The sequence below is a fragment of the Ruegeria sp. BG7 genome, from assembly GCF_056535685.1.
On record NZ_JBQFIU010000001.1, the window covers coordinates 679357 to 735702 of the forward strand.

Genomic DNA, 56346 nt, shown 5'->3' on the forward strand with positions numbered 1-56346 from the left:
CAAATTTCCCTGCAGCACCCGAGCACACCAGCTTCCTCAGGGGTGATTTACATGTGTCGCAGAGCCTCTTTGAACTTGAAAAGGCCTATGATGATTGGAAAGTCGGACGCTGGTCGGAAAAGCCTTATATCGACATGCTCATCCCAAGCCAGATTGATCCGACTATGGCGCCGACAGGTGCCCACATGATGACGGTTTTCGTCCAATATGCGCCGTATGACTTAGTAGTCGACGGCGTTAGATCTGCCGAGAATTGGGACGACAAACAGCGCAACGCGATGGCAGAAACTGTACTCGACCAGATGTCTGTGGCGTGTCCCGACATTCGCGAGCGCGTTGTTCATATGGAAGTTCGTTCACCATTGGAAATTGAGCGCGAGGTCGGTCTGACAGAGGGCAACATTTTCCAAGGCGAACTAACTTTTGATCAGCTTTTCTTCAATCGGCCCGTCCCGGGTTGGTCGCAGTACAATTTACCCATCAAGGGGCTTTATCTGTGCGGGTCGTCCGCCCATCCCGGCGGTGGGGTTATGGGGGCCCCAGGTGCAAACGCTGCCCGCGCTATTCTCAGGAAAGAAACACGGCATGGCCGAATGAAGGGGTATGCCGCATGAGCCAATTTGATGCGATTGTCATTGGCGGCGGTGTAAACGGCCTGATTGCCGGAACACTCCTTGGTCGACGCGGCAAGAATGTCTGTATCATTGAGAAATCCGACAGGTTCGGCGGCATGGCGTCTTATTCTGTGGACGGCGGTCCGACCCTTGCACATTCGCTATACAACCTGAGCCCGCGGGCATTGGGTGACATCGGCATAGGTATTCAACACCCTGTCCTGTCCAGCAAACCCGTCTCCACGGTCTCTCTGTCTGAGGATGGGCGGCACATCGTCTTCAAGAACGACGGCGTGTATTGGAGCGACGGGACAAAACACCGGGAATCAGATGCCTGGTCTGATCTGACACGCCAGCTGATTACATATGGAGACCTTTTGCGCCAACTCGCCGAGGCTCCACCTCCCGGGGGGCAAAAGGCCATCCTTTCCCGGGGTGCGCTCAACGAGTTCTTGCGCCTGGCGAAACTGGGCATAGGCCTGAAAAAGCTGGGCAAATCTGAAATGCGGCGTTTCCTGCAGGTCGTCTTATCTAATGTCCACGACATTATCCTAGATGACCTGTCGGAAGGACCGGTGGCTGGAATGCTTGCTGCTGATGCAATCTGGGGGACAGCCACTGGTCCAAGATCTCCGGGCACTGTGTTCAATCTGATCTATCGTTTGGGTCACGGAGGGACCATCACTCAACCAGCAGGCGGGATGTGCGCGTTAACCGATTTGATGGTGGAAGCTGCGCAAAAGGCAGGTTGCCTGCTGATGCCGGACACTGAAGTATCCCGCATTCTGTTGGACAACGATGCAGTCTCCGGAGTGGAAACCACCGATGGACGAACCATTGCCGCGCCTAATGTGCTCAGCAGCCTTGCCCCGAAACTAACAAGCCGAATGACCGGTCCCTCTGCCTTTGACATCGAAACGATGCGGCGAGTGCGAAATATACGGGCGCGTGGAACAACGGCTAAGGTCAATCTACGGCTCAAGGATAGCTCCGCCCTGCCTAGCCTGAGTGACGAATTGGCACACGAACGTCTGATCTATGCTCCTTCTGTGGAATACGTCGAAGCTGCGTTCAATCCGGCTAAGTATGGTCAAATGTCCAAAGCACCTGTGATTGAAGCTTTCAAAATGCAGACAGCCGACGGGGCAAGCTGGCTGTCAACCATAGTGCAATATGCGCCATCTGACCTTGAAGGCGGCTGGACTGAGACTGCAAAGGAACAGCTTGCGGAAATTGCAGTCGAAACTCTTAGCCGCGCCCTGCCCGGCTTGGGTGATCAAATTGCAGGTAAGCAGGTCATAACACCGGATAAAATCGAAAGCGCAACCGGAGCGCCCGGCGGGCACTGGCACCATGCAGAAATGTCTTTGGACCAGCTCCTGACACTTCGGCCCACGAACGGGATGTCCAGATACTCCATGGGGCCGAAAGGGCTGTTCCAATGCGGTGCAGCAACGCATCCCGGTGGCGACGTCATGGGCCTCGCTGGTCGCAATGCGGCCCTGGCGGCGCTGGAGGCTCAGCCATGAGCATCTTTACCGATCCAAAACTCGGTTTGATACCCGGGCCATTTCACAAAAAACTCGAAGAGCAAAATCGCGCACAAAATTGGTACGATTGGGCCGGTTATGCTGCCCCGGGTGTGCTGGACAGTGTCGAGTTCGAGTACTTCGCGCTGCGAAATCAGGCCTCTTTGTTTGATATCTCACCAATGCACAAGTACCGATTGACCGGGCCGGACACGACCGCGATGCTCAATCGCCTCGTGACACGGGACGTCCGAAAAATCAGCGTTGGTCGCGTGGGGTACGCGGTCTGGTGTGATGAAGAGGGTATGGTAATCGATGACGGGACTCTTTTCCATCTTGGCGACAACGATTGGCGCCTTTGTTGTCAGGAACAAATGCTGACATGGCTACTCGACGCTGCATGGGGTTTTGACGTTTCAGTCGTCGACGAAACTCACAGTGTTGCTGGACTTTCGCTGCAAGGGCCGACCTCTTATGCAGTTTTGGAAGCCGCTGGTTTAGATGTCAGCAAGCTGAAGCCATTCGATCTCGCTCAAATTGAACACAGTCTCATGATCTCGCGGACGGGTTTTACCGGTGACTTAGGTTACGAGCTCTGGTGCGACTGGGACAAGGCAGAAGCGCTTTGGGACAGAATTTGGAAAGGTGGCACACATCAGGGACTGCGCGCCATTGGATACGAAGCTGTAAACTTGGCCCGCATCGAAGCCGGTTTTCTGACCGCAGGTGTGGATTTTCAACCGGTTCATGCGACCGAACGGTTGCACCGAGGCCAAACACCCTTCGAACTTGGTCTGGGTCGGCTCGTCGATTTCAACAAAGGACATTTCAATGGCCGGCGAGAGCTGCTGTCCAAGCGAGAGAATCCAAGAAGCCTCCTCCTACGTTTCGATGTCGAAGGATTCAAACCCTCGGAAGGGTCGTTGATCTACAATCGACGCAAAAAAGAAGTTGGGCACATAACATCCGGGATATGGTCGCCGACCGCCAAGCGCAGCATTGCGTTGGCCCATGTCCGTATGCCGGATGCTGGCCGGTCATCTGGCTTAAAGGCCGAGATCTACACTCTGCAAGAAGGCAAATGGCGCACCAGGATGGCGCGCCTCACTCCTGTCACCAAAGCCTTCTTCGCACCGCCCCGCGCACGAGCTACGCCACCGGCCCGCACCTAAAGGAGAAGCAGACGTGAACACCCTGGATAATACACCAACCGACGGCGACCTTGTCGCTTGGGATCGCGACCATCACCTACATCCTTGGGCCGGAACCGACGGCTTTGGGTCCGACGAGTACATGCGGGTAAATACAGCGGATGGTATCTACCTCTGGGATGCTGCCGGGAAGCGATATATTGATGGCCCTGGCGGAATGTGGTGCACACAGATCGGATACGGGCGTCAAGAGATGGCCGATACCATTTCCCAACAGGTTATGAAGATGCCCTATGCGTCGCCGTGGTCGTTTACGACCGAACCCGCGGCCGTTCTGGCGCGAATGATCGCGGAACGTACACCAGGCGATCTGAACACGGTGCACTTCACGACCGGTGGGTCTACCGCCGTTGACACCGCACTGAGGACCGCACTTTTCATGAACAAACGGCTTGGCCGACCGGAGAAGAGGATCGTGATCGGCCGGGAAAAAGGCTACCACGGATCAACCTTTCTCGCCGCGACTGTCACTGGAAAAGAACGTTTCGAAACAAGCTTTGAAAAAGCTCAGGATCTGGTGCGTTTTCTGCCCGACGTGAACCCCTACCACCGGCCAGAAGGCATAACAGTTGATGCATGGTGCGACGCCAAAGTTGCTGACCTTGAGAGCCTGATTGCTGACGTAGGCGCCGACCGTGTTGCCGCCTTTATCGCGGAACCGATCCTGTGTTCCGGTGGCGTGATCGTTCCACCTCCGGGTTATCACAAGCGCACGCTCGAAATTTGCCGGGCAAACGACATTCTGTACATTTCGGATGAAGTCGTAACCGGCTTTGGTAGGTTGGGACACTGGTTCGCCTCAGAAGACGTCTTTGGCATCGTCCCTGACATTATTACCTGCGCAAAAGGTTTAACCTCGGGCTATCTGCCGTTAGGTGCCTGCATAATCTCGGACGCAGTAATGAAACGCATTTCAGACGCACCGGGCGACGATGTTTTCTACAACGGCTACACATACTCCGGGCACCCTGTGAGCTGCGCGGCTGCCATTAAGAATATTGAAATCATGGAGCACGAGGACATTCTAGGACACGTTCAACGCGTCACACCGCATTTCCAGGACCGCCTAAATCAAATAAAGGAGAAGTTTCCGATAGTTGGGGATGTGCGCGGTGACGGGCTCCTCGGGTGCATAGAATGTCGCCCTGGACTGAACGTCGAGAGTTACGAAGCGCATGTGAAGTTTGGACAGAAACTGGACGATGCGTGCGAGGAGATGGGACTCCTCTTGCGACCATTTGGAAACATGGCCGTGTTCTCGCCCCCTCTGATCATAACTCCGTCGCAGATAGACGAAATGTTCGACATCATGGAAGCTGGTATGGCGCAGGTCAGCAAGGACTACGACGCATAACGGTCATCGCGTCCATTTAAAGTTCCAGTCAGATCAGGCAGGTTTCCGACCACGGATGTGATGAGGGCAATGCTCTCCGGTTTTCAACACTGGCTGCATAGCGTCCCAGATCTCGATCTGATGTTCAATAAACTCCGCACCATGACGAGCTTCCCAGTCGGCTCGGTTTGGCCCGGTCAATTCCTCCAGCTCATCAGCTGATACCTGAGCATACCAAGCGTTGCGGTTGACTAACTCTACGTCTTCAAAGCCAGCCAGCTCCATAGCAGCTCGGTACTTTGAGGGCGACGCCATCTGAAACTCTAAGGCTTCCATCTTTACGTAGTGCGCCATTTCCGGTGACATCTCACCATCATGATTGGTCAGCCAGTCAGAAGCAGCGAAATAACCGCCTGGTTTGAGCACACGATAAGCTTCCGCAGCCATCGCTACTTTGTCGGGGATATGGATGATCGAGTCCTTCGAAAACACTACGTCAAAAATACCATCTTCGAATGGCATTGGACCTGGAGTGACCTGTATGATATCGACCTTTCTCTCCAGATCCGCCTGCCCAACTCGCTCTTTCGCAGCCGCGCAAACCGGGGCCTCTACATCAATCCCCGTAACTCTAGCGGCGCCGAACTCCCTTGCCATCAACACTGCGATCGCCCCAGATCCGCATCCTATATCAAGGATATGCTTATCTTTCAGATCAACCCCTTCAACAACACGAGCAACTTCTTCAGGGCCTCCCGGTGAAAGAAATCCCTCCCCCCAAAGCTCCTCCAGAAAGCTGATTGCCTGTTGATCATATAGGATTTCGTCTGACATAGGATTCCCCCGCATCTGATTGTCAGTCAGTCACTGTAGTGAAACCTTTTCTCTCATCTCAGACAAGCTTTATCGCGAAATCGCAGGTCAAAGATTCAGCTTTAATTGAATGATCATTCAGTCAGTAGACATCAAGTGATTTGACTGGTATTCGGAGAAAAGAACGCCTAGAAGGATTTTCTCGCAATGGCTGACACCCTACCGACGCATGCCCAAACCGTGATTATTGGTGGGGGGTCGATCGGCGCGAACACGGCCTATCACTTGACTAAGCTCGGCCATTCCGATGTTGTCGTTCTGGAACAGGGACAACTGACATCAGGGACCACTTGGCATGCCGCAGGCCTGATCGTAGCCGGCCTCCTTAAATCCGAAGCTGAGTGCGCTATCTACACGCACGGTCGAGACCTTTATGCGAACCTAGAGAAGGAAACCGGTATATCCACAGGTTTCCGCGACGTTGGATATCTGCAGATTGCAACCAATGACGAACGCCTGCATGAGATGCGCCGCGTCGCCGCCTTCATGCGGCGTTTCGGGATAAACAACCACGAAGTTTCGGTAAAAGAAGCGCAGGATATGTTCCCCATTGGGGACCTCTCAGACGTCGTTGGAGCATTCCTAATTCCCGAGGACGGTCGGGCCAACCCAGTGGACGTGACAATGTCCCTGACCAAGGGAGCCAGAAACAGAGGTGCGCGTTTCTACGAAGGCGTGCGGGTCGAAGAGATTTTGGCCAGAAACGGCACCGCTACGGGGGTCCGGACCGCAAGTGGTCACACCATAACAGCAGAGAACATTGTGATTTGCGGTGGCATGTGGTCCCGCCAACTGGGGGCTAAACATGGTGTTAATCTGCCCCTCCAGGCGGCTGAACATTACTATCTGATAACGGAAAGTATCCCAGGACTGCCACGCGACCTACCTGTTCTCGAAGACCCTTCCACATACACGTATTACCGTGAAGAAGTCGGCGGGATGATGTTGGGGCTTTTTGAACCAGGCGCTGCGGCTTGGAAGGTCGATGGTATCCCGGATGAATGGCAATTTGGAGAGATCGAGCCAGATTGGGAACGTGTTGGGCCCGACTTAGAGAAAGCCTATTCGCGCGTACCTGACACGATGAGCTACGGCGTTAAGAAACTGTTCTGCGGACCAGAAAGCTTTACGCCTGATCTTGCACCACTTGTTGGCCCAACGCCCGAACTGCGCAATCTTTGGGTTGCATGTGGGATGAACTCACTTGGCATCCTGAACGGTGCAGGCACAGGAATGGTGCTGGCCCATTGGATGGTGGACGGGTTGCCGCCAATCGATGTCACCGGTATCAACGTCAACCGTTTCTCCCGTGAAATGGCAACACCGGCCTTTCGACGCGACAGGACACCTGAGTTGCTCGGAAAGTTATTTGGCCAGCACTACCACAATGAGAACTACAAAACGGCCAGGAACGTTAAGCGTTCAGTGCTCTATGACCGTCTCATAGAGGCCGGAGCCTTTTTTGGCGAAGGAAATGGTTGGGAACAACCTGATTGGTTTGCTCCGACGTCCGAACAAGCCAAGGTCGAGAAATACAGTTGGTATCGTCAAAACTGGTTTGAATGGCACGCTGAAGAACACCGGGCAGCACGCGAGGATGTCATCGTAATGGACATGACATCAATGGCGTGTTTCAGCGTCGAAGGACCAGACGCCTGCGCCCTCCTCTCTCGCCTCTCTTGCAATGAAGTTGATGTTGATCCCGGCCGTGTCGTCTATACAGCCTGGGTAAATGAACGAGGTGGATTTGAGGCTGACCTTACAGTTACCCGACTATCCGATCATAAATTCTGGGTCATCGTGGGTGAAAACTCGGCGGGTCATACCGAGATGCGCATGCGACGGCACATCTTGGACGGTGAAAACGTTGTTATCACAGACATCACTTCAGGACGCTGCCAGATCAACGTTCACGGTCCAAAGTCACGCGAACTTTTGAGCAGAATATCTGGTGCTGATTTGTCCGACGAAGGCTTTCCCTTCATGACTGCTCGAGAAATCGACATCGGTTACGCCATAGTTATGGCCTATCGCGTGACCTTTATCGGCGAGCTCGGCTGGGAACTTCACGTGCCCGCCACTCAGGCAGTACAGACCTACGACCTGCTTATGGATGCAGGTCTTGATTTGGGCGTTCGCAATGCCGGAATGCAAACCCTTAACTCCCTGCGGCTAGAGAAAGCTTATCGTGATTTCGGAATCGATGTGGACAACACAGACAACCCGATCGAAGCCGGGCTTGGGTTTGCCGTAAAACTGGACAAACCCGGTGGTTTCATCGGTAAGGAAGCACTCGCCGCGATCAAGGCGAAAGGCACGCCCAATAACCGGATGTTGCAGTTCCTGCTAAAAGACCCAGAGCCTCTGATGTATGGCAACGAGATGATTTATCTAAACGGCAAGGAAGTCGGATATATTCAAGTTGGCGGATATGGGCACACGCTCGGCGCTGCTGTCGGCATTGGTTTTGCAGAGATTGACGAGCCGTTGACTGCAGACTTAATCGCATCGGGGCAGTGGCAGATCGAAATCGCAGACGAGAAGTACGATGCGACCGCCTCGTTAAAACCGCTCTATGACCCCGGAATGCACAAGATAAGGTGCTGAAGCCCCCGTCCGTTGTTTTCCCTTAGACCGGAAAGTGTTTTGGGAAAAACCGCGACAGCGAAAGCATGCAAACATCCCTGAATTCCCGACGATCGGCCACTTTGGGGTACAACATCAAGCTGAGCCAGGCCCCATCTGACATCGCCTCTACTGCTCGGGCTGTTTTTTCTGGATCAAGATCGTCGTAACCGCCGTCGGTGATCAATTCACCACACAGTTGCAGAATTCGGTCGTATCTTTCGTTGTCATATTTGTTATGTATTTTCAAATAATTAGGACGATACTTCGCTTGACCCCAGAAAGCAAACCAGACAGCCAAGCGCTTGTGTGTGCAGATGCTTTTGTCAAAATCCGCTCGAATGATGGCAGCCAGCCTATGTGCGGCTGTAGGTTCCGCGGCGTCGTAAGACTTTAGCCAATTCTCATAGTGTTCTTGCGCAAGGAAACCTAGCGTTGCGTCATACAGCGCTTCCTTACTGTCGAAGTGATAATTCACCACGCCATGGGACAGATTGGCTGTTTCTGTCACGTGTTTAAGCGTCGTGTCAGAAAACCCGCGTTTCGAAATCGAGTCTATGGCGGCCATGATCAACTGCAAGCGACGAACTTCAGGAGGTTCGGTGCGTCGTTTTTTCTGAAGCTCATGCGTCTCCAATTTAACTCTCCTCTCGCTCAGCCATTTGCCTGTCCAGCAGATCCGCTCTTTGTTGCCGGAACATAATTACCGCTGCAATAGCAACACAAATCGCAATTACAAGAATCATGATAGTCGCTAGCGCGTTAATGTCCGGCCTGAGGCCCAGTCGAATGCGCGAAAAGATCAAAATTGGCAAGGTATTTGCGCCGGGACCAGTAACAAAACTCGCTATGACCAAATCATCGAGAGACAGCGTGAAGGCCAGCAACCATCCCGAAATTAGAGCCGGCGTCAGCTGTGGGATCGTAATAGCTGTTAGAACTTTGAACGGTTTTGCACCAAGATCAGCGGCCGCTTCTTCCAGTGTTTGCCCCACACCGGTTAAGCGTGCCTGAATTGTCACCGCCACATAGGCCATTGAAAAGGTAATATGCGCGATCGTAATCGTCGCAAAACCGCGCTCAGCGGGCCATCCGATCAGCTGGTTCAGCGAGATGAAGAAAACCAGCAAGGACAATCCGGTTATCACCTCGGGCATCACCAAAGGCGCGACCAACATGCCACCGAACAAAGTCCGCCCCTTGAACCGTCCAAAGCGCACCATAGCCAGACCTGCCAAGGTCCCAAGCGCCGTGGCAAAAGTAGCGTTGACAACGGCAATTTGAAGACTGAGTGAAACAGCACTCCAGACTTCGGCAGATTGAAAAAGCTCCTTGTACCAGCGCAACGACCATCCACCCCATACCGGTACCAGCTTTGAGTAGTTGAATGAGTAAATAACCAACAGGATCATTGGGATGTAAAAGAATGCCAGTCCCAAGGTCAGCATGATGGTTAAGAAACGGGAGCGTTTGGCGTACATCTATTGCTCCTCCGCTGCTTTGCCTTGGTAGTGCTGGAAAACCATGATTGGCAGCACCAGTATGAACAGCAGAACAATCGCAACTGCGGCGGCCACTGGCCAATCGCTGTTTCTAGAGAACTCATTGTAGAGAACCCGCCCAATCATCTGCACGTTGCCGCCACCTAACAGATCGGGGATAACGTACTCGCCGGTCGCAGGGATAAAGACCAGCAGTGAACCAGCGACAATTCCAGGCATCGTTAGGGGCAATGTGATTTTGAAGAAAGTGTTCGTTGGTTTGGAACCAAGGTCGGCGGCCGCCTCGTTCAGGCTGTTGTCCAGCTTCTCCATATTCGCGTACAGCGGCAGGATCATGAACGGCATATAGGTGTAGACGATCCCGATATAGACGGCGAATTCCGTGTAAAGCATGCGGATCGGCTCATCGATCACCCCCAGCGCTATCAGAAGGTTGTTGATCGTGCCTTGATCCGCAAGCAGGCCCATCCACGAATAGACCCGCAACAAGAAAGACGTCCAAAACGGAAGAATGATTGCAAACAACAAGAGCGGCTTCGCAACCGGCCCCGATCGTACAATTGCATAGGCAATAGGGTAGCCAAACAAGAGGCACAAGAACGTACACGTTACTGAAATCTTGAGTGAATTTACGTAAGTGTCAAAGTACAGGCTGTCTTCCCAGATGTAGACAAAATTGTCGAAGACCAGGCGGATTGTCATGATCCCGTCACCTGTCCATTCAATTAAACTTGTGAATGGCGGGCTCGCAATCGCCAGTTCAGCTAAGCTTATCTTGGCGACAATGAAGAACGGTGCCAGAAAGAATACAAGCAACCAGAAGAACGGTATGACGGTGACGATCTGACGCCATCTGCTATGGATACGCCGCATCACTAAACGGATCATGGGTTGTCGTTCAACCTGCGGCGGTTCGAACATATCCTCGGTGAAATCCGTCATGAGTGGAGCAACATGGCGCTAGACGGATCCCAGCTGATATTTACCTTGTCTTCCCAGGTTAATCGCTGCGCAGCATGCGTCGGACGTGACTGGTTGGGCTGAGTGACGTCGAAGATTTCGCCATTGGGAAGCCTTACCTTGTAGATCGATGTCTCTCCCAAATACCCAACATCGTCGATAACGGCCGCTGTCTGGTTCGCGCCCTCAGCAATTGTATCAGATTTCTCAAGTCGAATTTTCTCGGGCCTCAGCGCAACCCAAATCTTGCTGCCAGCCTTAACAGAATGACCGTGATCAATATAAACTTCGCAGAACTCGGTTTCGACCCGAACATGGTCGACCCCATCCTCGGTCACCCTGCCCTCAAAAATATTTGCTGATCCGATAAAGTCAGCCACAAAGCGGGATTCTGGAAACTCGTAGATCTCTGTCGGAGTTCCAATCTGTTTGAAGCGACCCGCGTCCATAACGGCCATTCGCGAAGACAGGGTCATTGCTTCTTCCTGATCGTGAGTCACGACGATGAACGTGACGCCGACCTTGTCCTGAATGTTGGCAAGCTCAAACTGCGTTTGCTTACGCAGTTTTTTGTCCAGAGCAGCCAAAGGTTCATCCAGGAGCAGCAACTTGGGACGTTTGACCAAGGCCCGCGCCAATGCAACACGCTGGCGTTGCCCACCGGACAATTGTTTAGGTTTTCTCTTTTTGAAATCTTCCAACTCAACAAGCTTGAGGATGTCGTGAACTCTGTCCGCAATGTCTAGCTTGGGGACATGGTCTTGCTCCAACCCGAAAGCCACGTTTTTTTCGACGGTCATATGCGGAAACAGCGCATAGCTTTGGAACATCATATTGGTCGGACGTTCGTAAGCTGGCACATCGGCCATATCGACTCCGTCGATAGTGATTGTACCACTGTTCAAATCCTCAAACCCAGCAAGCATTCGAAGTAGTGTCGACTTTCCACATCCAGATCCGCCTAAAAGGCAGAATAACTCTCCTTTGTAGATATCCAGATCAACGTTATCGACAGCAGTCACTGCACCGTATTTTTTGGTTACGCCTCTGATTTTGACCAGAGGTTCCTGTTCTTTTTGATCGAGCCATGGTTCTGGGCTGACAGCCGTGGAAACAGTCAATTTGGGCCTCTTAGTCTGCCAGTCGGGATCTGGGGATGCAGTAGCGAACCGGTCTGGTCCGCTACTTCATTTGCCGGTGTGAGTGGATTTAGTTTCCGGCCTTAAAGTCAGTCCAGGTACGTGTCTGCAAGCGCTCGACCTTGGGAGGAAGAACGGCAGTCGTGTACATCTTGGCAACCTGATCCGATGTTGGGAACGCGGCTGGGCTGGAGGTTACAGCCTCATCAACCATGGGCTTGGCCGTCAGGTTGGCGGTCGCATACCAGGTGAAGTTACTATCATTGGCCGCAACCTCGGGGCGCATCATATAGTTCAGGAAAAGATGAGCGTCTTCTTTGTTCGCGGCGTCTTCCGGGATTAGCCAACCATCAATCCACAGCTGCGCTGTACGATCACCTTCGGGCAGGAAGAAGTCTAGCACTACACCAGTGTCGGCTTCCGCTGCGCCAGACATGGCAAGGAGACCGTCAGGGCCCCATGTGGTTGAGACACAGAACTCTTTCTGAGGCATCCGTTGATAAGCATAGTTATCGAAGGTTTTGATGTATGGCCTGATTTCCGCCAACATCTCCCCAACCTTCTCATAGTCTTCCTTGTTTGTGGAGTTCGCATCCAGGCCCATATGCGCTAAAGCCATCGGAATGATGTCGCCCGGGGAATCCAGGAATGAAACTCCACACTTGGACAGCTCTTTCATGTGAACAGGATCGAAAACCATATCCATCGAGCCTATGGGGGCATCTGGATACGTCTCTTTCACCAATTCTTCGTTGTATGTGACGCCGTGCGTTCCCCACATATAAGGAATGAAGTGTTGGTTGCCTGGATCCCATTCACTTGACAACTGCTCCATGATTGCCGGGTCGATGTGCTTGATATTGTCCAGCTTCGACATATCCAACGGCGCAACAATTCCCGCCTTAATCAGACGAGCCGTATCACTGCCGGCATGACTAACCACATCATATCCGCTGTTTCCCGCGAGTAGCTTGGCATCAATTGCTTCGGCAGAGTCATACGGATCATAGATCACCTTGATACCGTATTCTTTTTCGAAGTTCTCGATTGTGTCTTCAGCGATGTATTCTCCCCAATTCGTAACCTTCAACACACGCTCTTGCGCGTAAGCCGATCCCGAAACTGCAGTAGTAGTTGCTGCTATAACTGTAATTCCGGCGATTTTCCTGATTGAGTTCATAACTTCGCTTCCTCTCCCTGAGTGGTGGCTGAATTTGTCTTGCCTTGTTTGCTAGTCTGTCTTCTCGAATGATCGCGCCTGCGTTGCCGGCGCGATCACCAAGCACCCCATTCCCCCAAGTCGCTATGTTTTTATCTGACTGGTCATTCAGAACGGTAGTCCGCTGAAATCTGCACTGTCAAGCTTGGCTGAATGAATTTTGATCATATCTTTACGTATCACTGGTTTTGCACCTGATTTGAGCAGGTAAATCGAAAACCATCGACCAAGGAAACCTCACAGGCGTGACTAGCGGCACATTTCTGAATGATCATTCAGTCAGAAAAAGTTGACGAGCAAGTCAATTTAAGCGACACCTACGCTCAGTCGAAGAGTGGCGGATCCAGCAAGGCCAAATTTTCACTCCTGGATACTGTCCCCATCTGAGACCCAAACTGACCAAACCAAAACTATGCGGGTTGTTCCGATGCGCGACGAAGTAAGAAACACAGAAATTCCTACCAATTGGGACCGTCGCGGGTTGCCCGGTTGGTGCTATCACAGCAATGCCCTTCTTGAACTTGAGAAGAGCGAACTTTTCAAAACGCATTGGCAAATCGCGTGCCATGTTTCGGATGTTCCGGAACCCGGTAATTTTCTATGTTTTGACATGTGCGGTGAGCGCGCCCTGATCTTGAAGGACAGCAACTCGGACATCCGCGCGTTTCTAAACGTTTGTCGTCACCGCGGTTCTCGGCTGGTCTCGAAAGAGCAAGGAAAATGTGCAAACGCTCTAGTCTGCCCATTTCACGGCTGGGTTTACAATCTTGATGGAACGCTACGCGGCGCCGCCCGTCCGGAGTCGTTCCCCGATCTAGACAAGCACGAGTTTGGCCTGAAAGAGATTGAAATGGAAATCTGGCAGGGTTTTGTCTTCGTCCGATTCAAACCTGGACCCCAGCCATCAGTAGCCGAACTGCTAGCCCCGATTGAACAGGAAGTCTCTGCCTACAAAATGGCCGAACATGTCCCGACGGACGGAATCTGGACCGAGGAGACTCCTGTAAACTGGAAATCGATCAGAGATGTCGACAACGAAGGGTATCATGTCCCGCTCGCGCACCCTGCCCTTCAGGATCTGTATGGCTCGACCTATTCAGACGAACCATATGTCGATGGTATCTCACGTTCTGACGGAAAATTCACTCCGACAAAGGGCCGGAGGTGGGCCGTTCGCAACTACAAGAAATTCACTAAACCACAGCCTCACCTGCCAGAACACTTGCACAAAACTTGGCTTTACTACGGCATTTTTCCAAATGCGGTCATAGCCGTCACACCTGAGACGACCCTCTTTTATCAAGAGTTTCCGATCACGACGGATAAATCCATTCTACGGAGCGCGACATACCGAAACCCGAACGAAGACCGCCAACAAAGAGCGGCACGCTACCTTGCCGCCCGGATTGATCGAGAGACAGTGGAAGAAGATATTCAGCTCACGATATGGTCCAACGAAGCCATGGCTTCGGAGGCGTTTGAAGGCTTCTATCTTTCTGATCTCGAGTACGGCGTGCGCTCTCATCATGACCATCTCAGGAACATTCTGCCAATCTACAACTCTGAATCAGCGCCTGGAGAAGATGAAGTTGCCGCGTTGAATGATGCGATGTCCGCTGAGCCGAAATCGTGACTAAAGGTATATTCAAAGTGGAGGAAGCAGAAGCTCAAACGCAGTTCCTGGTAACAGCCATCGGAAAACCTGGCTCTGGCGCCACAAGATATGCTGCCGCGATGTATTTTTTTAAGAGCGGCGAGCTTTCTGCCGAGATGCTGGAAATCTACCGAAGATGCAGCAAGCTTGACACGGAAGATCCGCTCGATCTGGCTGGATACGAGGGCGTTTCAATTCCAGAATTCGTTTGCAATCTAAACTCAAGAACCAATCAATGACTGCTTCCGCGCAAACGACAAAATCCTTGGATAACTCAAATCCTTGTAAATTCTCAAAATGTAAGGAAAGCGCAAACCCACTCCGAAAACCATCTCTCATGCCAATCTCATTTCTGGAGCGAAAGCATTGAAAGTTCACGACTTTGACGTCGTTGTCGTTGGCGCCGGAGCAGCAGGAATTGCAGCTACTCACGCTCTCAAATCCGCGGGACTCTCAGTAGTCTGCATCGAGGCATCCAACCGCGTCGGGGGGCGCACACACACGGACACGGAAATCTTTGGCGTCCCGTTCGACATGGGTGCGCACTGGATGCACACCGAACATGCAAACGCTCTGAAAGCTCCAGGTCTCGCACTCGGCCTTGATCTCTATGCAGCCCCAGACAACGCGGTGACATATGGCTTGGAGGATGACGCTGTTCTGTGGGACGAAGTCGACGAGCTTCATAGCGCGATCACTGAAGCGGCGCGCATCGATGCAGAAATTGAAGCAAGTACCGGAATTCCAACAGACCGGTCCTTGGCAGACATTTGGCAGAACAAAGGGCATTGGTCGTTCACGGCAGCGATGACATTTGCCTTGTCGATTGCCAGAGATTTGCCGGATACATCTCTGCGAGACATCAGTGCCTGGGAGGGCGGAGACGATTGGTTTTGTCGCGAAGGCTTCGGACACCTAATTGCATGCACTGCAAAGGGGCTGCCAATTAAATTGGCCACTCCGGTCACAGAAATAAAATCTCTCACTGAAGGGGTGCAGATAACTACGGCCACTGGCAAGATCAAAGCTCGAACCGTAATTGTTACAGTTTCCGTCGGCGTCCTAGCCGAAGACATCATCCACTTTGATCCCCCGCTAGAATCCGACCGACGCTCAGCGCTCGAGCTCATCACTATGGGAGACTACAATCACGCTGGCCTCCTTTTCCGCTCCGGAGCTTTGCCAGTGCAACCCGATACTTGGTTGACGTACCACTTAGAACCCGACGCCAACGGGGTAGCCCGCGGAGGCGGTTTTCTTTGCAACATCTCAAACACCGGCCTTACCAGCTTTGAAAGTTCTGGAAGCTTTTCCAGACTTTTGCAGGACGCGGGGCCTGAAAGCGCCATAGAGCACGCGCTCGAAACATTGGTTGGCTTTTTCGGCACAACAGTCAGAAAAGCCTTCATCAAAGGCCACGCTACCGCTTGGCGAAATGAACCCTATGTGCGTGGTTCTTACGCTGGAGCCAAGCCGGGAGGCCACAACAAACGCGCTGTCTTACGCCAGTCTCATGCTGAGCGGGTGCACTTCGCCGGTGAAGCTACACATCCTAACCAACAATGCTCGGTCAGCGGAGCCCACCTAGAAGGATTAAGGGCCGCGGAAGATGTGTTGGCGCAGCTACGCTGAACACCTGGCGATCAACTTGCTCCAGCAAGTGGAACAGTCTTAGAATTTCGAATGAACCTTTGACTATAAGTCACAAGGCCAAGTTCATCTTTCGCATGCTCCGCGACCAGTTCAGGGTAAGCTATCCGGTCACAGAAAGATGATAAGAAATTGAAAGTTTTGAAGAACAAAAGCTGACCATGTTTCAGCGGGGTGGCTCGATGGGGACCAGATACTCTCTGTCTTGAGCAGTTTTCCTGGATGTCCGCTAAAGAACGGAACCAGACTTTGTGTCGTAAAACGACTATGTCTGCTGTGCGGACTACACGGTCGTTCGGATTGCGGGTGTTGTAGTGCGCTCCACGCAGTTTCAATTGGTTCTCAAGCACCACTAATAGCCAAATGCCGGTCAGTGACTTTTGGAGTGTGGTGCCTACCTTAGAGTTATGGAGCTGCTTGAAATCACATCTTCAGACCAATTGTGGTCTTGGTTTGCGGAGAACCATGCGGCGAGCAAAAGCGTCCGACTTGTCACTTGGAAGGCGGCGTATACCGACAGGTACGTAAGCCAAGAAGAGGTTCTAGACGCGCTCATTGCTCACGGATGGATAGACGGTCGTAGATTTGTTGTGGACGACGCCCGAACAGCGCAACTGATTGCGCCACGCAAACAACAAGCTTGGTCAAAGACTTACAAAGATCGCGTTGAGCGTCTACGAAATGCGGGCCGCATGCATCCAGCCGGCGAAGCGGCGGTTTCTGAAAGCCGCAAGTCGGGACTTTGGAACTTTTTTGACGATGTTGACGCGCTCTTCGTGCCCGAGGATTTATCGGCCATTTTAGACCACGAGAAGTGGAAAGAACTCGCCCCATCGTATAGGCGGAACGTTTTGAGATGGATCAAACTTGCGAAGAAGCCCACTACACGACGTAAAAGGTTAACCGCGGCCGCCGATGCAACTCGTCTGAATAAGAAGCTTCCACAAATGTAAACTTGGTCGGTAAATGTTCCATTTGCTTCTGGTCAATGTTGGCATGAAAACACTGATTCAACCGGGAAGTCAGCGAACCAAATGACAGTTTCGAAAGGGGAAGTCTTACGCCCTCTATGCAAAAGAACGACTTTGCGCTCCGGCGTCGATGCGGCGCTTGGTGGAAGTCTCCTGAACGACCGCTATCCGAGCCAACAAGTCTCAATCGCTCAGGGCAATAGACACGCAACAAAACTGTTTGATGCAATGCGTCTCAAGGATTGGTAGGGGCGATAACGTAGAGAGCTTTCAATGCTTCGCTGGGCTCGATCCCTGGCAAAGCAATGCGAAAGATCTCCTCCATTTTGCCTTGAGCATACATTTCTGACAAAATGCGGTCCACAAGCAATCGAAAGTCATAGTCTCCTTTCGGTATTGCTAACCCTTGCTTTTCTATCGTCAGTATTTCTTGGGACAACTTAAATTTACCCTTTAGTCCGGCAGCAATGTAGTTGACCAACAAAATCGACTGATCTGCAAAATAGGCATCGATTTCGCCGTCTCGTAACGCCTTGATACCATCAGGGAGTGAAGCGAACCGCACCATATTTGCTTCTTTACCTGCCGCTTCAAAGGAATTGAGAACGGATGCCTCTGTCGTTGTGCTGCTTCTCATGCCAACCTTCTTCCCCACCAGCGCGCTCATTGTGCCCTCGGCCTCAATTGGTGATAATATGGACGTGCCATCGACATAAATTGGAATTGAGAAATCAACGACTTCGCGACGGGAAAGTGTTATGGTCGCGGCCCCACAAAGCATATCCACCTCGCCGGAGGCGACTTTCTCGAAACGATCCTTGGCGTCCACTGGAATGAACTGGACGTTTAGATCCTGCAATTCCAGTTTCTTCGCAAGATATTGCGCTACTTGGTCGCAAATCAACGGTGACAAGCCAAACGGCCGACCTTGGTCGTTAACGTAAGACAATGGAGCAGCATCTGTTCGAAAGCCAAATCGGATTTCGTTGTTTTTTTAGATTCTGTCAATTGTTTGAGCAACCGCTCCAGTTGCGAAAAGAGCCGTTGCAATAAGTGCAGGAAGCAAGCGCATGGGTTGTCCTTTTTGTCCGGTTTCCATACCATTGGATGCGAAAAAAATCGTTTGCCGAGGTTAAAACACATTGAGGCAAAAAGCAGTTGGATTATTGATGACCAGAGGCGCATGGCGGGGAAGAAACCAAATCCTCGTGCTATAGGTTGCTAACGCAGTTTCTTAAATGCAAAGCCTTATTTGGCCGAGCTCATGTGCGCATGTCTAGGCTCTGGACCGTTTGCAGGTCGGAGCGTCAACGGCCGCTTTGATCCAGAGCAGACACTGGTAGAAAACGCGGCTAGGACCGGGTTGCGGACAAAGCCGTCTCAGGCCGGCGCTGCAGATTTCGCATTTCCACCGACAACCCACAAACACAACACCCCAAGCAAAACCTCTATCGCAAATGCGGCAAGAATGTTTTCGGATGGCCAACCATCGAGGACGAAACTGATTGTCCTGCCCACGGCGAAAGCTGAGAAAACCGTGGCCCCAAGCAAGGCTGAGGCCTGGACTAACTTTTGATAAAATGCTCCGCACAAAATGATCAGGCCAAGTACCGCAAGATTGGCAGCAGGTGCACGCAACTCGCTCATCAGGTTTGGCTGCGGCGAGAGTACGATGCCGTAGTTGGCGTAGAAAGACCGTGGGTCCAGAGTGATGGCCAGACCTATGGCAAATGCCGTTAATCCGGACAGACCCAAGATAAGTCTGCGTTTAAGTTCAAGTTTCATGTTTTTCTCCAATGTCCTTTGGCTTGGCTTAAGCGGCTTTGGTCCACGCGCCAGACATTTCAGCTTTGTTTGCGAAGTCGGCGAAGTCGCGTGGCGCGCGTCCAAGCGCACGCTGGACCCCGTCCGCGAGGTTCGCATTGCGCCCGTCCAGCGTTTCACGCGCGATGTCCGTAATCACATCAGCAATCATCTCGCCATTCGCGTGCGCGATTTCCGCGTGGAAGTCTTCGAATGAAATGGGCAGGTATTGCACAGTCTTGCCCATTGCGCGCGAAAGCTCTGCAGCCATGTCGGCAAACGTCATGAGACGTGGTCCCGTGACTTCGTAAAGTTCGCCGTCGTGTCCTTCTTCTGTCAAAGCAGCTACGGCAACATCGGCGATGTCGTCCACGTCGATGATTGGTTCGCGTACATCGCCGGCGGGCATTGGCAAGACACCTGCCATGACCGGACCAAGCAATGCCCCTTCAGAGAAGTTTTGGGCAAACCATGCTGCACGAACGATAGTGAACGGAACTCCGGAATTGCGTACGACTGCTTCCGCTCGTTGCGCATGAAACTCGCCACGCCCGGTTAGCAGCACAAAACGCCGTAATCCCTTTTCACGAGCCAATGCTGTGAAGGCTTCGACTTGCTCAACCGCACCTGGAAAAGCGATGTCAGGAAAGTAAGAAATATAGGCAGACGAGACGCCTTCCAGGATTGCGGGCCAGGTCTGCGGTTGTTCCCAGTCAAATGGCGTTTCACTGTTCCGCGATGCGCGCCGGACTGTCTGCCCTTTTTCTTCCAGACGTGTCGCGATCCGCGATCCGGTTTTGCCTGTTGCGCCAAGTACAAGAATGGTTTGCTGTGTCATTGGTCATCTCCATGAGTTCAGTTGATGACCCGAAATTAGACAGTCAATTGAGATATTCTATTCTTCAAAATCCATTAATATTATCCAATCGTCCTAAAAGTATAGACGAAGAGCCAAATTTCAGCCAAAGTCGCGACATGAACAAGGTTGAACCACATGTCCCTGACCCAGATGCACTGGCAAAGCCGATCGGCGATCCGCTGGGGGAAATCCTTCATCTTCTGAAACTCACTGGCACATTCTATTGCCAGTCTCGCATGACAGCACCCTGGGGCGTATCGATACCGGGATTTCCCGGTGTACTGAGCTTTGCGGTCATCACACACGGGCGGTGCTTAATGAAGGTCGGTGACGATGACCCGTTCGAGGTCGAAAAAGGCGATCTTGTCTTGATGACCAACGGAGCTCCGGTCGGTTTCTTTAGCTCAGAAGACACGCCGCTTTTAACGCTGGAGGAGTTGCCTATTCGCAAGGTAACCGAGCTTTATGAAACACTGGAATACGGCGGCGGCGGCGCGGAGACGGGCATCATGTACGGCTTGGTCCGAATAGATCACGCCGCCAGTGATATGTTGATGCGCTTGCTTCCAGATGTACTCAAAATCGACCCGTGGGAGGAGGACGCCGGAAGCTGGTTACAGGCAACTTTGCAATTCATCGCAAAAGAGGCGCGGGAATTGAGACCGGGCGGCGAAACCGTGATCACACGACTGGCCGATGTGGTTGTCATTGAGGCCATTCGTCGTTGGTTGAACAGCGCACCCGATGCGGATCGAGGCTGGTTAAAAGCTGCGCGAGACCCGCAGATCGGGCGCACGATAGTCGCAATTCACCGTGCGCCTGCTGCGGCTTGGACAGTCGAGTCACTCGCGGAGGTTGCTGGTATGTCCAGATCCGCTTTCGCGGCGCGGTTTACTGAGTTGGTAGGTGTTCCGGCAATCCAGTATCTTGCAACGTGGCGTATGCACCTGGCCAGAGAAAGGTTGGTGTCCACCGATCAACCTATCTCGCAGATTGCCGCTGACATCGGATACTTGTCAGAGCCTGCGTTCAACAAAGCCTTCAAACGGGTATATGGCGCACCACCGGGAAAAATCAGGAAGAACGGAGTTCACTCCGTATCCAGGCGAAACTTGAGAAACTGAGCATCTTCGTATTCGATCTCGCCTATGTGATTGGCGCCGAGTCTCCGGAGCGCACCCAGATTTTTTCGACTTGGTGGCAACAGAAACGTGACAAAGGGGATACGTTTGTCAGCGATCGCAAAGTCGATTGCCATTTTGGAAATCCGTTTCCCAAGGCCAAAGGCGTCGGGCCGCAAAACCAACCCAAAATCCCACTCGTCATCTTCTTTTTGAAAGCCCCCCCAACCAACATACTGACCGCCTGACAAAAACGCCCAATGTCCAAGACCGTCCCGCGCCCAGTAGCCTTCCTTCTTAGTGATAAACTCTCTTGCGACCTCGATACTCCATTTGAACGTCAAAAGCGGCATATGCTCTGCTACCCGGGGGTCGGACATATGAATCGCAATGTCATTCGGATCGATTTCCGAAAGGCGTGCAAATGAAATCCCATCTTTCATCATTATACTAATTTGATGGCCCGAGCTGTCCCTTGCATGCACATAATTATGGCGCGAATGCTTTTTTTAAGGCTTTCTCGCGACAATGTACCGGCTCAGCAATAACCCGGCTTGATCCGCCGTCTCGACGATATCGAAGCCCGCAAGTTCAACGGCTTGCTGGAGTTCAGCTACGGACACAAAATTTACGAACGGAGCTTTCCCGAGCAACTGCATAATCGGGATCGCTATTCGGCTGATCATGCCATATTTCAACCCTCCACTCTCCGGAGCGCAGACGGTTTTGGAAATGAATACTCCACCGGGTTTTGTAAGGGTCGCAATGTGTTCGAGTGCTTTGCCCAGATCGGGAACAAGGTGCAGCAGATTATGTGCGAGGACAGCGTCGTAAGAACCGTCGTTAGGATCGTGCTGCAGAACCTCGGCCACTTTGAACGTTACATTCTCCAGCTCTTCTTCAGCGAGTTTTTCGTTAGCGATTTCGATCATCCCCGGTGCGAGATCGGAGGCAGTTATTTGAGCCACATCCGGTGCCAGCAACAACGCGGTCGACCCCGTTCCACAGCCGATTTCCAGCACGCTGTCTTCGGCTTTCAGGTAGGACTTTGTACGTTCGAGCGTGTTCAGATACCCTTCCATATTTCGGATAGGATCAGCCGCATATTTGCGCGAAATCTTGCTCCAAAATGCGGCATCTTTGGATAATGTAGCCATATCGTTTCTCTTTTCCTTTGGCGTCACCGCAGCCAATATCTTAAAACGCCAATTTATTAAATTGCCAGATATTGCAGAACTGTTATGCATTAATGCATGAATTGGAAGGCAATCAATTTCGATTGGAACCAGGCTCGGTCTTTTCTTGCAACGGCAGAAGAAGGCTCGTTTTCCGCCGCGGCGCGCGTGCTTGAACAGACCCAGCCAACCGTGGGTCGTCAGGTCGCCGCGCTGGAACAGGCGCTAGGCGTCACCTTGTTTGAAAGGGTTGGCAAGTCGCTTAATCTGACAACAGCCGGTGCTGAGCTTTTGGTGCATGTCAGTGAAATGGCAAATGTCGCGAACAGAATTTCTCTGACCGCAACAAGCCAGTCACAAGCAGTTGAAGGGCAAGTCAGGATCACTGCTTCCGACGTGATGTCAGCCTATCAGCTACCGCCTATTCTCAAACAGATCAGGATCGCGGCACCGCGGCTTGAGATCGACGTTGTCGCAGCAAATGACATACGAGACATACAGCGGCGCGAGGCAGATATCGCAATTCGGCATGTGCGCCCGACACAGCCGGACCTGATTGCAAAGCTCGTGGCAGAAGCGACGGCACATTTTTACGCTGCCCCTTCATACCTCGAACAGGTTGGGCGACCACGAAATGAAGACGAACTTGCTAAGATGGATTTCGTCAGCTTTGGCGATCTTGACACGATGATTGGATTTCTCAATCCGGCTGGCATCGAAGTAACCCGCAAGAATTTTCGGATTGGATCGCAGAGCGGGATAGTGTCATGGGAGCTTGTGCGCCAAGGCTTCGGCATTAGTGTTATGTCAGACGATGTGGCAGCCCTTACACCCGGTGTGGAGCGTGTTCTGCCCGAACGCGAGCCATTCAAATTTCCTATCTGGTTGGCCACACACTCTGAGTAACAAACAGCGCGAAGGATCAGGTTGGTTTTTGATCAGCTTGCAGACCACCTCGGCTCGCGGACAAATTATTGAACGTGAGTTGGTCTGGTGTCGTGAACTGGAGTCTGCTTCGGGCTCAACTTGGTCATCTGAACATTTTTTTCAGATGACAGCTTATGAGCGGAAAGTAGACACATAAGGGTATGGCAGTGCGGGTTAAGGCCTGCCTCTGCCGTCCAAATACTCTTTATCAGGCTCTTTATATCCAGTTCCTTCATGGCTGCACACCCTCACAACAATGATTATGAAGAGTGCCATCAGGATTGCTCTGGCACTTGGGGCTTGGAGCAAATATTTCATTATTCATTTTTATTATTGCGTGAGTGACTTGGCAAAGAAGTCCCGTGCCTTTTCATTCAGCCCGCCAGTTGAGCTCAATTAACTGGCAGCAGGCCGCATTGGGAAGCGGTTCGGAGGAGGTCACTTGATTGGTTTTTGTTCCGAGCGCCAACAGTTCGTGAGCATCCGTGATTTTAGTTATCCGAATTTCAACGTAACAAACGACAACCACTCTGTAAATTTTACGACGTCAGAGTTAGTAGCGCGGTTTTACGAAGGCTTTGATGTTAAGAAGGAAATGACGCAGGATGAAACCTTCTATTCAAACGCCAAAGCAAAAAGACTTCTAAGTTTTGATCCTCAGCATGATTGGTGGGACTACCTGAAATCCTTGTTGCCGCATCTTAAAGAGTTCGCATTAAACTGCGTGTGCAATGCGACCAGAATCAAGCCTTGGATACGCCGTTTCTCGCAGCTACGAAATCCACAAGGTGAGGAACATAGTCGTTCGGTCCGTCACCCCCAGCGGCGAGCGCCATTGCAAAACTGTTTTTTGCGGCGTTTCCGATTGGATTGGACAACCCCACTTCATCTGCCATGGCTTCTAGGTAACGCAAGTCTTTTAGAGCATTGGATAGAGTGAATTTGTGGGACTCTCGATTGCCTTCAACGGCGTACCCCATGAAGGTTTGATAAAACCCGCAATCCATCCTGCTGCCACGAATGACAGAGTCGAATTCCTTGGTGGATATTCCGACTTTTTCGGACAGTGCCAACGCTTCCGAATAAAGCGCCGCGTATCCCAGTGAAAGAAAATTATTCAGAAGCTTCATTTTGTGCCCTGCAGCACATGGGCCGATGTGAACGATGGTCTTTGCCCAAGCTGAGATAACAGGCTTCAACCGCTCAAAAACAACAGGATCAGCGCCGACCATGGTCGCCAGCTCTCCGTTCTGTGCCTGCACGGGTGTCCCGCCCAACGGCGCGTCCGCCATATGGTGACCGGCCTGCGCTAACTTAGTCGCGAGTGCCATAGTGGAATTCGGGTCTGACGTGGAACAATCCACAACGACGCTACCGGCCTGAATGGTTGGCATCATGGCGGCCACGATTGCCTCGACCTGAGGAGAGCCGGGCGCACAAATATGGGTAACTGACGATACTGCCGCAAGCTCCGCGAGGTTTTCCGCCTCCGTCGCGCCCTCAGCGACCAACTCATCAACAGGCCCACGGTTTCGATGAGCAATCACGTTAACTGTGAAGCCGGCTTTTAACAGATTCGAGGCCATACCTTGACCCATCAAGCCAACACCAACAAATCCGATCGTTTCTTCGCTCATCGAGTTCTCCCTTTACCATTCACGGAGAGTCAGTGTGGACTAGTACAGAATGAAAAAGCAATGGCGGCTTAACTTTGCTTCGTGAACCAAGGCGCAGGACGCAGCGAATGAACGTTTCTAGTCCCTTTCGACAGATGCTTCGCTTGATCCAAATGTCTGCATTGGGCTCAAAGCCGTCATCCGACGGCATTAGCGATTAGACCGGTTTGTGGTTGCGAGCGGTCATTGGGGCCGCTCTCAGGATTGGTCCGACATCGGCCCTCCCAGTACTATTCAACGAGTTTTCAAGCTCAACTCCGAGATCCTACCGTCGCCTGACCCTCTCTCGATTACGCTCCCGACGTTCGATGTTGATCCGGTGGTCGCGGCCCAATGCCCGGTAGAAGCCCGGTCCCTTGGACCAGTTCAGAAAGTGGGCAAAGCTGTCGACCTGATCGTCGTTGCGTCCGCGTGGAAAGGACTGAAGCTCCCGTTTGAATACCGGCAGCCAGGATGCATCTGCAGGCAGATAAACCTTGCCCTCTTCGACAGGACCGCAAGCGGACTGGAACCGGGTTTCCTTGTCCTTGTCGGGTTTAATGCGTTCGTAGCGCCGACGGTCATCACGAAACAATTCGTCCAAAAGAGGTTTGCCGGAGGCCGCATCTTCGATCAGGACACGATCGGGATCCCAACGGCCGACAAGTTGCAGTGCCTTGGCTTTCAGGTCTGGGTAGTCTACCTGCCCGCGCCAGACGTCGATAAGATACCACGCATTTTCGCGGAACCCCCAGGTTGTACAGACAGAGAAATCAGACCGGGGGTCTGCCGACATGCCCGTATCCCAGCTCTGAACCACCAGTTGGAACCAGCGGCGATCTTCGATGGTCTCGTAGGTGCCAAACCACTCCCAGCGCAAGGGCGACCCGTCGGGAGCAATGGGGTTCTGCTGATACTGGCAATTGAACACGGCCGCGCCCATTTCGCGACGCTTGGTATCCAGCGTTTGCTGATCCAAACGGGACGGGCACAGGAGATCACCCGGTTTGCGGCGCATGACCCTTCCACGCCCAAGAGGAACCACCTCATGGCCTTCTGCGATGGCAGGCAGATTCAGATGCCGGTAGGTCCCGCGTTCGAGCAGATAACCCGGCGGATCCATCTCGTGCAACCGTTGCGCAACCATAACCACACGCCCTTCGGCCGGATTGTCGAAGCGCGACAACAAGGTCCCCTCAATGAACTCCTGCGCCTTGACCAGCTCGGCTTCGGAGCCGGCATCTCCGGCTTTCAGCAGGTCATCGATGATGATGTAATCGGCGCCATGACCGGTGACAGAACTTCCAATGGAGACAGCCTTACGGCTGCCTCCCTTTGTGGTGCGGATTTCTTCTGAGGTGTTGCCCTTTTTAGCCAAGACCGTTTCAGGGAACATTTCCCGGTACCAGCGCGCAGACATGATCCGACGACAATCTTCGGAATGTTTGCGCGCCAGATCCAACCCATAGCTGGCAACGATGATCTTGGCGCTGGGGTTATGACCGAGAAGATAAGCGACATATGCAACGGCCACGGTGACCGATTTCAGGCAACGTGGCGGGATGTTGATGATCAGTCGCTTGTTTTCGCCTCGACGGACATTGTCCAACTCATGGCACATGGCCCGCACATGCCAGGCCGGATCAAAGCTGCGGTCAGTTCCCTGGTGCAGCGTGCCAAACACACGCCACACGAAGGGAAAGATATTGTCTCGGCAAACCTCGCGAGCGGCTTGCACGATTTTTGGATCAGGAGTCGTCATCTTCCGCCTCCTCGTTTTCCAGATCACCGTCACCGTCCAGTTGGCTGGAAAAGAAATCCCGGAGGATGTCGTAGTCGACAGCGTCCGGCTCAACCGTACGGACGCTTTCTTGCGCGTCCAATTCACTTGCGTTGAACAGATCTGTGTCCAGCTTAAGCAGCGCCATCAACAATTTCGTGTCGCCCTTCAACGCGCCTGCCGTGAACCGCTTGGCAATTGCCTCAGCCTTGGAAATCCGGATTTCGTGGCTGCCTTCGCGAACCGTAATCTTGGTTTCCAATTCGCGTTTCAAGCTGGCATTCACCCCTTTGGCACCTTTCGGCCGCCCTTTCGGATTGCCGGATCGGCCTTTTTTGAACTGGGTCGCTTTGGGCGGCTTGCCGTAACCCACCTCGTAGTCTTTCGTATCGTCAGACATGACCCACCTCCTGTTCTGAAGTGGTATCGTTGGCCGCAGAACGCGCATCGAACGTCTCGCCTGTCACCGCGTGCACGGCGTTCTCACCAGTCATCTCCTGCCAACGGCGGATGGCGACATCGACATAGGCCGGGTCGAGCTCAATGAGCCGCGCCCGCCGCCCGGTTTTCTCTGCTGCCAGCAAGGTCGCCCCGGACCCGCCAAAGGCGTCCAGCACGACGTCGCCGCGGTGGCTCACATCCATGATGGCATCTGCAACCAGAGCTGTCGGCTTCACCGTGGGATGATCCGCGAGATCCGCCTCGCGCCCTGCCCCAAAGCTGTTCACACCGGTATAATCCCAGACATTGGTCCGGTTGCGCCCGTGCTTGCCCAATTCGACATTGTTGACATGCGCAGCACCTGGTTTCTTGAAGATCGCAACCAGCTCATGCTTGGAACGATAAAGGCTGCCCATCCCTCCGTTGGTTTTATTCCAGACGCAGAGATTGATGAGATCAAAGCCACCTGCCTTGCCCGCCGCAATCAACTCTTCGATATGACGCCAGTCCATGCAGATCATCGCAATACGCCCGTCTGGCAGACGGCCAAACAACTGGGTGATCACGCCTGAAAGAAAGCCGCGGAACTCGCTATCCGACATTTCTCCCGACGCCATGGCAAACTCGCGGTGTTCGGCGCTATTGCCGGACCGCACATGCCCATTGACCGGCACGTTGTAAGGCGGATCGGTGAAGACTATCTGCGGGGTCTCGCCTTCCAGCAAGGTGTCGTAGCTCTGGGTTTGAAGGGCGTCCCCGCAGAAAATGCGATGATCTCCGAGAACCCAGAGGTCGCCCGGCTCCGTGACTACGGGTGCCGCAGGGTCCGGCGTCTCAACAGTTTCCGCCACAGATTCCGTCACCTCACCGACGCTGTCGATAATGATGTCGATCTCCGGTGTTTCGAACCCTGTGATGTCCAGATCAAAATCCAGCTCGCCATCAAGGCTGAGATTCATCAGCTCGGCAAACTCAATCTGCAGAGCAGCTTCGTTCCAGTCGGACAATTCCGCCAGCTTGTTGTCCGCAATGCGCAGAGCGCGCACTTCCGCTTCTGACAAGTGATCCGCGACAACAGTCGGTACGGAATTCAACCCCAGGGCCTTGGCGGCCTCATAGCGACCATGACCCGCGATGATGGTACCTTCAGCATCCAACAGGATCGGAGTGACAAAGCCAAACTGGGCCACCGATGCCTTCAGTTTGTCGACATTCTTGGCCGCGTGCACGCGGTTGTTGTTGGCGTAGGGCTTGATCTGGCTGATCTGGGATTGGATAACTTTCTCCGCCATCCAGATAGGCGTATTGGACGCCTGGACGTCGCTGTGTGTGTTTTCAGCAGGCATAACCGCCTCCTTTTGCGTGACGCCGCGCGGACGTCGAGATGGAGGGATCGCGTTGGAAAATCGGAGAGAGCACAAATCGCAACTCCCCGGACCAATCGATCCGAGACGTTGCTCCTTTGAATGCTCTCGGCGGAAACCTGTGTTTCCAATGAGTGCTGCCTGCGGGAGCAGTTTCCCGCCCCGATAGTCCGGGCGATTAGGTCGAATGTAGGTGCCATCAATACGAGACGCAACCCCCCAAACTAAAAGTAACCAATTAAGATTGTTGACGAATAATCGGGGGTACGGCAGCGTCGCACTTCAAAACACACGCCTCCAGTAATCGTTTCAGAAAGAGCTGGACTGTTGCCGTCAACCACGCATCACTGAACCCACGCCCGAGCCATTCGGGCGCTCCTCGGTACCGGGGTTCGGCATCTCGCTGACCCAAGATCAGAGGAGACAGTTCATGTCCAAACGGAAGCAAACCAAAATTGACAAGGTTCAAGCTTTGTTGCGTCGCCCGAGCGGCGCCAGCCTTGAGGCGCTCTGCAAAGCAACGGGGTGGCAGCTTCATTCGGTCCGAGCGGCTCTAAGCGGCCTGCGGAAAAAAGGCGTCACAATTGAAAGGCGGACATCCGACAAACCAGATGGTTCTTCCACCTATCACCTGACGGTGGGAACAGGAGAAGAGTCATGACCAAGACTAGCGATGTTGCCGATCTGGCCGTCATGGGACGATCGGATCTGGTCACGCTTTGGCAGCAACTGTTTGATCAACCCGCCCCCGCCATGCTCAGCCAACCCTTCCTGCGCCGCTTTATCGCCTTTGAGATGCAGTCCCGCCGTCATGGCAGGCTACCCCGTCAAGTCAAAGCCACGCTGGAAAAGGGCTCTGGGAAGAAACCCCGGCCTACATGCCCTGCCCTAAAACCCGGCGGGCGCCTGCTACGCGAGTGGAATAGTGTGACCCATGTAGTCGACGTTACAGAAGACGGCTTCACTTGGAACGGTCGGTCCTATCGCTCACTCTCGGCCATCGCCCGAGAGATTTCCGGCGCGCATTGGTCGGGGCCGCGTTTCCTTGGGCTCACCGGCAAGGCCGCCAAATGAGCCCGCGCCGTAAAATCCGATGCGCCATCTACACGCGCAAGTCCTCAGAAGATGGTCTGGATCAGGACTTCAATTCGCTGGATGCGCAATATGAGGCCTGCGCGGCCTATGTCGCAAGCCAGCGACATGAAGGCTGGACCCTGCTGTCCGGGCGCTACGATGACGGTGGCCTGTCGGGCGGCACCCTAGAGCGCCCCGCCCTTCAGCGCCTTCTTGAAGAGATCGATGCCGGGCGTATTGACATGGTGGTGGTCTACAAGATTGACCGGCTGACCCGGTCGCTTGCCGACTTCTCTAAGCTGGTCGACCGGCTCGAACAGGCAAACTGTTCTTTTGTGTCCGTCACGCAGGCCTTCAATACCTCATCTTCCATGGGCCGGTTAACGCTGAATGTGCTGTTGTCCTTTGCTCAGTTTGAACGGGAAGTCACCGCCGAACGTATTCGCGACAAGATTGCAGCGTCGAAGAATAAGGGGCTTTGGATGGGTGGCAACCTGCCTCTGGGCTATGATCGCCACCCCGATCCGAAGGCAAGAACGCTGGTGGTGAATGAAGAGGAGGCCAGAACGGTCCGGCATCTCTTTGGGCTTTATGATGAGCTGGGTTGCCTGCGCAAAGTAGAAGAACGGGCAACGGCAGAAGGGCTGCGGTCAAAACGGGTTGTTCGGACAGATGGCAGTGTGAAGGGGGATTGTCCGCTGTCACGGGGTCAAATCTATTACCTGCTGCGCAATCCGGTCTATCTCGGAAAAATCCGCCACAAGGATAAGATCTGGGACGGACAACATCCGGCGATCATCGATCAGGACATCTGGGACCGGGTGCAGGAAAAAATGCGACAGGCCTCCAACCGCTCGCGGGCACGCGGCGACTCCGATGCGCGCCAACGCTCCACTGACCCCGGGGCCTGGCTCACCGGTCTGCTGTATGACGAAACTGGTGATCGGTTGACGCCGACCCACACCACGCGCAAAGGCCGACGGTTGCGCTACTATATCTCCAATCGACTGATCTCAGGTGGCAAGGATATCTCTGGCTGGCGACTGCCCGGCCCGGCGCTGGAACACGCCGTCATGGACGTCATCGTCAGACATTTGCAAGACGCCGCCGCGGCGCACCAAGTACTGGCGCAACCGGAGGCCGGGTCAGCCGAGCCAGTTCAGACTTCAGTTGCGGATTTAGTAACCCGGCTTCTAGGCCAAGGCTGTCAGATCGGCGCTGCTCTTCTGGCCAAAGGCAAACTTGCACGAGGACAGATCGACCTCGAATTTAACCCCAAAACTCTGGCAAGCGCACTTGGCATCGCGGCCGATCATCTGCACCCGGATCTCACCCACGTCACCGCATCTTTCGATCTGCGCCGCCGCGGCGTCGAGGCCAAGGTCATCGCCGGAGACATGGCACCCCAACCTGATCCCCACCTCCGGTCCATGCTGATCCGCGCACATGGCTGGGCCCGTGATCTGAAGGCCGGAGTTCAACTGATGGAGATTGCCCGCCGCGAAAGCGTCCCTGACGCCTTCATCCGCACCCGTGCTCAGCTCGCCTTTCTCTCACCGAAGATTCAAACGGCGATTCTCGACGGGACCCAGCCGCCCGAACTCACACTCAAGCGTCTGGTCAGCGTGACCCACCCACTTGAATGGTCCGAACAGGAACGCCTGTTCGGCTTCTGACATCTCCAGATCCTGCGTCCCTGATACAGGGTTCGCCCTCCCTGATCCGTCGGCACAATTCCCTGTTCCCACGAGAAAATTCCCTGTTCCGCCTTTTAGGGAATTTGCAGCATAAACCTCTGAAAACATACAGTTCTGATAGAAGAAATGACGGAAATCAGTCCCGGTTTGCGAAAATTCCCTGTAAATTGCAGGTTATCAGGGAAATCCAGCCCAAAGCGACCCCACCAAAATGCGACACTGAGACTTGCGCCTGAATTGTCCTCTGAATGTACGGTTTGCTTCGTCTCTGATTGAAAGCGCATGCGCCAACGCGCGGGAATTGCGGCACAATTTCGGGTCAGAAAACACAACTGAAGTGAGACAGGTATGAGTGGCGGGGAGACAGGGATTCGAACCCTGGGGACGCTCTCACGCCCAACGGTTTTCAAGACCGCCGCATTCGACCACTCTGCCACCTCCCCGTCGGAAGCCGGGTCTAAGGCCAAGTTCGCTCAGAGGCAAGTCGAAAACGGGAAATCTTGCCGAAGAGTTTTCAGCGCTCTTTCCATGACCCTTCAGCCACGTTATGATTGGGTGTAAAGACCGTAACAGGCTGGCATACAGAACCAGCAGACCGGCAACGGGGTTCGTGAAACGAAACCCCTTCAGGCAAGGGATAAGCAGATGAAGCGAGCGATCGAGACACGCCCGGGGCCCAAAAGGCTGGCGTATCTGGCGTTGACTTTGACGATTTTGGCCGGATGTGAAGAGGCTTTGGGTACAGCTGAAACCGCCGAAAAATCCCAGGACAACGATGGGAAAATCGAACTTATACCCCAGGTGACCAGTGGTTCGCAGCGCGACGTAGAAGCACCGGACGTTTTCCGCGTTACCGAAGCGGGGCTTTGGGATGGGCGACCCTCGCTGGGGGGCATATGGGTGGCACATCCAGACGTGAACCAACCCGAGCGTGTTGTGATCAAAAACACCGCCAACAACAAATCCGTGACTGGTGCCTTGTTCCGGCGCGAGCGTAACTTGCCCGGTCCGGCGCTTCAGGTCTCATCCGCTGCAGCGGAACAGCTTGGATTGCTGGCAGGGTCACCTACAAAGCTTAGCGTTGTGGCGCTGCGTCGCGAGAAGATCGAAGAACCCACGGCTGAAGAATCACCACAAGCTGAGGACGTAACCGCAGAAAACGAGACCGCATCGGCAGATACAGCAGCCGATGGCCAAGCCACGGGTGATCCTGAAAAGCCCGCCAAACGGAAATGGTGGCAAAAGAAAGAGCCCGCAGTTGCTGCTGCCGGTACCGCCGCTGTTGTAGCAAGCGCCTCGGAATCCGAAGAGGACACAACAGCAGAAACGGAAACGGTCAGCGATTCTGCTCAGGAAACCGCAGAGGAGCAAACCGAAGCGCCCGCTGAAAAACCGGCCAAGCGGAAGTGGTGGCAGAAGAAAGCACCCGCTGCTGCTGCCGCTGGAACCGCAGCGGCTGCAACAGATGCAGCCACAGATAGCGCCGAAGTTGCAACCGAGGCTGCTGCTGCCGTAACCTCTCCGGCTTTGTCAGATGCGCCGGTCGAAGCCCCGGCCGAGAAACCCGCCAAGCGGAAATGGTGGCAAAAGAAGGATCCCGCAGAGATCACTGAAACGCCACTGGACCCGATCGAAGGTGCCGCCGCCGCAATTGATGCGACCGAAGCAACACCAGCAGCGGCGACGGCTGCGGCTGCCGCGACCACCGCATCACCGCTGAGCAAACCGTTTGTTCAGATCGGAACCTTCAGCGTCGAGGATAACGCCAACTCTGCCGCACAGAAGGTGCGCAGGAACGGTATGTCCGCAGTTGTTCGGGAACTGAAAACCGCAAATAACACCGTCTGGCGGGTGCTGGTTGGCCCTGCCGCAACCCGGGCCGAACGCAAAGCCATTCAGAAGGACGTAAAAGACCTTGGCTTCAAAGACGCGTTCACCGTATCCGACTGAAACAGGGAGACGCAGCATGCCAGCCTCGATGCGCACATCCGTTCTGGCCATGGGGATTGCCCTCATGGGACTGCCCGCACACGCTTTTGATACCACAGCTCGCGCAGCTTATGTGATTGACCAGACCACCGGCACTGTTCTTCTGTCAAAAGACGCCGACCAGCCCCTGCCGCCCGCGTCGATGTCAAAGCTGATGACGCTGTATGTGGCCTTCGAGGCTTTGCGCGATGGCCGACTGACACTGAATGAAACCCTGCCCGTGTCCGAACACGCGATGAGCTATGGCGGCTCGACCATGTTCCTGAACACGCAGGACCGCGTCACCGTCGAAGACCTGCTGCGCGGCATCATCGTTTTGTCGGGCAATGATGCCTGCGTCGTTATCGCCGAAGCACTTAGCCCCGACGGAACCGAGGCCGGGTTTGCGCGGTACATGACCCAACGCGCGCAGCAAATGGGCATGAACAATTCCAATTTTGCCAACTCGAACGGCTGGCCTGCCGCCGGTCATATGATGTCAGTGCATGATCTGGCCGTTCTTGCGGATCGCTTGATTTCGGACTTCCCTGAATATTACCCTCTCTTCGCCGAGGAGGTTTTTGAATTCGACGGTCGCGCGCCGTCAAATGCCCGCAATCGCAACCCGTTGTTGAAGCTGGATATCGGCGCGGACGGTTTGAAAACCGGCCACACGCAAGAGGCCGGCTATGGCCTTGTCGGCTCTGCCAAACAAGGTGACCGGCGTGTCATTTTCGTCCTGACCGGGCTCGACACCACCGGCCAGCGGGCAGAGGAGGCTGAGGCCGTGGTTAACTGGTCGTTTCGAAATTTTGTCGAGAGGACAGTTGCCAACGCGGAAACGCCGATAGCCGAAGCCCAACTGTGGATGGGTGAGAAAAAGACCGTCGGGCTTGTTGCCGAAGGTGATCTGAACGTGCTGTTCCCGGTTCTGGGGACTCAAAATGTCGAGGCCGAAGTTGTGTATGACGGCCCAATCAACGCGCCAGTCCAAAAAGGACAGCAACTGGCTGAACTGGTGATCAAGCCCGAAGGACTGCCCGAGATCCGGCGCCCACTGGTGGCAGCCGAGGACGTGGCCGTCGGTGGCTTTGTCGTGCGCATGTTGACGGTTGGCGGCATCGTATTGAAAGACGTGATCAACAACCCGCTGGAGTCGATGTGACGAAAGCAGGGTTATTTCTGACCTTCGAAGGCATTGACGGATCAGGCAAGTCAACCCAGGCGCGGATGCTGGCGGATCGTCTGCGCGCGCAGGGACATGAGGTCGTGCTGACGCGCGAACCGGGCGGCTCACCGGGGGCTGAGGAAATTCGCCGCCTTGTTCTGGAAGGCGACCCGGATCGGTGGTCGGCCGAGACAGAGTTGCTGTTGTTCACCGCAGCCCGCCGCGACCATCTGGAGCGCACCATCGAACCCGCCCTTGCGGCAGGTAAAGTGGTGATTTGCGACCGTTTCGCAGACAGCACACGTATGTATCAGGGCTTGTCACGCGGCGACCTGCGCAGTCTGGTAGACCAATTGCACAACCTGATGATCGGCCGCGAGCCGGATATGACGCTGCTTATCGATATGGACCCGGAAACGGGATTGTCGCGCGCTAAAGGCAGGCAAGGTACCGAAGAGCGGTTCGAGGATTTCGGTCCCGATCTGCAAAAGAAAATGCGCGCAGGGTTTCTGTCGCTGGCTGATGAATTCTCGGGCCGGTTTCGCGTCGTAAATGGCAACAGGGACATGGACAGCGTTGCGCAGGATGTGACAGATATCGTTCAAGCAGCTTTGCGGTAAACGATGAGCGACGATACTCCTTCTCCGGATCAGGTGCCGGGTGCACCGCATCCGCGCGAAACCGCTCGGCTATTTGGCCAGGACGCGGCTCAACACGCATTTCTGACGGCCTACAATTCCGACAGGCTGCACCACGGTTGGTTGCTGACCGGGCCGCGCGGCGTCGGCAAAGCAACGCTGGCGTGGCGGATCGCGCGATTTTTGCTGGCCACACCCCCGGCAGATGACGGCGGCTTGTTCGGAGCGCCGCCGCCGCCAGAAACGCTCGAAATTGATCCCGATCATCCGGTATCACATCGCATGCAGGCCGGAGCCGAACCAGGATTGGCTGTGGTCACCCGATCACCAAACGATCAGGGGCGGTTGCGCGGCGAAATTGTCGTGGACGATATCCGCAAGCTGGGTAAGTTCTTTGGTCTGTCCTCGGCTGATGGCGGACGCCGGGTGGTGATTGTGGATTCGGCGGATGAAATGAACATCAGTGCTGCCAACGCGCTGTTGAAGATGCTGGAAGAGCCGCCTGCGCGCACCACACTTTTGCTCGTATCGCACCAACCTTCGCGCTTGCTGCCAACCATCCGGTCGCGCTGCCGCACGCTGCGCCTTGGCCCGCTGAGTCCGCAGGACATGCAAACCGCCCTGTCGCAAACCGGAACAGAAGTTCCCGCCCAGACTGAACACCTGGCCGCACTTGCGGCAGGATCAGTTGGGGATGCTGTGCGGTTAATCAATCTTGGCGGTCTGGACATTTATGCCGAGCTGATCGCCATTCTGGGCACCCTGCCCCGTATGGACCGGCAACGCGCACTGGCGTTGGCCGAAGCCGCAGCACAGCGCGGTGCCGCTGATCGTTTCGAGTTGTTGCTAACGCTGATCGACGTCGCCTTGTCACGGCTGGCTTTGACTGGCGCAACCGGTACCCCCCCCGTTCCCGAAGCGGCCCCAAACGAAGGTGAAACGCTGATGCGTCTTTCGGCTTCCCCCGATCAAGCCCGCCGCTGGGCAGAAGTCGCCGCGACAATCACGGCACGCGCACGGCATGGTCAGGCGGTGAACCTTGACCCTGCCGCTCTGGTCCTAGATACGGTGTTCAAGATACAGGAAACCGCCGGTCAGAACAGATGAGCGACACCCCCCAGATTACCGACAGCCACTGCCATCTGGACTTCCCGGATTTCGACGGCCAGTTGGACGAGATCATCACGCGCGCGGCCGAGGCTGGTGTGACCCGCATGGTCACGATTTGCACCAAGCTACGCAACGAACCCAGCGTCCGTGCGATTGCCGAAGCCCATGCGCCCGTCTTCTATGCCGCCGGCACGCACCCGATGAGTGCGGCGGATGAGCCGATAACGTCGGTCGACGAACTGGTTGCCTTGGCCCAGCACCCGAAATTCGTCGGTATTGGAGAGTCTGGTCTGGACTACCACTATACCGCCGACAGTGCGGAAGTGCAGAAACAATCCTTGCGCATCCATATCGAAGCGGCCCAGCGCACTGGCCTGCCCCTGATCATTCACGCCCGCGCAGCGGATGATGACATGGCCCCAATTCTGGCCGAGGAGTATCGCAACGCACCCTATTCCTGCGTTATGCACTGCTTCTCTTCTTCTGCCGAATTGGCCAAGGCCGCGCTGGATCTGGGCTTTTACCTGTCCATGTCCGGCATCACCGCCTTCCCCAAAAGCCAGGAGTTGCGCGATATTTTCGCAACCGCACCGGTGGACCGCGTTCTGGTGGAGACCGATGCGCCCTATCTGGCCCCACCACCCTATCGCGGCAAACGTAACGAACCCGCCTACACCGCCCACACAGCCCGGAAAGGGGCTGAGGTTTTCGGCATGGATTACGCCGCTTTTGCAGCCCAGACACAGGCCAATTTTGACCGCTTGTTCACCAAGGCCGCGCTGTACAAGGCCGCTGCATGACCGGGGTGCGTTTTACAATTCTGGGCTGCGGTTCCTCGGGCGGCGTACCAAGGCTGGGCGGCCAATGGGGCGACTGCGATCCTACAAACCCGAAAAACGTGCGCCGCCGCTGCTCGCTGCTGATTGAACGCGAGGGGCCGGATGGAACGACCTCGGTTCTGGTCGATACCACGCCGGATATGCGCAGCCAGTTGCTGGACACCGGCACCGGGCGGTTGGATGGGGTGGTCTATACCCACTCGCACGCGGATCATGTACACGGGATCGACGACCTGCGCATGATCGTGTTTAACATGAAAACGCGCGTACCCGTCTGGGCGGATGGGGACACACAGAACGCGTTGCTGGGCCGTTTCGGATACGCCTTCATTCAGCCTGAAGGTTCACCTTATCCTCCGATCCTGGACCTCAAATCCATTGATGGCCCTTTCGACATCGATGGTCCCGGTGGGCCCATTACGTTGCGCCCGTTCAAAGTGAACCACGGCTCGATCGACTCTCTTGGGTTCCGCATCGGTCAGCTGGCCTATCTGCCGGATGTCGCCGAGATTTACGACGACGCCTGGCCCGAGATGGAAGGGTTGGACTGGCTGATCATCGATGCATTGCGCCGCAACCCGCATCCCACGCACGCGCATCTGGAAAAGACGCTGGGATGGATCGAACAACTGCGACCAAAACGCGCGGTGCTCACCAATATGCATATCGATCTGGACTATGCGACGGTTGACGCGGAAACTCCCGACTATATCACCCCCGCTTTTGACGGGATGGTGATCTATCAGGCGCAATAAGGCCCTGCCCCGCGCGCTCAAGATATCACAGCGCGCCTGCCGCACGGGGGCCAAATGCTGCAAAGCCTGATCGACGTCATTCTTCCGGTCTTCCTTGTGATCGGTGCCGGATACACGGCGACCCGCACGGGCTATTTCAAACAAGAGCACGTCGATGGGTTGATGAAATTCACCCAAGGTTTTGCGATTCCCTGCCTGTTGTTCTTGGCCATCGCGCATCTGGACCTTAGCGCCAGTTTCGATCCCCGGCTTTTGGCCAGCTTCTATTCCGCCGCTGCGTTGTGCTTCACTGCGGGTCTCTTTGGAGCAAGGATCATTTTTGGCAGGGACTGGGAAGACTGCGTGGCCATCGGATTCTGTTGTCTGTTTTCCAACTCGGTCCTGCTGGGCCTGCCGATAACCGAACGTGCTTATGGCCCTGAGAACCTGACGGGCAACTACGCGATCATCGCCTTCCATTCTCCGTTTTGTTACGGCGTTGGGATCACGGTGATGGAGGTCGTGCGCAATCGCGGCAACGGCGGTGTACATATGGCGCGATCAGTTCTGTCAGCGATGTTCAAAAACGCACTGATTCTTGGTATCGCGCTTGGTTTTGTCGTCAACATAACTGGTCTGGTCATCCCAGCAGTCGTGGACGAAGCGCTTGAGCTTGTTACCCGCGCCGCCTTACCGGGGGCGCTGTTTGCGTTGGGGGGTGTGTTGGTTAAATACAAACCCGAAGGCGACTTGCGCACCATTGGTTTTGTCTGCTGCATCTCTCTGATGCTGCACCCCAGCCTAGTTTGGTTATTCGGAACATCCACCGGCCTGCCGCAGGACCTGTTTCGATCAGGCGTGTTGAATGCCGCCATGGCACCGGGCTTTAACGCCTATATCTTTGCGAATATGTATGGCCGCGCCAAACGCGTTGCGGCTTCGTCCGTTTTGATCGGAACAGCAGCATCTATAATCACCGTCTGGCTTTGGTTGAGCCTTCTGGGCTAACACAGGTGTTGACTTCGGTTTTCGCAGTAACACCTATCGCAGAACGCAGCAGGAGATCCGAATGCCACACGCCATAGTCGTCGCCCACGGCCAGCCCTCTGACCCAGATCCCGCTGAGGCCGCGTTGGCTGCATTTGCAGCCAAGGTCGACGCGTTGGCCGAACATGTAACGGTGAGTTCTGCGACGCTGGCCAAGCCCGGCGCGCTTGAGGCCAAATTGGACGGCCTTCCTGAAAATTCAGTCATCTACCCGCTTTTCATGGCGAAGGGGTGGTTTGTAACAAGTGCCCTGCCGAAGCGAGTTGGAGATCACAGGGCACGTATTTTGGATCCTTTGGGCATTGATCCCGATCTGCCCGCGCTGACGGCGAACGCGCTAGAAGCGAAGTTGCGAGAAGAGCATTGGGCGGCCAATGCGACGGATTTGGTGATCGCTGCGCACGGGTCGGGCCGCAGCCGGAATCCATCGGCGGTGGCCAATGAATTTGCGAACCGGCTAGGCAGGCAGGTTGCATTTCAATCGATCCGGGTTGGCTTTGTCGAAGAACCGCCCTCGATTGCCGAAGCAGCGCGCGATGCATCTAATCAAGCGATTTGCCTACCGTTCTTCGCATGTACCGGAGGTCATGTTCTAGAAGACGTACCCGAAGAGCTGGAGCGCGCCCAATTCAAAGGTATCGTCATGCCCGTTGTCGGAGAGCTCGCCCCCATTCAGCGGCAGATCGCGCAAAAGGTCACCGAGGCGTTCGCATCAGCGTGATCCTCGGTGGACGTTCAGGATTGCGCCTTGCTCAGTGTCGAATAAAGCCGATGGCACGATCGACCATCCCGTTTGGCCTGATACAAAGCCAAATCTGCAGCATGTAAGATATCAGCCGCTTTGGGAACTTGAAACTGAGTGGACAGAGCCGTGCCGATGCTGGCTGACACAGTACAGTGTTGGTTTTGAAACATCATAGGTTCGTTCAAGCGTTGGATGAGTCGGTCAGCAATTGCCTTCAATCTGTCGTCTCGTGTCAGGTCTTTGAAAACAATGACAAACTCGTCCCCGCCAACACGGGCAACCGTATCTTCGCTGCGCGTCTCCTCAATCATGATGCGGGCCGCCTGTTGCAGGACGAAATCACCAGCAGCGTGACCCAGACTGTCATTCACGGATTTGAAGAAATCCAGATCCAGATGCATCAAGGCAAAAGTTGAATTACTTGAGATCAGATTTGCCAGCACGTGATCCATGGCCCTGCGGTTTTTTAGCCCGGTTAATGTGTCGGTATAGGCCTGTTCCTCAGCGGCGAGCATGGCGCCTTGAAGCCTCAGGTTTAGCGACCGCGACGCCTCCATCGCGGCAGATTTGGCCTCGACCAGATAAAGCAGTTCGATGGCAAGGTCGGTGCCCGAGAAATCCGCACTTGTCAGCGCGTAATCCCGCACCGCATCCAGAATTGAAATCCCGAATGACAGGTTGATGACCGCACCACCGGACCGCGGCAAAGGGGCGACCAAGCCCTTGAGGGTCGTACGCGGTTCATCCTTGAACTTCAGGTGCAACTTAGCCCCGGCCATCGATAACAACGCCGGTATGGTTGTGACTGTTCTGGGACGGATCAGCTCAAACACTTCCAGAAACCTCTGCCCGATCAGCGGCAATTCTGGTCGCAGTTTTTGAAGTGTTGGCCCCGCTTGTTGTATTCGTCCGTCTTGTTCGACCAACAGGAACATTGGACAAAGCGTTTCCAGAAGGCCCGCAAGTTCGTAAGTATCGGTCATCTGCTGTGCGCCCCCAAATCAAAGTGACGCCCTTCCGCGAAAGCGCTTTCAACCAACATGATGGAAATGACGTCACTGTCCTGCTGCTGCCCTTCATGTGACAGTATGACCAATGCGCCGTAGTCGTCTGCCATGGCACGCAAAACACCAACCATGACACTGGAATAGCCGGGCAAGCCTGGAAAGGAGCATAGCTGATACTCCGTGGCCGATAGCTCTCGCAGCTCAAGGGCCGGCAAAGTCAAATCTGACACGGCCAACCGCACCCGGTCGGCCAGATCGTCCAGCGAATGCAGAAACTCTACATAGCTTACGCCGCCAAACCTGAGCAGGCGACGCAGCCCTTCCATGTTCGGGTGGGACACAAGATATGTCCCCAAATCCTCAAGAATCTCGGCCTTTGGTCGGTTCAGATCGCCACTCAGCGCATCCAACACTCTTGTCGTCATGTCATCATCATAGATGAGCATGGCTTCAAACTCGCGAAACCCCAACCGCGCATCTTCGGTCACACGCAGCCAGCAGGCCTGCCCATTGGTAGCGCAGACAAAAGACTGTATCGCCCGATTGATCAGATCATGCATCGGAAACCCCAACTTGGTGTCCCCTGCACTCTGTGCTGACAAATCTTAACAAATAGACAAAATCCACCCTGAGTTGCAGCGAATGCAACCGGGTATCACTTCGACATTTGTCGATTGCTCAGAAATCTGTCGGCGCGCCACCCTCGGCTTTGCGGCGTTCCACAAACTCTGCCAGTTCTTCGCGAATGGCTTCGTCCATTGGTGGAGCGTCAAAGCTCGAAATGATCTCTTTGAACATGTGGTGGGCGCGTTCGGCTGTCCAAATGCCACCAGCAACCTCCCACCCTTCATAGTTCTTCCAGTCGCTCAGGAAGGGTTGATAGAACGCGGTGGTATAACGGTCCTGTGTGTGCTGAATGCCGAAGAAATGACCGTCATTGCCAACTGAGCGGATCGCATCAAGCGCGATCTCATCAGGGCCGGTGGCAGTCAATTCCGGGTTCATATAACGCTGAATTTGTTGCAGGATTTCGCAATCCATAATGAACTTTTCCGGGCTTGCAATCAGGCCACCTTCCAGCCATCCAGCCGCGTGATAGACCATGTTGGTGCCCGATTGTACGGATGCCCAAAGCGAGTTTGACGTCTCCCAAATCGACTGACCATCGGGCACGTTTGCAGCACAAACACCCGACGATCGCATCGGCAGCCCGTAGAACCGCGCCATCTGGCCGGTCATCTGGGTCGAGCGCATGTATTCCGGCGTCCCAAAAGCGGGTGCTCCGGTTTTCATATCGACATTCGACGTAAATGTGCCGATCACGCACGGAGTTCCCGGGCGCACATATTGGAACAGGGCTATAGCACATAGCGCCTCGGCAAGTGACTGGGCCACCGCACCTGCCATTGTCACCGGTGCCATGGCCCCGGCCAACGTAAAGGGTGTCACCACAATTGCCTGTCCACGTCGGGCCAGCCGTAGGCACCCGTCGATCATAGGCTGGTCATGCTTTAGAGGAGAGGTAGAGTTAATGTTGGTGTACATGCGTGGAGCGGCATCGAATTCTTCGTGGCTCAGACCGCCTGCGATGCGCACCATTTCCATCACATCCTCGACGCGCTCTTTGCCCAGAGAGTAAGCATGCATGGTTTTGTCGGTCAGCGTCAGCTTGTCGTAAAGGACGTCCAGATGCCTTATACTGGCGTGAATATCGACAGGTTCGACCGGATAACCTCCGGCGAAATGGATGCAGTTGAAATATTGCGTCAGTTTCAACAGATTTCGGCACATCTCCCGGTTGCCGGGAACTTTTGTGCCGATCTCCATATCCCAATAATTCGGCGGCGATGAGACATTGCCGAACAGAATGTTCTTTCCACCAATCTCGATCTTGCGATCCGGATTGCGTGGCGTGATCGAAAATTGACTGGGGGCTTTCGCAATCATCTCCATGACAAAGTCGCGCCCCATGCGCACATTGTCACCTTCGATGGTACAGCCTACCTCACGCAGGATGCCTATTGCCTCTTCATTGTAAAATTCGATCCCGATCTCTTCCAGGATACGCATGGCCCCGTCATGGATCGCTTCGATGCCAGCCTGATCCAAGGGCTCTGTGGGATGGTCGATGTTGATGGGCGGATCCCAGGGCATCTGATCGATCGCTGCAGTTCCTCTGCGCGCTGCAGCCCCAGCGCGGCCACCGCCGCGACGCTTGCGTGTTGTTGTATCGCCCATCACGGCCTCCATTCCTGCTTTAAACAAGCAAGCCCGGAAGACACGATGATGGCCGCTCTGTCTGCGACAGAATATGTCGGTTTTCTATTTTGGCCGTCGATTGCCGGATTTAACCGTTTACTTGCTGGCCAACCATTCAGGGATATGTCCGATATCGGGCAGGACGACGTCAGCCATGGGCGCCAGCGCCTCTGCTTCGGCCAAACCCGTCAAAACACCTATCGTCGTCATCCCGGCAGCCCGCCCGGCTTGGAGATCGTGAAGGCTGTCACCGACCATTGCCACCCGTGAAGGTTCAACCCCAACATGCGCGGCAAAGGCCAGCAGTTGACCAGGGCCTGGCTTGAACCCGTGACCACTGTCATAGCCCGCAACAAAGTCGAAATGCTCTCGAATCCCGGCGGACTCAAGGTGCTGCATGGCCGGATGTTCACTGTCATTGGTGGCCACACCCAGCTTAATCCCCGCATTCTGCAAACTTTCCAGAAACGGGACCAGAGGAACAGCAGGCGACTGAGGGGCAGCGGCGGCTTCGGCGTTCATCAGATCCACGATCTCTTCAACGGTCATGCTGTCGACATGAGCGGCCAATACGTCGGCGATTTCTTCAACAGTCGCAGCGATAACGATACTGTCTGCGGTGTATCGCTCTTGGTCCAGGTCATAGCCGATAATCTTTCCAAGTTCGGCGGCGCGGGTTGTGTCACCATTGGTCAGTCGCAGCAGCAAAGAGCGGCCAAAGCCACCCCATGTGTTTGCAAAATCAAACAGCGTGCCGTCTTTATCGAAGACGATTGCATCTATCGGCATCAAGTTCTCCAGCGGAAGAGGATTTCAGGTCCAATATACATCAGCGCCGCCGGACAAGACCGTCCGCGCCTGAGCAGGAAGATCATAGGCTAGCGCGTTGGCATCACAAAACGCCATGACCCACGAGTCGTCAAGTACCAGAAAATCCAGCACCGACGCCAGAAATTCCGGGTCTGCTGCACGCTCGCGGACATCTTGCACCGACGCGCCCGTCGAGCCCAAAAATACAGGAAAAAGCTCTTCATTTCCGGCCAACCAGCCCAAAGCTGTCAGAGCCAGCGTTTCCGCGGATTCGGATGATATCGACATAAACTGTGCTCAGATCCACTTTTGGAAAGGGTTTGTTAACCAGACTCATAAACACTTTGTTCACGCATGCAATCAACGGTGAACAACTATGTCTGTGCAGGGAACCATCCTTGTCCTCGACGGGGTAGCAACCAATCGCATCATGCTGAAAGTTCAGCTGACAGCGGCTTGGTATCACGTAGTCCAAGGTGAAAAGCTTGAAGGGCTGTTGTCGCTTGTGCGTCGCACTCAGCCTGATCTTGTTCTGACAGCTCAGACCTTGCCAGATGGAACAGCTGCGGATGTCAAAAAGGTGACCAAGACCGTTCCCGGGCTTGAAGATGTACCAGTTGTTGTACTTGCCGCACAAAACGACAGGGATGCGCGGCTGCGTGCCTTGCAGGATGGGTTGGACGATGTGCTGACGCATCCTTTCAAGGATACCTTGCTGTTGGCGCGCATCCGAAGCTTGTTGCGTGCCCATGCTGCCACTCAAGACCTTCAGGTCAGCAACGGTTCGCAGCCGATCGGGTTCGGGGAACCGGCACCAAGCGTTATCCGCCCGCCAAAAGCCGCGAAAGTTCATATTCTGACACATGCCGCGCAAACCGGCGTCATGTGGCACAAGGCGCTCAACGATCAGCGTCAGTTTTCTTTGTCCTGGCACCTGCAATCGAACCTTCAAAGCGTCCTGTCTGGCGCTGTCCCGGACGCCATCGTTGTCGAATTGGGCGCTCATCCGTCAGATCTGAATATTCTGGCTGATCTCAGATCGCGTAACGTCACGCGAAACACGGTGTTGATCGGTGTGCTTAAAGACGACAATGCCGTTCAGGCTTCAGAGGCATTGGATCGAGGTGCCGACGCCGTTTGCCTGGATGGATTCTGCGCGCAGGAGATCCTGCTTCGGCTGGACAATCAAATCGCACGCAAAGCCCGGCTGGATCACATGCGTGTATCTCTGAAAAAGGGACTTGCGGACTCGTGGATCGACTCGTTGACCGGGCTGCACAATCGCCGGTTTGCTATGCGAGCGCTGGACCAGATCGCACGCGAATCTGCGCGAACAGGAAACAGTTTTGCTGTCATGCTGGCAGACCTCGACCACTTCAAGGCAATCAACGATGACCACGGTCACGCGAGTGGCGATCTCGTGCTGAAGCAGGCGGCAGAACGTATGCGTGGTGCCCTTGGCACCAACGGATTTGTCGCCCGTATCGGTGGAGAAGAGTTCATGATAGGCGTGCCAAATGTAACACCCAAACAAGCGATGCGGCTCGCTGAATCCCTCTGTGACAGCATTTGCAGTGCGCCGTTTCAGCTCTTGGATCAGGGACCGCAAGTCAACGTGACAGTCAGCGTCGGGATGAAAATGTCCCAAGGCCCGTTCCCCGACCAAGAAAGTCCCACGCCACATATTGAGAACCTGATTAAGTCCGCTGACACCGCACTTTATGCGGCGAAAAAAGCCGGTCGCAATCAGGTGAGCGTCCGGCAAAACGCAGCTTAAAGCCGATTAGTCCTTTTTCTTGTGTTTATGCGGGCCGCGTTCGACAATGTCCTGTAATCGATCTGCATACGCCTGTCTGTCCTGATCGCTCATGGCGGTAACGCGCGCCAACCATTGCGTTTGCAAAGCCTCCTGCAATGCAGCCGTTGCCTGTGCCTGCTGTAGCAACAGCACTTCAACGGCACCCGGATCAAAGGGTACCGTGCGCAAAGCCTGGCTCATCGCCTCAAAATCCTGTTTGCGACCACTGGTCCCTTTTTTGTGCAGCCCCGACAGCTCACCCCGCATCGCTTTGCGGTCGTCTTTTGGCAACGCTCGGTACAAGGCCGGGCCAAATCCCGGCGGTGCTTTGGCGTGATCCCCGCCTTTCAGACGCAACACAGTGCCTACAGCAACGCCAACGATCAACAGATTCAGAGCCAGAGACACAACCAGGACAACGGGCATCCACCGGCGTTTGGGTTTGGGATCAGCGTTCATTCCGTGGTCTCCAGAAAACTCGTGTCATAGCCAAGGTCGGCCACAAGAAAGGCCGTCTCTTGCGTTGTCAGCAGGTTGGCAGGATCGGGCAAAAAGGCAGGCGCGGAAAACCCGATCCAGACTCCGGCCGCACTGGCCGCAACAAGGCCACTCAACCCCTGCCAGCCACCCAAATTGCGCACCAGCCTGTCCCACAACGCAGGCCCCGGTTGTGGCGCGGATTTCATGCGGCCCAAGCGCACCGCCTCGGCATCCGTTTGAATGCGCACGGCCAAATCGTCTGGCAAGGCCGGCCGTTGTTGCCGCGCCTGAGCAAACAAATGATCCAGTTCCAGATCGTTATCCGCCATTGTCATACCCCAGTTCTTCGCGCCGTCCCGCCAGAATAGCGGCCAGACTTCGTTTGCCACGCGCTGTCAGACTTTCCACCGCTTCCACGGAAACGCCCATGATCCCGGCGATTTCGGGGTTGGGCAATTCTTCAATATGGCGCAGCACAACCGCTTGTCGCTGCCGTTCGGGCAATTCGGCCAAGGCGATCTGCAACGCGTCCTTGCGAGCCTCGTCCTGCATCCGGTCAACTACACTGGCTTGACCATCTTCAGGCTCGGGAACATCCGACAGCCTGTCGGGTGTTTTCTTGCGCCGGATGTCCACACACAGGTTCAGCGTCACCCGGTACAGCCAGGTCGAGACTTTGGCCTGACCAGACACCCAATCCGGTGCCATTTGCCACAGACGCATCATCGCCTCTTGCGTCACATCTTCCGCCTCAGCCCGATTGCCCAACATGCGCAACGCGACCGAGTAACACCGTGGCCCAAGACGGTCAGTAAGAACCCGCGCGGCTTCGGCGTCGCCATCGGCAAAGCGCCCCAGCAACGCATCGTCGCTGAGGCTGCCCGCGCTGCACATCGCATCGCGGACATCTTGTGGGTGGGAGGTCAGATCCTCCATCCTGCATCAGCTATCGTCTGCGTCCGAATTGTGATGCTTCTTCTTGTGGTGCCGCCCCATCTTGTCTTTGGCATCGGCAAATTCCTGTTCCGAGATTCCGCCACTGTTATCCGCGTCCATCCGATCAAACATCTTGTCAGCCCGGCGGGGTTTCGGCAACTCGTCCTGGCTCAGAAACCCGTCGTTGTTCGCATCGTTTTTTTCGAACATCTTGGCGACGCGGTCACTTGCCTTTTTCTGTGCAGCGGCTTGCATCTCGTCAAGGCTCAGCTGGCCATCACCGTCGGCATCCGCCTGCGTGAAACGCGCGGTGCGGTGGGCCTCCATCTCTTGCTGCGTCACCTGACCGTCGCCATCGGTGTCGAGTTCCTGAAAGGATACAGGCTCGCGCCCACCTTTTCCGGCAGCCAGAACGGATGTGCCTGTAACTGCTACTGCGGACAAAACAATGGCCGTGATGAATGTCGCGTTTTTCATTTCGGTTTTCCCTTGTTGACGCGGCCCCAGTGCCGCTGCTCATATCAATTCAAACGCGGGGCAGCGGAAATTCCGTCGCAGAAAAGTGGATTTTATTGAGAATGGAATCAGAAGCGTTTTCGGCGCATCGGGTACTGAGCGTTGCAAAGCGACGCACCCCCCTTTCAAATCCGCCCATTCAAGCGCATTATCGCGCAAAGATTAATGCGCGAGTTATATTATGACGGATCAGACGATCGACACCGCGACCGACACAGAGCGTGAAACATGGCCCGCCCTTGTCAAAGGGTTTCGGTGCAAGTGCCCCAACTGTGGTGAGGGCAAGCTGTTGCACAGCTATCTCAAGGTCAATGACAGCTGCTCGAATTGCGGGCAAGAGCTGTTTCATCACCGCGCCGATGACGGTCCGGCTTATCTGACCATCCTTCTTGTTGGTCACTTGCTGGCACCTGCTTTGCACGTGTCCTACGTCCATTGGCGGCCAGACCCCTGGACCATGGCCATCGGTTTCTCAATCGGTTGCGTTGCTCTGTCGCTGTACCTGCTGCCCCGTTTGAAAGGCGCCGTTGTCGCGTATCAGTGGGCCCGCCGTATGCACGGTTTCGGAACCTCCAAGTGAACCCAACCGGTCGCGTGGCGCAGATATGACAGTAGACAAGACCGCCATCCGTGACGCCGCTACTGTCATCGTTTTGCGGGACAGATGGACCAACCCATCGATCCTTATGGGGCAACGCGGCTCCAAAGCCGTATTCATGCCGAACAAGTTTGTGTTCCCTGGCGGTGCAGTTGATCCAGCGGATTCAGAAGTGCCCCTGGCGACCAAGCTGCCCGATCTGTGCCGTGACCGTTTGGCAGAACAGGCCGAGTCCGGACTGCAACACGCGCTGGCCGCCGCTGCCATTCGAGAGCTCTGGGAAGAAACCGGGCTTGTTCTGGGCCAGCCGGGTGCGTGGTCAGGTCAAGCACCTGACGACTGGCAGAGTTTTTCGGCGATGGGGTTTGTGCCGTCTGCAGCTGCGTTGCAATTCGTTTTCCGCGCTGTAACTCCGCCCGGTCGACCTCGACGGTTTGACGCACGGTTCTTTTTGGTCGATGCGGAAGCCCTGCAAGGTGATCTGGACGATTTCAGTCGCGCCTCAGACGAGCTGTCGCACCTGCAATGGGTGCAACTTGACCGCGCGCGTGATCTTGACCTGCCCTTCATAACCGAGGTTGTTTTGGCAGAAATAGCAGCCCGGGTCACAAAACCCGAGCCGCCTGCGTCAGTGCCATTCTATAAGAACGACGAAGAAGCCAATCTATTTTTGCGACTCAGGGGCTACCCGATGCCGGAACACGATTGACCGCTCCGACTCACCGCATCCGGCTGACAACCACTGTTACTTCGGGCTTCTTGCCGATTTCCGCTTTGGCGGTCTGCCGCACGATCCGGCGCATCTCGTCTTCCAGCTTGTCATCATCGCGTAAAGTTTTGGCCGCGGCCCGCATCAGGAATTGATTCAGGTCCTCCTCCAGAATCTCCACCAAAGCCGCGCGCGAAGTTCCGATCTCGGGCAGGCCCATGGTATCGCACCAAGGTTCACCCAGCGGTTCGTCTTCCTCGTCCAAGACCACAGTGACCGTGACATGGCCGTTCAATGCCATGCGGATACGATCCCGCACCACGCCGTCCAAAGCGCCGATCTTGACCGACCCGTCCAGATATGTGCGCCCGGTTTCGACATAGTCGACAACAGCCGGGGCGTTGCCGCTGATATCCAGCATGGTGCCGTTCACGGCCAGCACACCGGATCTGCCGCCTTGCTCGGCCAGTTTGACGTGCTCGCGCAGATGACGGTGTTCACCGTGCATCGGGATCACGACCTGCGGATCGATCAGCGCATGGACCTTCTCAAGATCAGGCCGGTTGGCATGGCCTGACACGTGATAGAGACCCGAGCTGTCATCGACGACATCCACACCCTTTTCGCTGAGCTGGTTCATGATAAAGATCACGCCCCGCTCATTGCCCGGAATGGTTTTCGAGGAAAACAGGAACAGGTCACCCTCTGCCAGTTCCAGACCCCGGTACTTGCCACGGGCCAGTTGAGCGCTGGCTGCCCTACGCTCCCCCTGGCTGCCGGTCACGATCAGCATCAGATTCTGGCGCGGAAGATCCAACGCCTCTTCCGCGCTGATCACCTTTGGGAAATCCGACAGGATGCCGGTTTCGGTTGCGGCTTCGATCATTCGGCGCATGGCGCGGCCCAACAGAACAACCGACCGCCCTGCCCGCTGACCCGCTTCGGCCAGTGTTTTGACCCGCGCAACGTTTGAGGCAAACGTGGTCGCCACGACCATGCCTTCGGCGTTTTCGACCAGTTTGGTGATTTCCGGCCCAACTTCGGATTCTGAACGGCCCGGATGCGCCGAGAACACGTTTGTGCTGTCGCAAACCAACGCCTTGACGCCGGGCTTGGCGACCTCAGCCCACAAATCTGGATCAAAAGCCTCACCCACGACAGGCTGCGCATCCAGTTTGAAGTCGCCCGAATGCACGACCCGTCCCGCAGGCGTATCGATGACCAACGCCGCGCTTTCGGGGATCGAGTGCGATACAGGCAGGAAACCAACCGTAAAAGGCCCGACCGAGACCTGTTCAGGCCAGGCGGATACGGTTGTTACGGCCTCGGTTGGGTGCGCGTGTTCTTCCATCTTGCGGCGCGCGATATTGGCCGTGAACGCGCGGGCATAAATCGGCGCACCCGAGGCTTCATAGCAATGCGCCACCGCGCCAACATGGTCCTCATGCGCGTGGGTGATAAAAACGCCGTCCAGCTGGTCTGCACGCTCTTTCAACCACGAAATATCCGCATAGATCAGGTCAACACCGGGTGTTGTGTCCATGTCCGGAAAAGTGACACCCAAATCAACAAGGATCAGGCGTTCCTGACCGGGTTTGCCATAGCCATACACATAGGCATTCATGCCAATTTCACCCGCGCCACCCAGCGGCAGGTAGATCAATCTTTCACTGCTCATTCGGAGCCATTATCCTTGTTATAGCGATGGATCACGGTCAAACCGTGCATCGTCAGATCATCTTCGATTGCGTCGAACCCTACGTCGGCCTGATCGAACAAAGGGGCCAGTCCACCAGTACCCACAACTTTCATCGGCATTCCGTATTCGGTTTTGATCCGGGCTATCAGCCCTTCGATCAGGCCGGAGTAGCCCCAATACACGCCCGATTGGATACATCCAACCGTATTCGTCCCGATCACTTTATCCGGTCGGGTAATATCGATATGCGGAAGCGCAGCCGCCCCCTGATGCAGAGCTTCAAGGCTCAGGTTTACACCAGGCGCGATAATGCCCCCGACATAGGCCCCATCGGCGGCAACAACGTCAAAGTTTGTTGCTGTGCCAAAATCCACAACAACCACATTGCCACCGTGACGATCAAACGCGCCCACTGCATTGGCCAGCCGGTCAGGACCTGGGACAGTTCCTTCGTCGACACGCGGCGGCACAGGCAATAGGCAGTCAGGCTTGCCAACCACCAGCGGGCGGCACCCGAAGAAGCGATCCGCAAAAATGCGCAGATTGAACACCACACGCGGCACGGTCGAAGCAATGACGACATCTGTTATGACCGCTTCTATGCCGTAATGTTTCACCAGCGTCGAATACCAGGTGAAATATGCGTCTGCCGTGCGCGCATGGTGGGTCGACGTGCGTAAGGTGCACAGAAACTTCTCGCCGTCCCAGATCGAGAAAACGGTGTTGGTGTTGCCGCAATCAATGGCCAGAAGCATTTAACGCCCCTTTCAGAAATACACGTCTGCCGCAGGAATGCTCACGCGGCCTTTGGCGGTGTTTAAGACAAGGTTGCCGCTTGCGTCTACTGTTTCGAAGGTTCCAACCGTCTCTGACGTTCCGGTACGCGCGGTGATGACCTCTCCCAATCGCGCGGCGCGGGCCAGCCACGCGGTGCGGATCGGTTCGAACCCATAGGTGACGAATTGGGTTTCATACCTGGCATAAGCTGCGGCCAGTTCGGTTAGGAAATCTTCGGGCGATACATTTGAACCGGTTTCCGACAGCAATGAAACGGGTCGCATGGCACCAGGTTCGACCGCATCCGCGTCAGGTGCATTGGCCAGGTTCACACCGATGCCGATCGCCAGATGCGCAACATCTTGCCCCTGCCCGGTGCTTTCCAGCAAGATACCGGCCAGCTTACCCCCGTTCAGCAGAACATCATTGGGCCATTTCAGCGACAGCCCGGCCGTTCTTCCGGTCACAGCAACACAGGCGTCGAACAAGGCCAATGCGGCCATAAAGCTGCGTAGCGCTGCCTGTTCCGGCGCACCTTGCGGGCGCATCAGCAACGTCGCGGCCAGATTACCCATCGGATTGGCCCAGGCCCGCCCCCGCCGTCCGCGCGCCGCCGTTTGGTGATGTGCCATAATCCAAACGGGACCTCGGGCAGTGGGTGCAATCCGCGCTGCCTCATTGAGAGTGCTATCGACTTCCTGCAGCTCGTGCAGCCCATAGCCTTGGGGCCATTTTGTCATATCAAAAAGGCCCGGTCACGCGACCGAGCCCCTCCTTCCGAGTGTTCAAGATATTCAGTTGACAAGCGTCGCTGCCGCAGCTGCCGCCGCGCCCTCGACACCAAACTGATAGAAGATGCCGATCAGCATCAAGGCGGCCGAGCCCATCAAGGCGACCCACAACACCGGCGTCGACCGGGTTTCAATCGGGTCTTCGTTTTCAGCCCCGAAATACATGTAGAACACGATCCGCAGGTAATAGAAGGCACCAATGACGGACGCGATGGCCGAGACGATCACAAGGCCGGTCAGACCCGCGCTGACACCTGCTTGCCAAACGCCAAATTTCGCAAAGAAACCCAGCATCGGTGGCACACCGGCCAGCGAGAACATCAGGATCAGAACGGCAAGGGCTTTGCCCGGATCGCGCTTGGAATACTGGCGCAGGGCGTCAATATCGGTGATCGGTTTGCCGTCCCGTTCCATCATCAGGATGAAGGCAAAGGTTCCGATGTTCATAGTCACGTAGATGGCCAGATACATCAGCATCGCTTTGATGCCCAACTCGGTACCTGCTGCCAGACCGATCAGAGCATAACCCATATGGGCAATCGACGAGAACGCCATCAGACGTTTGATGTCGCGCTGACCAATCGCGGCGACAGCACCCAGCAGCATCGACAGAACCGAAAGCAGGACAATCACCTGCTGCCAGTCTTTCACAATGCCACCAAACGCGTCATGCATCAGTCGCGCAAAAAGGGCCATGGCAGCCACTTTCGGCGCGGTGGCGAAAAAGGCTGTAATCGGCGTTGGCGAGCCTTCGTACACGTCCGGTGTCCACATGTGGAACGGCACGGCCGAGACTTTGAAGGCCAGACCAGAGATCAGGAAGATCAGACCAAACAGCAGGCCAATCGAAACTTCTCCGGCCTGAACGGTCGTAATGATGCCTGAAAAGAGCGTGGTTCCAGTAAAGCCATAAACCAGTGACGCACCATAAAGCAGCAAGCCCGAGCTGAGCGCACCCAGCACGAAATACTTCAGACCCGCTTCGGTCGATTTCGCGCTGTCACGACGCAATGCCGCGACAACATAGAGCGACAGCGATTGCAGCTCGAGCCCCATGTAAAGCGACATCAGATCGCCCGCGCTAACCATCATCATCATGCCAACAGCGGCAAGTGCGACCAGTAGCGGATACTCAAAACGCAGCAAGTCGCGGCGCGCCATGTAATCCTGGCTCATGACCAGAACAGCACCTGCCGAAAGCAGGATCGCAACCTTGGCGAAACGGGCGAACCCGTCGTCGACGAACATGCCATTGAAGGCCACGTTGGTCCCCTCGCCTTGTGTGGCGATCCAGATTGCCAGAAGGGCCATCAGACCAGCTGTGGTCCAGACCAACAAAGGTGCCATGCCGTCTTTCGTCGTATAGACAGCCCCCAAGAGCGCCGCCATCGCGTAGAGCGCCAGAATGATTTCCGGCAGGATAATTGTCAGATCAGCCTGGATCATGTCTCCAAAGCTCCCTTAGTGCGAGGCGGCTGTCTGGGTCGCAGCCTCAGCCGCGGCCAGAGCCGTGTCATATTTCGAAATCAGCGCGGCGGTAGATTGCCCGATCACATCCGTTACCAGCGACGGGTAAACGCCCAAAAGGATGGTCATCACAATCAGTGGGGCAAAGATCAAACGCTCGCGCGAGCTCATGTCGGTCATCGCCTTCAGGCTTTCCTTGATCAGGTCGCCAAAAACCACGCGGCGGTACAGCCACAGTGCGTAACCGGCCGAAAAGATGACACCGGTCGCAGCCACAGCCGTCACCCAGGTGTTGACCTGGAACGCGCCCATCAGGGTCAGGAATTCACCAATGAACCCGGATGTGCCCGGCAAGCCGACATTGGCCATGGTGAACAGCATGAAGACAAGCGCATAAGCAGGCATCCGAATGACCAGACCGCCATAAGCCTCGATATCCCGAGTATGCATCCGATCATAGATCACGCCCACACACAGGAACAACGCGGCCGAGATGAACCCGTGGCTCAGCATCTGGAAGATCGCGCCGTCGATGCCCTGCTGGTTTGCCGCAAAGATACCCATAGTCACAAAGCCCATATGCGCGACCGACGAGTAAGCGATCAGCTTCTTCATGTCCTCTTGCACCAGCGCCACCAGCGAGGTGTAGACAACCGCAATCGCAGACATCCAAAGCACCAGATCGGTCATCACCGCCGAACCTACGGGGAACATTGGCAGGCTGAACCGCAGGAAGCCATAGCCACCCATCTTCAGCAGGATCGCCGCCAGAACGACCGACCCTGCAGTTGGGGCCTGAACGTGCGCGTCCGGCAACCAAGTGTGCACCGGCCACATCGGCATTTTCACCGCAAACGACGCAAAGAAGGCCAAGAACATCAAAGTCTGCATACCGCCGACAACATAGATGCCCAGCACGCTGAAGCTTTCCGATGAGAATTGGTGGCTCATCAGAGCCTCAATATCCGTAGTGCCCGCATCTGCGTACATCGCCACCATCGCCACCAGCATCAGCACCGAGCCGAGGAAGGTGTAGAGAAAGAACTTGAAGCTGGCATAGATACGATCCTTGCCGCCCCAGATACCGATGATCAGGAACATTGGGATCAGGCCAGCCTCGAAGAACAGGTAAAACAGCACCAGATCCAGCGCCATGAACACGCCCAGCATCAGGGTTTCCAGCAGCAGGAAAGCCACCATGTATTCCTTGACGCGGTCGGTCACATTCCAACTGGCCAGAATGGTTAGAGGCATGATGAAGGTGGTCAACAGCACGAACAGAATGCTGATGCCATCAACGCCCATCTTGTACTTGAGACCCATCAGCCACTCACCTTCTTCCACCATCTGGAAGCCGGGGTTCGAGGGATCAAAACCGGTATAGATGCCAATCGATACCAGGAAAGTCACGGTCGTCGCCAGCAGCGCAATCCACTTGGCATTGCGTTGGGCCGCAGCGTCATCCCCATGCAGGAACAGGGCCAGAATACCTGCTGCAATCGCCGGGATGAACGTAACGATGGAAAGGATATTGTCCATTAGTTGGCCCCTCCGCCGATAGACATCCACGTTACAAGGGCTGCGATGCCCAGCACCATCCAGAAGGCATAGGTAAAGATGTACCCGGTCTGAGCCTTGCCTGCGAGGCGGGTAAAGAAGGGAACAACGCCCATTGCTACTCCGTTCAGGAAGCCATCAATTGTATTTCCATCGCCGCGTTTCCACAGGAACCGGCCAAGAGCGATGGTGGGTTTGACAAAGATCACGTTGTAGATCTCGTCAAAGTACCACTTGTTCTTGAGGAACAGGTACAGCGGGCGCTGGTTCTCGGCCAACCGCGCAGGCAGCGTCGTGTTCACGATGTAGAACCAATAGGCCACGATAAAGCCGAGGACCATCGCAACAAAGGGCGAGACCTTAACCCATTTCGGAGCGGCGTGCGCATCGTCCAACACGTGGTTGTCCGGTGCCATATACAGCGCGCCCTCGCCCGGTTCGCCAACAAAGGCATAGTGGTGATCACCGCCGTGAGCAGCTTTGTCACCGTGGCCGTCGTCTGCATGGCCCTCATCCGCATGTGTTTCAGTGCCATGACCATCATCCGCATGACCGTCATCCGAATGTGCGGCATCGTCATGCTCTTCTGCTTTGCCGTGATCGCCGGCCTCTGCGTGCTCAGACGCTTCGGCAACAGGGATGCCATAGAACTTGCCAACCTTGTCGGCGTGGCCAAAGAAATTGCCGTACCAGATCATCCCGGCAAAAACCGCGCCCAGTGACAGAACGCCCAGCGGCACCAGCATGACCATCGGGCTTTCATGCGCGTGATCATGCGTATGTTTGTCGCCACGCGGCTCACCGTAGAAGGTCAGGAAGATCAGACGCCAGCTGTAGAACGAGGTGAACGCAGCCGCCACAACCAGTAACCAGAAGCCATAGCCCGAGCCGCCCGCATAAGCGCTCTCGATGATGGCGTCCTTGGACAGGAACCCGGCAAAGCCAAATGTGGTCAGCGGAATACCAACGCCGGTGATGGCCAGCGTGCCGATCACCATCGCCCAGAAGGTATATGGGATTTTCTTCCGCAAACCGCCGTATTCGGTCATCTCCTGCTCGTGATGCATGGCGTGGATCACGGAACCCGCACCCAGGAACAATAGGGCTTTGAAGAAGGCGTGAGTGAACAGGTGGAACATCGCCGCCGAGTACATGCCCACACCAGCAGCCACGAACATGTATCCAAGCTGAGAACAGGTCGAATACGCAATCACACGCTTGATGTCGGTTTGCACCAAACCTACCGTGGCCGCAAAGAACGCGGTGGATGCGCCTAGCACAGTGATGAAGCCGGTTGCGCCCGGCGCAAACTCCATCAGCGGCGACATGCGGCAGACCAGGAAGACACCTGCCGTCACCATGGTTGCAGCGTGGATCAGGGCCGACACAGGCGTCGGGCCTTCCATCGCGTCCGGCAACCAGGTGTGCAGGATCAACTGAGCCGATTTACCCATCGCGCCGATGAACAGCAGCACACAGATGACTTCAATCGCTGTCCACTCGCCCCACAGGAAGTG

55 protein-coding genes and 1 tRNA gene (2 of these 56 cut by a window edge) are annotated in these 56346 nt (G+C 55.2%); 25 read left to right on the top strand and 31 right to left on the bottom strand.

Going from position 1 to position 56346, the window contains the following annotated elements:
- The 4 genes in view from ACR3EH_RS03345 to ACR3EH_RS03360 are tightly spaced (at most 13 nt apart) and all read left to right on the top strand, a layout consistent with a single transcriptional unit that may run on beyond the window.
- Positions 1-614: the final stretch of a phytoene desaturase family protein gene (locus tag ACR3EH_RS03345; RefSeq protein ID WP_371810725.1), read on the top strand. The gene continues 1000 nt to the left of window position 1, outside the view; only the last 614 of its 1614 coding nucleotides appear in the window; the start codon falls outside the window, past its left edge; its stop codon occupies positions 612-614.
- A complete protein-coding gene (locus ACR3EH_RS03350) occupies positions 611-2143 on the top strand; it encodes a phytoene desaturase family protein (RefSeq protein ID WP_171675448.1) in 1533 nt (510 codons plus the stop codon). The genes ACR3EH_RS03345 and ACR3EH_RS03350 overlap by 4 nt, the downstream gene beginning before the upstream one ends.
- A complete protein-coding gene (locus tag ACR3EH_RS03355) occupies positions 2140-3315 on the top strand; it encodes an aminomethyl transferase family protein (RefSeq protein ID WP_170463977.1) in 1176 nt (391 codons plus the stop codon). The genes ACR3EH_RS03350 and ACR3EH_RS03355 overlap by 4 nt, the downstream gene beginning before the upstream one ends.
- Positions 3316-3328: 13 nt before the next feature.
- Positions 3329-4708 carry an aminotransferase gene (locus tag ACR3EH_RS03360; protein WP_171646727.1) on the top strand — a complete coding sequence of 460 codons (1380 nt, stop codon included), beginning with the start codon at positions 3329-3331 and terminating at the stop codon, positions 4706-4708.
- A gap of 33 nt (positions 4709-4741) precedes the next feature.
- Here the strand turns inward: ACR3EH_RS03360 and ACR3EH_RS03365 are convergent, their stop codons facing one another.
- Positions 4742-5521, bottom strand: a complete 780-nt coding sequence (locus tag ACR3EH_RS03365) for a class I SAM-dependent methyltransferase (RefSeq protein ID WP_171189123.1) — start codon at positions 5519-5521, stop codon at positions 4742-4744.
- A gap of 186 nt (positions 5522-5707) precedes the next feature.
- On the opposite strand from ACR3EH_RS03365, the gene ACR3EH_RS03370 reads away from it, so the two are divergent.
- Complete coding sequence (locus tag ACR3EH_RS03370) at positions 5708-8167, top strand: GcvT family protein (protein WP_171646725.1); 2460 nt, start codon at positions 5708-5710, stop codon at positions 8165-8167.
- 22 nt (positions 8168-8189) lie between these two features.
- Here the strand turns inward: ACR3EH_RS03370 and ACR3EH_RS03375 are convergent, their stop codons facing one another.
- From ACR3EH_RS03375 to ACR3EH_RS03395, 5 genes are all read right to left on the bottom strand, one after another.
- The gene (locus ACR3EH_RS03375) at positions 8190-8822 is read right to left on the bottom strand and encodes a TetR/AcrR family transcriptional regulator (protein ID WP_171189119.1); all 633 of its coding nucleotides are present in this window, start codon (positions 8820-8822) and stop codon (positions 8190-8192) included.
- A 1-nt stretch (position 8823) separates the two neighbouring features.
- Entirely contained in the window at positions 8824-9666 is an 843-nt protein-coding gene (locus ACR3EH_RS03380; protein ID WP_171189117.1) for an ABC transporter permease subunit, read from the bottom strand.
- The gene (locus ACR3EH_RS03385) at positions 9667-10560 is read right to left on the bottom strand and encodes an ABC transporter permease subunit (protein WP_216599185.1); all 894 of its coding nucleotides are present in this window, start codon (positions 10558-10560) and stop codon (positions 9667-9669) included. It lies immediately after the preceding gene.
- Between the two features lie 65 nt (positions 10561-10625).
- On the bottom strand, positions 10626-11768 hold the full coding sequence (locus tag ACR3EH_RS03390) for an ABC transporter ATP-binding protein (RefSeq protein WP_170352663.1): 1143 nt from the start codon (positions 11766-11768) through the stop codon (positions 10626-10628).
- Positions 11769-11856: 88 nt separating this feature from the next.
- The gene (locus ACR3EH_RS03395; RefSeq protein ID WP_170352662.1) at positions 11857-12966 is read right to left on the bottom strand and encodes an extracellular solute-binding protein; all 1110 of its coding nucleotides are present in this window, start codon (positions 12964-12966) and stop codon (positions 11857-11859) included.
- A 466-nt stretch (positions 12967-13432) separates the two neighbouring features.
- Here ACR3EH_RS03395 and ACR3EH_RS03400 point away from each other — a divergent pair, with 466 nt between their 5' ends.
- From ACR3EH_RS03400 to ACR3EH_RS03415, 4 genes are all read left to right on the top strand, one after another.
- Positions 13433-14638 carry an aromatic ring-hydroxylating oxygenase subunit alpha gene (locus ACR3EH_RS03400; RefSeq protein ID WP_170352661.1) on the top strand — a complete coding sequence of 402 codons (1206 nt, stop codon included), beginning with the start codon at positions 13433-13435 and terminating at the stop codon, positions 14636-14638.
- A complete protein-coding gene (locus tag ACR3EH_RS03405; protein WP_256367988.1) occupies positions 14635-14898 on the top strand; it encodes a hypothetical protein in 264 nt (87 codons plus the stop codon). The genes ACR3EH_RS03400 and ACR3EH_RS03405 overlap by 4 nt, the downstream gene beginning before the upstream one ends.
- Before the next feature lie 127 nt (positions 14899-15025).
- The gene (locus ACR3EH_RS03410) at positions 15026-16291 is read left to right on the top strand and encodes a flavin monoamine oxidase family protein (RefSeq protein ID WP_170463992.1); all 1266 of its coding nucleotides are present in this window, start codon (positions 15026-15028) and stop codon (positions 16289-16291) included.
- 425 nt (positions 16292-16716) lie between these two features.
- Positions 16717-17262, top strand: coding sequence for a YdeI/OmpD-associated family protein (locus ACR3EH_RS03415; protein WP_171189115.1), 546 nt, complete (start codon positions 16717-16719; stop codon positions 17260-17262).
- A gap of 253 nt (positions 17263-17515) precedes the next feature.
- On the opposite strand, the gene ACR3EH_RS03420 is transcribed toward ACR3EH_RS03415, so the two are convergent.
- The 3 genes from ACR3EH_RS03420 to ACR3EH_RS03430 form a co-directional block, all read right to left on the bottom strand.
- On the bottom strand, positions 17516-18262 hold the full coding sequence (locus ACR3EH_RS03420) for an amino acid ABC transporter substrate-binding protein (protein ID WP_371732107.1): 747 nt from the start codon (positions 18260-18262) through the stop codon (positions 17516-17518).
- 398 nt (positions 18263-18660) lie between these two features.
- The gene (locus ACR3EH_RS03425; protein ID WP_171241275.1) at positions 18661-19065 is read right to left on the bottom strand and encodes a DUF4345 domain-containing protein; all 405 of its coding nucleotides are present in this window, start codon (positions 19063-19065) and stop codon (positions 18661-18663) included.
- 28 nt (positions 19066-19093) lie between these two features.
- Positions 19094-19921, bottom strand: coding sequence for an NmrA family NAD(P)-binding protein (locus ACR3EH_RS03430; protein ID WP_171189105.1), 828 nt, complete (start codon positions 19919-19921; stop codon positions 19094-19096).
- Positions 19922-20058: 137 nt separating this feature from the next.
- Between ACR3EH_RS03430 and ACR3EH_RS03435 the strand changes: the two genes are divergently transcribed.
- Complete coding sequence (locus tag ACR3EH_RS03435) at positions 20059-21066, top strand: AraC family transcriptional regulator (protein WP_171091917.1); 1008 nt, start codon at positions 20059-20061, stop codon at positions 21064-21066.
- Here the strand turns inward: ACR3EH_RS03435 and ACR3EH_RS03440 are convergent.
- The gene (locus ACR3EH_RS03440; RefSeq protein ID WP_171675599.1) at positions 21033-21506 is read right to left on the bottom strand and encodes a GNAT family N-acetyltransferase; all 474 of its coding nucleotides are present in this window, start codon (positions 21504-21506) and stop codon (positions 21033-21035) included. The genes ACR3EH_RS03435 and ACR3EH_RS03440 overlap by 34 nt on opposite strands.
- A gap of 66 nt (positions 21507-21572) precedes the next feature.
- Complete coding sequence (locus tag ACR3EH_RS03445; protein ID WP_171189103.1) at positions 21573-22220, bottom strand: class I SAM-dependent methyltransferase; 648 nt, start codon at positions 22218-22220, stop codon at positions 21573-21575.
- A 96-nt stretch (positions 22221-22316) separates the two neighbouring features.
- Between ACR3EH_RS03445 and ACR3EH_RS03450 the strand changes: the two genes are divergently transcribed.
- On the top strand, positions 22317-23144 hold the full coding sequence (locus ACR3EH_RS03450) for a LysR family transcriptional regulator (RefSeq protein WP_171675446.1): 828 nt from the start codon (positions 22317-22319) through the stop codon (positions 23142-23144).
- Between the two features lie 764 nt (positions 23145-23908).
- On the opposite strand, the gene ACR3EH_RS03455 is transcribed toward ACR3EH_RS03450, so the two are convergent.
- The 4 genes from ACR3EH_RS03455 to ACR3EH_RS03470 all read right to left on the bottom strand — a co-directional run bounded on the left by ACR3EH_RS03455 (position 23909) and on the right by ACR3EH_RS03470 (position 28387).
- The gene (locus ACR3EH_RS03455) at positions 23909-24802 is read right to left on the bottom strand and encodes an NAD(P)-dependent oxidoreductase (RefSeq protein ID WP_171119805.1); all 894 of its coding nucleotides are present in this window, start codon (positions 24800-24802) and stop codon (positions 23909-23911) included.
- 304 nt (positions 24803-25106) lie between these two features.
- Positions 25107-26582, bottom strand: a complete 1476-nt coding sequence (terL, locus tag ACR3EH_RS03460; protein ID WP_171675444.1) for a phage terminase large subunit — start codon at positions 26580-26582, stop codon at positions 25107-25109.
- Positions 26569-27000, bottom strand: coding sequence for a DUF5681 domain-containing protein (locus ACR3EH_RS03465; RefSeq protein WP_171675383.1), 432 nt, complete (start codon positions 26998-27000; stop codon positions 26569-26571). Before ACR3EH_RS03465 ends, terL begins: the two co-directional genes overlap by 14 nt.
- On the bottom strand, positions 26993-28387 hold the full coding sequence (locus ACR3EH_RS03470) for a site-specific DNA-methyltransferase (RefSeq protein ID WP_253746360.1): 1395 nt from the start codon (positions 28385-28387) through the stop codon (positions 26993-26995). Before ACR3EH_RS03470 ends, ACR3EH_RS03465 begins: the two co-directional genes overlap by 8 nt.
- Positions 28388-28835: 448 nt before the next feature.
- Between ACR3EH_RS03470 and ACR3EH_RS03475 the strand changes: the two genes are divergently transcribed.
- Genes ACR3EH_RS03475 through ACR3EH_RS03485 form a run of 3 tightly spaced genes read left to right on the top strand, consistent with a single transcriptional unit; the run spans position 28836 to position 31155 of the window.
- On the top strand, positions 28836-29066 hold the full coding sequence (locus ACR3EH_RS03475; RefSeq protein WP_170554399.1) for a DUF3489 domain-containing protein: 231 nt from the start codon (positions 28836-28838) through the stop codon (positions 29064-29066).
- On the top strand, positions 29063-29479 hold the full coding sequence (locus ACR3EH_RS03480) for a DUF2924 domain-containing protein (protein ID WP_171646702.1): 417 nt from the start codon (positions 29063-29065) through the stop codon (positions 29477-29479). The genes ACR3EH_RS03475 and ACR3EH_RS03480 overlap by 4 nt, the downstream gene beginning before the upstream one ends.
- Positions 29476-31155, top strand: a complete 1680-nt coding sequence (locus ACR3EH_RS03485) for a recombinase family protein (protein WP_171675442.1) — start codon at positions 29476-29478, stop codon at positions 31153-31155. The genes ACR3EH_RS03480 and ACR3EH_RS03485 overlap by 4 nt, the downstream gene beginning before the upstream one ends.
- Positions 31156-31529: 374 nt before the next feature.
- Here the strand turns inward: ACR3EH_RS03485 and ACR3EH_RS03490 are convergent.
- Positions 31530-31619: transfer RNA gene (locus ACR3EH_RS03490), tRNA-Ser, on the bottom strand.
- A 202-nt stretch (positions 31620-31821) separates the two neighbouring features.
- On the opposite strand from ACR3EH_RS03490, the gene ACR3EH_RS03495 reads away from it, so the two are divergent.
- The 8 genes from ACR3EH_RS03495 (at position 31822) to ACR3EH_RS03530 (ending at position 39401) form a co-directional block, all read left to right on the top strand.
- On the top strand, positions 31822-33126 hold the full coding sequence (locus ACR3EH_RS03495; RefSeq protein ID WP_171184822.1) for an SPOR domain-containing protein: 1305 nt from the start codon (positions 31822-31824) through the stop codon (positions 33124-33126).
- A 16-nt stretch (positions 33127-33142) separates the two neighbouring features.
- The gene (locus ACR3EH_RS03500) at positions 33143-34309 is read left to right on the top strand and encodes a D-alanyl-D-alanine carboxypeptidase family protein (RefSeq protein ID WP_171184824.1); all 1167 of its coding nucleotides are present in this window, start codon (positions 33143-33145) and stop codon (positions 34307-34309) included.
- Positions 34306-34932, top strand: a complete 627-nt coding sequence (gene tmk / locus ACR3EH_RS03505) for a dTMP kinase (protein WP_171184826.1) — start codon at positions 34306-34308, stop codon at positions 34930-34932. The genes ACR3EH_RS03500 and tmk overlap by 4 nt, the downstream gene beginning before the upstream one ends.
- A gap of 3 nt (positions 34933-34935) precedes the next feature.
- Positions 34936-36057, top strand: a complete 1122-nt coding sequence (locus tag ACR3EH_RS03510) for a DNA polymerase III subunit delta' (RefSeq protein ID WP_171184828.1) — start codon at positions 34936-34938, stop codon at positions 36055-36057.
- Entirely contained in the window at positions 36054-36860 is an 807-nt protein-coding gene (locus ACR3EH_RS03515) for a TatD family hydrolase (RefSeq protein WP_171184830.1), read from the top strand. The genes ACR3EH_RS03510 and ACR3EH_RS03515 overlap by 4 nt, the downstream gene beginning before the upstream one ends.
- The gene (locus ACR3EH_RS03520; protein WP_171184831.1) at positions 36857-37654 is read left to right on the top strand and encodes an MBL fold metallo-hydrolase; all 798 of its coding nucleotides are present in this window, start codon (positions 36857-36859) and stop codon (positions 37652-37654) included. The genes ACR3EH_RS03515 and ACR3EH_RS03520 overlap by 4 nt, the downstream gene beginning before the upstream one ends.
- Positions 37655-37708: 54 nt before the next feature.
- The gene (locus ACR3EH_RS03525) at positions 37709-38641 is read left to right on the top strand and encodes an AEC family transporter (RefSeq protein ID WP_171646694.1); all 933 of its coding nucleotides are present in this window, start codon (positions 37709-37711) and stop codon (positions 38639-38641) included.
- Between the two features lie 61 nt (positions 38642-38702).
- Positions 38703-39401 carry a CbiX/SirB N-terminal domain-containing protein gene (locus ACR3EH_RS03530; protein ID WP_171184836.1) on the top strand — a complete coding sequence of 233 codons (699 nt, stop codon included), beginning with the start codon at positions 38703-38705 and terminating at the stop codon, positions 39399-39401.
- A gap of 14 nt (positions 39402-39415) precedes the next feature.
- On the opposite strand, the gene ACR3EH_RS03535 is transcribed toward ACR3EH_RS03530, so the two are convergent.
- From ACR3EH_RS03535 to ACR3EH_RS03555, 5 genes are all read right to left on the bottom strand, one after another.
- Positions 39416-40408 (bottom strand): GGDEF domain-containing protein, encoded by a 993-nt coding sequence (locus tag ACR3EH_RS03535; protein WP_171675440.1) that lies wholly within the window; start codon positions 40406-40408, stop codon positions 39416-39418.
- The gene (locus ACR3EH_RS03540) at positions 40405-40992 is read right to left on the bottom strand and encodes a heme NO-binding domain-containing protein (RefSeq protein WP_171675438.1); all 588 of its coding nucleotides are present in this window, start codon (positions 40990-40992) and stop codon (positions 40405-40407) included. The genes ACR3EH_RS03535 and ACR3EH_RS03540 overlap by 4 nt, the downstream gene beginning before the upstream one ends.
- A 118-nt stretch (positions 40993-41110) precedes the next feature.
- Positions 41111-42670 carry a trimethylamine methyltransferase family protein gene (locus tag ACR3EH_RS03545; protein WP_171184840.1) on the bottom strand — a complete coding sequence of 520 codons (1560 nt, stop codon included), beginning with the start codon at positions 42668-42670 and terminating at the stop codon, positions 41111-41113.
- Between the two features lie 117 nt (positions 42671-42787).
- Positions 42788-43480, bottom strand: coding sequence for an HAD family hydrolase (locus tag ACR3EH_RS03550; protein ID WP_171184841.1), 693 nt, complete (start codon positions 43478-43480; stop codon positions 42788-42790).
- A 24-nt stretch (positions 43481-43504) separates the two neighbouring features.
- Positions 43505-43789 carry a DUF3572 domain-containing protein gene (locus ACR3EH_RS03555; protein ID WP_171184843.1) on the bottom strand — a complete coding sequence of 95 codons (285 nt, stop codon included), beginning with the start codon at positions 43787-43789 and terminating at the stop codon, positions 43505-43507.
- Between the two features lie 88 nt (positions 43790-43877).
- Between ACR3EH_RS03555 and ACR3EH_RS03560 the strand changes: the two genes are divergently transcribed.
- Positions 43878-45278: a diguanylate cyclase gene (locus ACR3EH_RS03560; protein WP_171184845.1), complete on the top strand. Its 1401-nt coding sequence runs from the start codon at positions 43878-43880 to the stop codon at positions 45276-45278.
- Positions 45279-45284: 6 nt separating this feature from the next.
- Here the strand turns inward: ACR3EH_RS03560 and ACR3EH_RS03565 are convergent, their stop codons facing one another.
- From ACR3EH_RS03565 to ACR3EH_RS03580, 4 genes are read right to left on the bottom strand one after another with little or no spacing between them, the layout of a single operon-like run.
- A complete protein-coding gene (locus tag ACR3EH_RS03565; RefSeq protein ID WP_171092134.1) occupies positions 45285-45758 on the bottom strand; it encodes a periplasmic heavy metal sensor in 474 nt (157 codons plus the stop codon).
- Entirely contained in the window at positions 45755-46108 is a 354-nt protein-coding gene (locus tag ACR3EH_RS03570; RefSeq protein WP_253762007.1) for a hypothetical protein, read from the bottom strand. The genes ACR3EH_RS03565 and ACR3EH_RS03570 overlap by 4 nt, the downstream gene beginning before the upstream one ends.
- A complete protein-coding gene (locus ACR3EH_RS03575) occupies positions 46098-46715 on the bottom strand; it encodes an RNA polymerase sigma factor (protein ID WP_171184849.1) in 618 nt (205 codons plus the stop codon). Before ACR3EH_RS03575 ends, ACR3EH_RS03570 begins: the two co-directional genes overlap by 11 nt.
- A 6-nt stretch (positions 46716-46721) precedes the next feature.
- The gene (locus ACR3EH_RS03580) at positions 46722-47192 is read right to left on the bottom strand and encodes an EF-hand domain-containing protein (protein WP_171184851.1); all 471 of its coding nucleotides are present in this window, start codon (positions 47190-47192) and stop codon (positions 46722-46724) included.
- Between the two features lie 220 nt (positions 47193-47412).
- Between ACR3EH_RS03580 and ACR3EH_RS03585 the strand changes: the two genes are divergently transcribed.
- Together ACR3EH_RS03585 and ACR3EH_RS03590 are read left to right on the top strand one after the other, a co-directional pair.
- Entirely contained in the window at positions 47413-47811 is a 399-nt protein-coding gene (locus tag ACR3EH_RS03585; protein WP_171092142.1) for a DUF983 domain-containing protein, read from the top strand.
- A gap of 25 nt (positions 47812-47836) precedes the next feature.
- The gene (locus ACR3EH_RS03590) at positions 47837-48538 is read left to right on the top strand and encodes an NUDIX hydrolase (protein WP_171184853.1); all 702 of its coding nucleotides are present in this window, start codon (positions 47837-47839) and stop codon (positions 48536-48538) included.
- A gap of 10 nt (positions 48539-48548) precedes the next feature.
- Here the strand turns inward: ACR3EH_RS03590 and ACR3EH_RS03595 are convergent, their stop codons facing one another.
- The 6 genes in view from ACR3EH_RS03595 to nuoL are tightly spaced (at most 54 nt apart) and all read right to left on the bottom strand, a layout consistent with a single transcriptional unit that may run on beyond the window.
- On the bottom strand, positions 48549-50216 hold the full coding sequence (locus ACR3EH_RS03595; RefSeq protein WP_171646689.1) for a ribonuclease J: 1668 nt from the start codon (positions 50214-50216) through the stop codon (positions 48549-48551).
- Positions 50213-50992 carry a type III pantothenate kinase gene (locus ACR3EH_RS03600; protein WP_171646687.1) on the bottom strand — a complete coding sequence of 260 codons (780 nt, stop codon included), beginning with the start codon at positions 50990-50992 and terminating at the stop codon, positions 50213-50215. The genes ACR3EH_RS03595 and ACR3EH_RS03600 overlap by 4 nt, the downstream gene beginning before the upstream one ends.
- 12 nt (positions 50993-51004) lie before the next feature.
- Positions 51005-51754, bottom strand: a complete 750-nt coding sequence (locus ACR3EH_RS03605; RefSeq protein WP_171646685.1) for a biotin--[acetyl-CoA-carboxylase] ligase — start codon at positions 51752-51754, stop codon at positions 51005-51007.
- A gap of 54 nt (positions 51755-51808) precedes the next feature.
- Positions 51809-53251 (bottom strand): NADH-quinone oxidoreductase subunit NuoN, encoded by a 1443-nt coding sequence (gene nuoN, locus ACR3EH_RS03610; protein WP_171105703.1) that lies wholly within the window; start codon positions 53249-53251, stop codon positions 51809-51811.
- Between the two features lie 15 nt (positions 53252-53266).
- Entirely contained in the window at positions 53267-54811 is a 1545-nt protein-coding gene (locus ACR3EH_RS03615) for an NADH-quinone oxidoreductase subunit M (RefSeq protein WP_171184859.1), read from the bottom strand.
- Positions 54811-56346 carry the 3' portion of an NADH-quinone oxidoreductase subunit L gene (nuoL, locus tag ACR3EH_RS03620; RefSeq protein ID WP_171184861.1) on the bottom strand. Its footprint extends 642 nt past the window's final position, so only the last 1536 of its 2178 coding nucleotides appear in the window; its start codon lies beyond the right edge, outside the window — the gene reads right to left on this strand; the stop codon is at positions 54811-54813. The genes ACR3EH_RS03615 and nuoL overlap by 1 nt, the downstream gene beginning before the upstream one ends.

Excerpts from the sequence above, each read along its gene's own strand:
- ACR3EH_RS03350 (WP_171675448.1), top strand. The coding sequence starts at position 611 with ATGAGCCAATTTGATGCGATTGTCATTGGCGGCGGTGTAAACGGCCTG.
- ACR3EH_RS03355 (WP_170463977.1), top strand. The coding sequence starts at position 2,140 with ATGAGCATCTTTACCGATCCAAAACTCGGTTTGATACCCGGGCCATTT.
- ACR3EH_RS03365 (WP_171189123.1), bottom strand. The coding sequence starts at position 5,521 with ATGTCAGACGAAATCCTATATGATCAACAGGCAATCAGCTTTCTGGAG.
- ACR3EH_RS03370 (WP_171646725.1), top strand. The coding sequence starts at position 5,708 with ATGGCTGACACCCTACCGACGCATGCCCAAACCGTGATTATTGGTGGG.
- ACR3EH_RS03380 (WP_171189117.1), bottom strand. The coding sequence starts at position 9,666 with ATGTACGCCAAACGCTCCCGTTTCTTAACCATCATGCTGACCTTGGGA.
- ACR3EH_RS03385 (WP_216599185.1), bottom strand. The coding sequence starts at position 10,560 with ATGCGGCGTATCCATAGCAGATGGCGTCAGATCGTCACCGTCATACCG.
- ACR3EH_RS03395 (WP_170352662.1), bottom strand. The coding sequence starts at position 12,966 with ATGAACTCAATCAGGAAAATCGCCGGAATTACAGTTATAGCAGCAACT.
- ACR3EH_RS03400 (WP_170352661.1), top strand. The coding sequence starts at position 13,433 with ATGCGCGACGAAGTAAGAAACACAGAAATTCCTACCAATTGGGACCGT.
- ACR3EH_RS03415 (WP_171189115.1), top strand. The coding sequence starts at position 16,717 with ATGGAGCTGCTTGAAATCACATCTTCAGACCAATTGTGGTCTTGGTTT.
- ACR3EH_RS03425 (WP_171241275.1), bottom strand. The coding sequence starts at position 19,065 with ATGAAACTTGAACTTAAACGCAGACTTATCTTGGGTCTGTCCGGATTA.
- ACR3EH_RS03430 (WP_171189105.1), bottom strand. The coding sequence starts at position 19,921 with ATGACACAGCAAACCATTCTTGTACTTGGCGCAACAGGCAAAACCGGA.
- ACR3EH_RS03435 (WP_171091917.1), top strand. The coding sequence starts at position 20,059 with ATGAACAAGGTTGAACCACATGTCCCTGACCCAGATGCACTGGCAAAG.
- ACR3EH_RS03440 (WP_171675599.1), bottom strand. The coding sequence starts at position 21,506 with ATGAAAGATGGGATTTCATTTGCACGCCTTTCGGAAATCGATCCGAAT.
- ACR3EH_RS03445 (WP_171189103.1), bottom strand. The coding sequence starts at position 22,220 with ATGGCTACATTATCCAAAGATGCCGCATTTTGGAGCAAGATTTCGCGC.
- ACR3EH_RS03450 (WP_171675446.1), top strand. The coding sequence starts at position 22,317 with ATGAATTGGAAGGCAATCAATTTCGATTGGAACCAGGCTCGGTCTTTT.
- ACR3EH_RS03455 (WP_171119805.1), bottom strand. The coding sequence starts at position 24,802 with ATGAGCGAAGAAACGATCGGATTTGTTGGTGTTGGCTTGATGGGTCAA.
- terL (WP_171675444.1), bottom strand. The coding sequence starts at position 26,582 with ATGACGACTCCTGATCCAAAAATCGTGCAAGCCGCTCGCGAGGTTTGC.
- ACR3EH_RS03465 (WP_171675383.1), bottom strand. The coding sequence starts at position 27,000 with ATGTCTGACGATACGAAAGACTACGAGGTGGGTTACGGCAAGCCGCCC.
- ACR3EH_RS03470 (WP_253746360.1), bottom strand. The coding sequence starts at position 28,387 with ATGCCTGCTGAAAACACACACAGCGACGTCCAGGCGTCCAATACGCCT.
- ACR3EH_RS03475 (WP_170554399.1), top strand. The coding sequence starts at position 28,836 with ATGTCCAAACGGAAGCAAACCAAAATTGACAAGGTTCAAGCTTTGTTG.
- ACR3EH_RS03480 (WP_171646702.1), top strand. The coding sequence starts at position 29,063 with ATGACCAAGACTAGCGATGTTGCCGATCTGGCCGTCATGGGACGATCG.
- ACR3EH_RS03485 (WP_171675442.1), top strand. The coding sequence starts at position 29,476 with ATGAGCCCGCGCCGTAAAATCCGATGCGCCATCTACACGCGCAAGTCC.
- ACR3EH_RS03495 (WP_171184822.1), top strand. The coding sequence starts at position 31,822 with ATGAAGCGAGCGATCGAGACACGCCCGGGGCCCAAAAGGCTGGCGTAT.
- ACR3EH_RS03500 (WP_171184824.1), top strand. The coding sequence starts at position 33,143 with ATGCCAGCCTCGATGCGCACATCCGTTCTGGCCATGGGGATTGCCCTC.
- ACR3EH_RS03510 (WP_171184828.1), top strand. The coding sequence starts at position 34,936 with ATGAGCGACGATACTCCTTCTCCGGATCAGGTGCCGGGTGCACCGCAT.
- ACR3EH_RS03515 (WP_171184830.1), top strand. The coding sequence starts at position 36,054 with ATGAGCGACACCCCCCAGATTACCGACAGCCACTGCCATCTGGACTTC.
- ACR3EH_RS03520 (WP_171184831.1), top strand. The coding sequence starts at position 36,857 with ATGACCGGGGTGCGTTTTACAATTCTGGGCTGCGGTTCCTCGGGCGGC.
- ACR3EH_RS03525 (WP_171646694.1), top strand. The coding sequence starts at position 37,709 with ATGCTGCAAAGCCTGATCGACGTCATTCTTCCGGTCTTCCTTGTGATC.
- ACR3EH_RS03530 (WP_171184836.1), top strand. The coding sequence starts at position 38,703 with ATGCCACACGCCATAGTCGTCGCCCACGGCCAGCCCTCTGACCCAGAT.
- ACR3EH_RS03535 (WP_171675440.1), bottom strand. The coding sequence starts at position 40,408 with ATGACCGATACTTACGAACTTGCGGGCCTTCTGGAAACGCTTTGTCCA.
- ACR3EH_RS03540 (WP_171675438.1), bottom strand. The coding sequence starts at position 40,992 with ATGCATGATCTGATCAATCGGGCGATACAGTCTTTTGTCTGCGCTACC.
- ACR3EH_RS03545 (WP_171184840.1), bottom strand. The coding sequence starts at position 42,670 with ATGGGCGATACAACAACACGCAAGCGTCGCGGCGGTGGCCGCGCTGGG.
- ACR3EH_RS03550 (WP_171184841.1), bottom strand. The coding sequence starts at position 43,480 with ATGCCGATAGATGCAATCGTCTTCGATAAAGACGGCACGCTGTTTGAT.
- ACR3EH_RS03555 (WP_171184843.1), bottom strand. The coding sequence starts at position 43,789 with ATGTCGATATCATCCGAATCCGCGGAAACGCTGGCTCTGACAGCTTTG.
- ACR3EH_RS03560 (WP_171184845.1), top strand. The coding sequence starts at position 43,878 with ATGTCTGTGCAGGGAACCATCCTTGTCCTCGACGGGGTAGCAACCAAT.
- ACR3EH_RS03565 (WP_171092134.1), bottom strand. The coding sequence starts at position 45,758 with ATGAACGCTGATCCCAAACCCAAACGCCGGTGGATGCCCGTTGTCCTG.
- ACR3EH_RS03570 (WP_253762007.1), bottom strand. The coding sequence starts at position 46,108 with ATGGCGGATAACGATCTGGAACTGGATCATTTGTTTGCTCAGGCGCGG.
- ACR3EH_RS03575 (WP_171184849.1), bottom strand. The coding sequence starts at position 46,715 with ATGGAGGATCTGACCTCCCACCCACAAGATGTCCGCGATGCGATGTGC.
- ACR3EH_RS03580 (WP_171184851.1), bottom strand. The coding sequence starts at position 47,192 with ATGAAAAACGCGACATTCATCACGGCCATTGTTTTGTCCGCAGTAGCA.
- ACR3EH_RS03585 (WP_171092142.1), top strand. The coding sequence starts at position 47,413 with ATGACGGATCAGACGATCGACACCGCGACCGACACAGAGCGTGAAACA.
- ACR3EH_RS03590 (WP_171184853.1), top strand. The coding sequence starts at position 47,837 with ATGACAGTAGACAAGACCGCCATCCGTGACGCCGCTACTGTCATCGTT.
- ACR3EH_RS03595 (WP_171646689.1), bottom strand. The coding sequence starts at position 50,216 with ATGAGCAGTGAAAGATTGATCTACCTGCCGCTGGGTGGCGCGGGTGAA.
- ACR3EH_RS03600 (WP_171646687.1), bottom strand. The coding sequence starts at position 50,992 with ATGCTTCTGGCCATTGATTGCGGCAACACCAACACCGTTTTCTCGATC.
- ACR3EH_RS03605 (WP_171646685.1), bottom strand. The coding sequence starts at position 51,754 with ATGACAAAATGGCCCCAAGGCTATGGGCTGCACGAGCTGCAGGAAGTC.
- nuoN (WP_171105703.1), bottom strand. The coding sequence starts at position 53,251 with ATGATCCAGGCTGATCTGACAATTATCCTGCCGGAAATCATTCTGGCG.
- ACR3EH_RS03615 (WP_171184859.1), bottom strand. The coding sequence starts at position 54,811 with ATGGACAATATCCTTTCCATCGTTACGTTCATCCCGGCGATTGCAGCA.